The 47,708-nt window shown below is 66.7% G+C and carries 44 protein-coding genes, 1 tRNA gene and 4 pseudogenes; 27 read left to right on the top strand and 22 right to left on the bottom strand.

The window, feature by feature from the left end; translation table 11 throughout:
* The first annotated feature begins 155 nt into the window (after positions 1-155).
* On the top strand, positions 156-1,163 hold the full coding sequence (locus FCU40_RS11615) for a glycosyltransferase family 4 protein (protein WP_168075054.1): 1,008 nt from the start codon (positions 156-158) through the stop codon (positions 1,161-1,163).
* Here FCU40_RS11615 and FCU40_RS11610 read toward each other — a convergent pair.
* Both FCU40_RS11610 and FCU40_RS11605 read right to left on the bottom strand, forming a co-directional pair.
* Positions 1,160-1,774 (bottom strand): WcaF family extracellular polysaccharide biosynthesis acetyltransferase, encoded by a 615-nt coding sequence (locus tag FCU40_RS11610; RefSeq protein ID WP_241693595.1) that lies wholly within the window; start codon positions 1,772-1,774, stop codon positions 1,160-1,162. The genes FCU40_RS11615 and FCU40_RS11610 overlap by 4 nt on opposite strands.
* A gap of 8 nt (positions 1,775-1,782) precedes the next feature.
* Positions 1,783-3,093 (bottom strand): WcaI family glycosyltransferase, encoded by a 1,311-nt coding sequence (locus FCU40_RS11605; protein WP_168075057.1) that lies wholly within the window; start codon positions 3,091-3,093, stop codon positions 1,783-1,785.
* A gap of 712 nt (positions 3,094-3,805) precedes the next feature.
* Between FCU40_RS11605 and FCU40_RS11600 the strand changes: the two genes are divergently transcribed.
* The 4 genes from FCU40_RS11600 to FCU40_RS11585 all read left to right on the top strand — a co-directional run bounded on the left by FCU40_RS11600 (position 3,806) and on the right by FCU40_RS11585 (position 9,082).
* A complete protein-coding gene (locus FCU40_RS11600) occupies positions 3,806-5,251 on the top strand; it encodes an ATP-binding protein (RefSeq protein WP_168075052.1) in 1,446 nt (481 codons plus the stop codon).
* Entirely contained in the window at positions 5,248-5,949 is a 702-nt protein-coding gene (locus tag FCU40_RS11595) for a response regulator transcription factor (RefSeq protein WP_168075050.1), read from the top strand. Before FCU40_RS11600 ends, FCU40_RS11595 begins: the two co-directional genes overlap by 4 nt.
* Positions 5,950-6,369: 420 nt before the next feature.
* Positions 6,370-7,881, top strand: a complete 1,512-nt coding sequence (locus FCU40_RS11590) for a DUF1800 domain-containing protein (protein ID WP_168075048.1) — start codon at positions 6,370-6,372, stop codon at positions 7,879-7,881.
* Between the two features lie 10 nt (positions 7,882-7,891).
* The gene (locus FCU40_RS11585) at positions 7,892-9,082 is read left to right on the top strand and encodes a DUF1501 domain-containing protein (RefSeq protein WP_168075046.1); all 1,191 of its coding nucleotides are present in this window, start codon (positions 7,892-7,894) and stop codon (positions 9,080-9,082) included.
* Between the two features lie 9 nt (positions 9,083-9,091).
* Here FCU40_RS11585 and FCU40_RS11580 read toward each other — a convergent pair whose 3' ends face one another.
* The 6 genes from FCU40_RS11580 to FCU40_RS11555 form a co-directional block, all read right to left on the bottom strand.
* Entirely contained in the window at positions 9,092-9,808 is a 717-nt protein-coding gene (locus tag FCU40_RS11580; RefSeq protein WP_168075044.1) for a DUF6445 family protein, read from the bottom strand.
* Positions 9,805-11,397 (bottom strand): tryptophan halogenase family protein, encoded by a 1,593-nt coding sequence (locus tag FCU40_RS11575; protein WP_168075042.1) that lies wholly within the window; start codon positions 11,395-11,397, stop codon positions 9,805-9,807. Before FCU40_RS11575 ends, FCU40_RS11580 begins: the two co-directional genes overlap by 4 nt.
* A gap of 31 nt (positions 11,398-11,428) precedes the next feature.
* A complete protein-coding gene (gene nagE, locus FCU40_RS11570; RefSeq protein ID WP_168075056.1) occupies positions 11,429-13,222 on the bottom strand; it encodes an N-acetylglucosamine-specific PTS transporter subunit IIBC in 1,794 nt (597 codons plus the stop codon).
* Positions 13,223-13,245: 23 nt separating this feature from the next.
* Positions 13,246-15,759, bottom strand: coding sequence for a phosphoenolpyruvate--protein phosphotransferase (gene ptsP, locus FCU40_RS11565; protein WP_168075041.1), 2,514 nt, complete (start codon positions 15,757-15,759; stop codon positions 13,246-13,248).
* 13 nt (positions 15,760-15,772) lie between these two features.
* On the bottom strand, positions 15,773-18,061 hold the full coding sequence (locus tag FCU40_RS11560) for a family 20 glycosylhydrolase (RefSeq protein ID WP_168075040.1): 2,289 nt from the start codon (positions 18,059-18,061) through the stop codon (positions 15,773-15,775).
* 247 nt (positions 18,062-18,308) lie between these two features.
* Positions 18,309-21,023 carry a TonB-dependent receptor gene (locus FCU40_RS11555; RefSeq protein ID WP_241693594.1) on the bottom strand — a complete coding sequence of 905 codons (2,715 nt, stop codon included), beginning with the start codon at positions 21,021-21,023 and terminating at the stop codon, positions 18,309-18,311.
* A gap of 184 nt (positions 21,024-21,207) precedes the next feature.
* Between FCU40_RS11555 and FCU40_RS11550 the strand changes: the two genes are divergently transcribed.
* The 4 genes from FCU40_RS11550 (at position 21,208) to nagA (ending at position 24,337) form a co-directional block, all read left to right on the top strand.
* Complete coding sequence (locus tag FCU40_RS11550) at positions 21,208-21,276, top strand: hypothetical protein (RefSeq protein ID WP_106404392.1); 69 nt, start codon at positions 21,208-21,210, stop codon at positions 21,274-21,276.
* A gap of 64 nt (positions 21,277-21,340) precedes the next feature.
* The gene (locus tag FCU40_RS11545; protein ID WP_004621673.1) at positions 21,341-22,084 is read left to right on the top strand and encodes a GntR family transcriptional regulator; all 744 of its coding nucleotides are present in this window, start codon (positions 21,341-21,343) and stop codon (positions 22,082-22,084) included.
* A gap of 43 nt (positions 22,085-22,127) precedes the next feature.
* The gene (locus FCU40_RS11540) at positions 22,128-23,201 is read left to right on the top strand and encodes an SIS domain-containing protein (RefSeq protein ID WP_168075038.1); all 1,074 of its coding nucleotides are present in this window, start codon (positions 22,128-22,130) and stop codon (positions 23,199-23,201) included.
* The gene (gene nagA / locus FCU40_RS11535) at positions 23,201-24,337 is read left to right on the top strand and encodes an N-acetylglucosamine-6-phosphate deacetylase (RefSeq protein WP_168075037.1); all 1,137 of its coding nucleotides are present in this window, start codon (positions 23,201-23,203) and stop codon (positions 24,335-24,337) included. Before FCU40_RS11540 ends, nagA begins: the two co-directional genes overlap by 1 nt.
* Positions 24,338-24,422: 85 nt before the next feature.
* On the opposite strand, the gene FCU40_RS11530 is transcribed toward nagA, so the two are convergent.
* The 11 genes and pseudogenes from FCU40_RS11530 to FCU40_RS11480 form a co-directional block, all read right to left on the bottom strand.
* Positions 24,423-27,518, bottom strand: a complete 3,096-nt coding sequence (locus FCU40_RS11530; protein ID WP_168075036.1) for a TonB-dependent receptor — start codon at positions 27,516-27,518, stop codon at positions 24,423-24,425.
* A 277-nt stretch (positions 27,519-27,795) separates the two neighbouring features.
* On the bottom strand, positions 27,796-28,266 hold the full coding sequence (locus FCU40_RS11525; RefSeq protein ID WP_168075035.1) for a chemotaxis protein CheE: 471 nt from the start codon (positions 28,264-28,266) through the stop codon (positions 27,796-27,798).
* Positions 28,263-28,865 carry a response regulator gene (locus FCU40_RS11520; RefSeq protein ID WP_004621664.1) on the bottom strand — a complete coding sequence of 201 codons (603 nt, stop codon included), beginning with the start codon at positions 28,863-28,865 and terminating at the stop codon, positions 28,263-28,265. Before FCU40_RS11520 ends, FCU40_RS11525 begins: the two co-directional genes overlap by 4 nt.
* A gap of 5 nt (positions 28,866-28,870) precedes the next feature.
* Complete coding sequence (locus FCU40_RS11515; RefSeq protein ID WP_004621662.1) at positions 28,871-29,254, bottom strand: hypothetical protein; 384 nt, start codon at positions 29,252-29,254, stop codon at positions 28,871-28,873.
* Positions 29,255-29,259: 5 nt separating this feature from the next.
* A complete protein-coding gene (locus FCU40_RS11510) occupies positions 29,260-29,823 on the bottom strand; it encodes a chemotaxis protein CheD (RefSeq protein ID WP_004621659.1) in 564 nt (187 codons plus the stop codon).
* Positions 29,820-30,209: a response regulator gene (locus FCU40_RS11505; protein ID WP_004621657.1), complete on the bottom strand. Its 390-nt coding sequence runs from the start codon at positions 30,207-30,209 to the stop codon at positions 29,820-29,822. Before FCU40_RS11505 ends, FCU40_RS11510 begins: the two co-directional genes overlap by 4 nt.
* Positions 30,210-30,213: 4 nt before the next feature.
* On the bottom strand, positions 30,214-31,248 hold the full coding sequence (locus FCU40_RS11500) for a chemotaxis response regulator protein-glutamate methylesterase (protein WP_004621655.1): 1,035 nt from the start codon (positions 31,246-31,248) through the stop codon (positions 30,214-30,216).
* Positions 31,248-32,132, bottom strand: coding sequence for a protein-glutamate O-methyltransferase CheR (locus FCU40_RS11495; RefSeq protein ID WP_035017501.1), 885 nt, complete (start codon positions 32,130-32,132; stop codon positions 31,248-31,250). The genes FCU40_RS11500 and FCU40_RS11495 overlap by 1 nt, the downstream gene beginning before the upstream one ends.
* Positions 32,129-32,596, bottom strand: coding sequence for a chemotaxis protein CheW (locus FCU40_RS11490; protein ID WP_004621649.1), 468 nt, complete (start codon positions 32,594-32,596; stop codon positions 32,129-32,131). The genes FCU40_RS11495 and FCU40_RS11490 overlap by 4 nt, the downstream gene beginning before the upstream one ends.
* Positions 32,597-32,599: 3 nt before the next feature.
* A pseudogene (locus FCU40_RS23135) lies at positions 32,600-33,925 on the bottom strand (chemotaxis protein CheA); the annotation flags it as partial.
* Between the two features lie 121 nt (positions 33,926-34,046).
* Positions 34,047-34,122: transfer RNA gene (locus FCU40_RS11480), tRNA-Trp, on the bottom strand.
* Between the two features lie 227 nt (positions 34,123-34,349).
* On the opposite strand from FCU40_RS11480, the gene FCU40_RS11475 reads away from it, so the two are divergent.
* Positions 34,350-34,556 carry a hypothetical protein gene (locus FCU40_RS11475; RefSeq protein WP_054508576.1) on the top strand — a complete coding sequence of 69 codons (207 nt, stop codon included), beginning with the start codon at positions 34,350-34,352 and terminating at the stop codon, positions 34,554-34,556.
* 23 nt (positions 34,557-34,579) lie between these two features.
* Here the strand turns inward: FCU40_RS11475 and FCU40_RS11470 are convergent, their stop codons facing one another.
* On the bottom strand, positions 34,580-34,990 hold the full coding sequence (locus FCU40_RS11470; RefSeq protein WP_168075033.1) for a hypothetical protein: 411 nt from the start codon (positions 34,988-34,990) through the stop codon (positions 34,580-34,582).
* Positions 34,991-35,442: 452 nt separating this feature from the next.
* Between FCU40_RS11470 and FCU40_RS11465 the strand changes: the two are divergent.
* The 9 genes and pseudogenes from FCU40_RS11465 to FCU40_RS23335 form a co-directional block, all read left to right on the top strand.
* Positions 35,443-36,284, top strand: a pseudogene (locus tag FCU40_RS11465) (ferredoxin--NADP reductase).
* Between the two features lie 80 nt (positions 36,285-36,364).
* Positions 36,365-36,448, top strand: a complete 84-nt coding sequence (locus FCU40_RS11460) for a hypothetical protein (protein WP_145688053.1) — start codon at positions 36,365-36,367, stop codon at positions 36,446-36,448.
* 99 nt (positions 36,449-36,547) lie between these two features.
* Positions 36,548-37,639 (top strand): 3-deoxy-7-phosphoheptulonate synthase, encoded by a 1,092-nt coding sequence (locus tag FCU40_RS11455; protein ID WP_168075029.1) that lies wholly within the window; start codon positions 36,548-36,550, stop codon positions 37,637-37,639.
* A gap of 161 nt (positions 37,640-37,800) precedes the next feature.
* Positions 37,801-38,232: a 50S ribosomal protein L11 gene (gene rplK / locus FCU40_RS11450; protein WP_004622427.1), complete on the top strand. Its 432-nt coding sequence runs from the start codon at positions 37,801-37,803 to the stop codon at positions 38,230-38,232.
* A gap of 4 nt (positions 38,233-38,236) precedes the next feature.
* Positions 38,237-38,923 carry a 50S ribosomal protein L1 gene (gene rplA, locus FCU40_RS11445; RefSeq protein ID WP_168075027.1) on the top strand — a complete coding sequence of 229 codons (687 nt, stop codon included), beginning with the start codon at positions 38,237-38,239 and terminating at the stop codon, positions 38,921-38,923.
* Between the two features lie 314 nt (positions 38,924-39,237).
* Complete coding sequence (locus tag FCU40_RS11440; RefSeq protein ID WP_168075025.1) at positions 39,238-39,477, top strand: type II toxin-antitoxin system VapB family antitoxin; 240 nt, start codon at positions 39,238-39,240, stop codon at positions 39,475-39,477.
* On the top strand, positions 39,477-39,872 hold the full coding sequence (locus FCU40_RS11435) for a type II toxin-antitoxin system VapC family toxin (protein WP_168075023.1): 396 nt from the start codon (positions 39,477-39,479) through the stop codon (positions 39,870-39,872). The genes FCU40_RS11440 and FCU40_RS11435 overlap by 1 nt, the downstream gene beginning before the upstream one ends.
* Positions 39,856-41,094: a TIGR03862 family flavoprotein gene (locus FCU40_RS11430; RefSeq protein ID WP_275052050.1), complete on the top strand. Its 1,239-nt coding sequence runs from the start codon at positions 39,856-39,858 to the stop codon at positions 41,092-41,094. Before FCU40_RS11435 ends, FCU40_RS11430 begins: the two co-directional genes overlap by 17 nt.
* Positions 41,093-41,252, top strand: a pseudogene (locus tag FCU40_RS23335) (hypothetical protein); the annotation flags it as partial. The gene FCU40_RS11430 and the pseudogene FCU40_RS23335, both read left to right, overlap by 2 nt.
* On the opposite strand, the gene FCU40_RS11425 reads toward FCU40_RS23335, so the two are convergent.
* Positions 41,233-42,579, bottom strand: coding sequence for an alpha/beta fold hydrolase (locus FCU40_RS11425; RefSeq protein WP_168075019.1), 1,347 nt, complete (start codon positions 42,577-42,579; stop codon positions 41,233-41,235). The pseudogene FCU40_RS23335 and the gene FCU40_RS11425 sit on opposite strands and share 20 nt — an antisense overlap.
* A gap of 173 nt (positions 42,580-42,752) precedes the next feature.
* Between FCU40_RS11425 and FCU40_RS11420 the strand changes: the two genes are divergently transcribed.
* From FCU40_RS11420 to FCU40_RS11395, 6 genes are all read left to right on the top strand, one after another.
* Positions 42,753-43,169, top strand: a complete 417-nt coding sequence (locus FCU40_RS11420; RefSeq protein WP_168075017.1) for a hypothetical protein — start codon at positions 42,753-42,755, stop codon at positions 43,167-43,169.
* The gene (locus tag FCU40_RS11415) at positions 43,162-43,443 is read left to right on the top strand and encodes a hypothetical protein (RefSeq protein WP_168075015.1); all 282 of its coding nucleotides are present in this window, start codon (positions 43,162-43,164) and stop codon (positions 43,441-43,443) included. Before FCU40_RS11420 ends, FCU40_RS11415 begins: the two co-directional genes overlap by 8 nt.
* Before the next feature lie 596 nt (positions 43,444-44,039).
* Positions 44,040-44,558 carry a 50S ribosomal protein L10 gene (rplJ, locus tag FCU40_RS11410; RefSeq protein ID WP_004622440.1) on the top strand — a complete coding sequence of 173 codons (519 nt, stop codon included), beginning with the start codon at positions 44,040-44,042 and terminating at the stop codon, positions 44,556-44,558.
* Between the two features lie 47 nt (positions 44,559-44,605).
* Positions 44,606-44,989, top strand: a complete 384-nt coding sequence (gene rplL, locus FCU40_RS11405) for a 50S ribosomal protein L7/L12 (RefSeq protein WP_004622442.1) — start codon at positions 44,606-44,608, stop codon at positions 44,987-44,989.
* 300 nt (positions 44,990-45,289) lie between these two features.
* Complete coding sequence (locus FCU40_RS11400) at positions 45,290-45,484, top strand: DUF5808 domain-containing protein (protein ID WP_168075013.1); 195 nt, start codon at positions 45,290-45,292, stop codon at positions 45,482-45,484.
* Between the two features lie 108 nt (positions 45,485-45,592).
* Positions 45,593-45,790 (top strand): hypothetical protein, encoded by a 198-nt coding sequence (locus tag FCU40_RS11395; protein WP_168075011.1) that lies wholly within the window; start codon positions 45,593-45,595, stop codon positions 45,788-45,790.
* A 311-nt stretch (positions 45,791-46,101) separates the two neighbouring features.
* Here FCU40_RS11395 and FCU40_RS23330 read toward each other — a convergent pair.
* Positions 46,102-46,182: pseudogene (locus tag FCU40_RS23330) on the bottom strand (hypothetical protein); the annotation flags it as partial.
* A gap of 72 nt (positions 46,183-46,254) precedes the next feature.
* On the opposite strand from FCU40_RS23330, the gene FCU40_RS11390 reads away from it, so the two are divergent.
* Both FCU40_RS11390 and FCU40_RS11385 read left to right on the top strand, forming a co-directional pair.
* Positions 46,255-47,277: a YCF48-related protein gene (locus FCU40_RS11390; protein ID WP_168075009.1), complete on the top strand. Its 1,023-nt coding sequence runs from the start codon at positions 46,255-46,257 to the stop codon at positions 47,275-47,277.
* A gap of 37 nt (positions 47,278-47,314) precedes the next feature.
* Entirely contained in the window at positions 47,315-47,473 is a 159-nt protein-coding gene (locus FCU40_RS11385) for a hypothetical protein (protein WP_004622449.1), read from the top strand.
* The last annotated feature ends 235 nt before the right edge of the window (positions 47,474-47,708 follow it).

Raw genomic sequence — 47,708 nt, 5'->3', positions numbered from 1 at the left:
TACTAATGCGATGAGAAATGCTCGGATTAAAGCCTTCCTAGCAGGTCTGGGTATGTCGCGTTTCGCGGATTGAACGCATGCCCGTCAGAGCTCATGTCCTCGCAGCGGTTCAACTCCCGCCACCTATTACGGGGTTGTCCGCTGTCAACGTTCGCATGGTCCGCGAACTCGACGCGGCGGGTCTGCTTTTCGCATCAGTGGATTTGTCCCCCCCGCGAGACTGGCCGGCAGTCCTCAAGCCGATCGGACGCTTCGGTAAGACTCTCGCCATCGCCCTACGCCTTGCCCTGGTACGCTTAAGGGGGGTCCACACCCTATATATGCCGTGCGACGGCGCTTCAGGCTTAGCTTTCAACGTACTGCTGGCGGCTTTCGCACGCGTTCTCGGCTACAGCCTTTGGACTCATCATCATAGCTTCGCCTATCTCAATCAGCGCTCGGCGCTCATGGCTGCGTTCCTCAGGTTTTCCCCGAAGGAGACGACCCACCTCCTGCTTTGCGATCGCATGGAGTCGCTCCTGCTAGAACGTTATCCGTCGGAATGGCCGGCCAGTAACGCGAAGGCGATAGTTCTCTCCAACGCCTTTATGGCGGACGCGACCGGTGCAGCGCCGACGACAAATGGCGAACTCGTGCTAGGGCATCTATCGAACCTAACCGAAGATAAGGGTGCTCTTCGTTTTCTCGATTTATTTGCCCGGCTCCGCAGACAAGGCCTAGCGGTTCAAGCCAAGCTCGCCGGCCCGGCTCACGAGCCCAGGGTGAAGGCTGCGATCGAAGCGACCAAGTCGGAGTTTCCCGACACATTTAACTGGCTCGGCCCAGTCTATGGGTCCGAAAAGGACGCCTTCTACGAGGAGGTGGACATTTTCGTCTTTCCTAGTAGCTACACCAACGAAGCCCAGCCTTTGGTTCTTCTGGAGGCTCTGGCGAGGGGGGCAGCGATCATCACCACTGATCGCGGATGCATGGGATGCGATCATGAGGGATCGCCCGGCGTGGTGTTTGCCGAGGCCGATTTCGACGCCGGCGCTCAGCGCTGGATCGAGGAATTGGCCGCCGACTTCGATCGGGCTCAACTGAGCGGGGAAGCGAAGAAGCGCTTTGTCAGCTTGAAGCGAGAAGCCGAACAAGCGCTCGCCGCTGTGCTCAATACGATCTAGCGTGAGGCCCTCAAGCCGCGCTCACTGACCTTTCTAGCAGGGTCACCAACATAGATACCCATCGGCTCAGTATCGGCTGTCACGACCGCGCGGGCCCCCACGACAGATCCCCGACCGATCGTCACCCCTGGATGTACAAACGCACCGGCCGCCACCCAGGCCTCGTCGTCGACGGTGATCGTCTTGGCGAAGATGTCAAAGCCGATCGCCCGGAGATCGTGCGAACCCGTGCACAAATAGGCGTACTGCGAAACAACAGCATTTCGCCCAATCACGATGGGCCCAAGGCAGTAGATCTCAGCGAAATCACCGATCCAGCTGTGATCGCCGACGGTCAGCTTCCAGGGATAGACGATCCTGGCCGTCGGCCTGACGAGTACGCCTTCGCCAATCTGAGCGCCGAACAGCTTGAGTAAAAGCCGGCGCCAGCCGTAGAGGAACTGCGGTGAGGTACGGAAGAGGGTTGCCTGCACGATCCACCAGAGCTGCACGACCACCGCCGACCGGCCGCGAAACCCTGGCGGCGTCTTGAACTTCGTCAAGTCTTGAACTGCCCCTTCAGGCAAGCTTTCAATCTGCATGTCTTCCAGCCTCGAAACCGTCGGCGTCATGCGTCGAACTACAGGGAATGTGCGCGGGCCGCGCTCGCCACCAGGGTTTGGTCGCTAAGAACTTCGCGCGCGCTTGCCTCAAAACGGTCGATGACGCTCGACATACGCCATGCGTCTTCAGCCCTGCGGCGAGCGGCGGCCCCGAGTTCAAGGCGCAGCTCGCTGTCTTGAGCAAGAATTGTTACCGCATGCGCCATGGCCTCGCTGTCGCCTGGCGGGACGATGAGACCACAGCCTTCGACCTCGATCGCCAGCCCAGTCCCCGCATCCGCCATGGCGACAACCGGACGCCCCGAGGCCAGCATGCCCGTCAACTTTGACGGCAACACCAGATCCGCCGCTTCCGCGCGCTGCGGAAGGAGGTGGATGTCGGCCGTAGCCAGCAGTTCCGGCAACTTCTCGATCGGCTGCAGGTCCATGAAGCGGACATTGTTCCGCTCGGAGCAGGCAGCTTCCAACATCCCCTTTAGCGGGCCCTGTCCGCACAGCAACAGCGTAACCTTCGTCGATTGCGCCTCAAGTCGCGCCGCCATATCGGCCAAGGCTTCCAGACCCTGCTTGCCCGCCATATTGCCCGAATAGAGCGCGACGGCGTGGTCAGCCGGTATATTAAGCGCCTCTCGATAGGAGGTGTTGCTGCTCGGCCAAGCGGTGACGGTGTCGATATCCACCCAGTTGCGAATTTCCAGCGCCGCTTCGTCCTTCACGCCCTTGCGGAGCAGAAGGCGGCGCATGCTGGCGGAAATCGTCGAAACCCGATCGAAGCCCAAAAGAAGAGTGCGCTCGAGACGCTCAGCCCATCGACGCGCGCGCTCCCCTTTCAACATGCCTAGCTCAAAGGCGGCGTCGACCTCGAAGTCTTGAATATGCAGCCACGACCGGGCGCCCGACAGCTTGGCCGCGATCAAGGCAGCCGGCGCGGACATAAAAGACGGCGCTACAGTCAGCACGATGTCAGGTCGCTTGGTCAGAGCGCACCACACCGCCGCTGGAAGCGACGTTGCGGCGAAGGACAGGTGATGTAGGAGCCGGGTCAGGCCGCCAGGGTTCTTCGGAACATAGAGCGGCGCACGGATTAGCCGAATGCCGTTAAGCGTCTCAGCGCGCCAGGCACCGCGATAGGCCGCCGGCACCTCCCAGGCGGGATAGTACGGCGGCGCGGTCACAACAGTCACCTCGTGGCCTCGCCGCGCCAATTCCTCGCACAGCTCGGTCGTATATTTCGGAATGCCGATGAAATCGGGAGCGTAGTTGAGCCCTATAACCAACAGCTTCAAAGGCTGATCTGGCATAGGTGCGTTCGCGCGGAGCTCTTGCATCAAAGCAGCTTCGTCCAATGCTGTTGTTAAATAGCAACCGTTGCGCGCAATTTCTGGAAACCTGTAAATGTTGCGCACATCCATATCCACGGATGCCCTCAGGCAACCACAGTCAATTCCGGAATCGCGCTAAATCTAGGCTAATGCGACCGCTAGTCTGCGGAAAGCATACCGTATCGGACAAATATCGCCACGATCGCCAGACCCAAAGCAATCGAAACAGAAATCCAAATGACTTTCCGAATCTTAGCTTGCTGACGGAGTTTAGCCCGGGTGGAGCTTTTTTTTTGCCGTAGTCGCCGACGTTTGGGCTCTTCAACCATTAGATCTAAGTACCCCCACCTAAGCCACGCGATCGGTAGCAAACCTGATTGAGCGAAACACCACGAACTCTCTTTCGCTAGGTATTAGCGTTTTGGAAGCGCGTCGTCAGCGTTCAAAGCCAATTTCAACCACAGACCTTAAAGATCTGCGGCACCTATGCCAAAGCTCCGCTCCCAGACGCGCAGAACCAAGGCGCTCGCGAAGATAGCCGATGATCGCTAAGGAATGCCGGCTGCTTGAAGCAGTTGGAGCAAATACGGCGTCATCCATAGCGGCTCTCGATGACTGAATTCATTGCTCCCAATTTCGATTGGGGTAATCAGTCTAAAGGCTCGAGCTCAGATCAGCAGCTTCCCATCCGCAAACTCGGCGGTTCCCGAGAGTGAAAATGCCGATAGCGCACACTGAAAAATCCGCCTCTCGATTTCAACTGCGGCCTTACGGCATAGCAATACTATTCGTTCTGGTAGGCTTTGGCGTTTCCGAAGCACTGTTTCGCTTGTTTGACACCGCTCGCGTTTCAATGGTGTTCCTGGCGAGCGTCCTGGTTACTGCGGTTACCCAAGGAGCTTATCCAGCGTTCTTCTCGGCCATATTGGCCTTCGCCATTTACAACTTCTACCTCGTCGAGCCACGCTTTACCTTCAGCTTAGCATCTCCAGAAGACGTTCTGACGCTGCTGATGTTTTTGGCAGTCGCCCTTCTTACAGGAGGTATCGCCGGCCGGCTGCGCGACGAGGCTGAACGGAACAGGCTGCGAGCCCGAGCAACGAGCGCGCTTTTCGAGGCCAGCCGCCAATTGTCGTCTGCAGACGATGAGGCGGCAGTTCGCCAGCTGGTGGTCGAGCACATGGCCGCCGCGGCCAAGGGCGAAGCCACCATGATTGATCAATCGCGGGTCTGGAGCTTCCCGCCGACGCCGAGTCTTTCCGCACCGGCCTCATCCGATTTCGCTCGGGACGGCTGGCGAGTTCGGGACGTGATCGCCGACGGAACGCACTTGGGCATTGCTGCTTGGCGCGAAACCGAGCCTGGCCCGGACGCTGACAGCGAACGCCTGATCCACGTCCTCATCGACCTTGGCGCAGCAGCGATCCTGCGCGCCCGGCTGGCCGTCGAACGGTCTGAGGTCGCCGCTGCGGTGCGTACGGAACAGCTACGAAACGCCCTGCTCTCCTCGATCTCGCACGATCTGCGCACGCCGCTGGCAGCGATCCTGGCCTCGGCCAGCAGCCTCAAGGCGTTCGGTGGCCAATTTCCCGCCGAAGTGCGTGAGGACCTGGCCACCACGATCGAGGAAGAGGCCGAGCGCCTGAATCGGTTCGTCGCCAACTTGCTCAGCATGACCAAGTTGGAATCAAACGCCCTGGTGCTCGAGACGCAGACCTTCGCCGCCGCCGAGGTCGCAAACCGAGCCGCCGACCATGTCGGCCGTCTCGGCTATATCGTCGAGCGCGAGCTCGAAGGCAGCGCCATGATCGATGGCGACCCCATTCTGCTCGATCAAGCCCTCAGCAACGTCTTGGAGAACGCCGCCCGCTATGGCCGCGAGGGCGGCACCATTGTTGTCAGCGTGCGCGAAACGACCACGTCGGTGCTGATCGAGGTCGCCGACTGCGGACCTGGCGTTCCCGAGACCGACCAGGATCGCATTTTCGAGAAGTTCTATCGTTCGCCCGGCTCGGCCGGCGCAAGTCAGGGTACGGGTCTGGGCCTCTCTATCGCCCGCGGCCTCGTCGAAGCCATGGGCGGATCGATTGGCGCTGCCGATCGTGTTGACGGTAAGAGCGGTCTCGTCGTCAGGATCAGCTTTCCGAGGAAGACGATCGCATGATTCAATCTGGCGCCCAAATCCTGCTGGTCGACGATGAACCCCAGTTGGTGCGGGCGCTGACCCCGGCGCTGGGTGCTGCGGGTTACGGCGTCGCCACGGCTGACAGTGGCCAGGCAGCCCTAGCGCATCTGGCGGCCGAAGGCTGTGACGCGGTCATTCTTGACCTCGGCTTGCCCGATCTCGACGGCAAGGCTGTCATTGGCCGTATCCGCGAATGGTCCGAGGTGCCGATCGTCGTGCTGTCGGCGCGCGACATCGAGCAAGAGAAAATAGCCGCCCTGGACCTGGGCGCCGACGACTTCATCAACAAGCCCTTCGGCGTGGGCGAACTTCTGGCGCGCCTACGGGCGGCGATGCGAGGCCGTGACCGCCGCTTCTCGGCCCGCGCGCACTTCAAGTCCGGCGAACTCGAGATCAATTTCGCTGATCGCCGCGTCGTGGTGCAGGGCCAGGAGATCCGGCTGACGCCACGTGAATACGACCTTCTACGCAGCCTAGCGCGCTATGCCGGTCGGGTCGTGACCCACCGGCAGCTGATGGCCGCCGTTTGGGGGCCAGACGCCGAGGTCGACGCCCAGTTCGTGCGGGTACTGGTCGGACAGGTGCGTCAGAAGATCGAAGAAGAACCTTCCGCACCAAAGTTGCTGCTTACGGAACCAGGTCTGGGCTACAGGCTGACGCCCGAGGACGAAGGCTGAAGCGCGCGCCCAGGCTTTGGCCTCCTACTGAGCCGCGCACAGCTCGACACCAAAGCTTCTGAACAGACCTCCCAGTTCAGCCAGAGGCGTCCTGGCCGCAAAGGCCGTCTTCGCTTGCAGGGCTTTGGACACATCGTCGTAACGGCAAGGGTCGAACCAGCTCGCGACCCAAGCCACGCTCTTTTTGGCGTATCGCGGCGTCACGCAGCGGCTTCGGCGCGGCTGTCGCGCCCGCTGAAGGAGGACTTTCCACCGCGACAGGCATCTACGCCTCGAATTTCGCGGCGAAGAGTCAGTTCGCCAGCCCTTGAGGCGACGGAATCAGATCCCTTGGCCGTTGATCCTCTCGACCCCTAGCCTTGGTTTCGCCATGCGCGAGGCCAAGGCTAGAGCAGCGTAAGGACGAGACTGGAGCCCGCCATGATCGCTGGTCGAACGCAACTGGTTCTGGCAGCCGCGCTGATCGCCGGGAGCGCGCCGGGAGGAGCATTCGCCGCCTCGGCGCAGGACGTCGCCCCGCTCGTGGACCGCGTCACCTGGGGCGACACCTCGCAAAGCGTGGCCGAGGCCGAGCGGCTGGGGCCGGAGCGCTGGCTCAAGCAGCAACTGCATCCGTCCGCCCAGGCCGTCCTGCCCGCGCCCGTGCAGGCGCAGATCGACGCCCTGCGGATCTCGACGACGCCGGTGGCCAAACTGGTCGTCGACATGGACGCCCAGGGCAAGGCGGCCGGCAAGCTGCAGGACCCGACCGAACGCCAGGCCGCGCAGTCGGCCTATCAGAAGGCGATGTACGACCTGCGCCAGCAGGCGGCGTCGCGGTCGCTGCTGCGCGACCTCTATTCCCCGAACCAACTGCAGGAGCAGATGACCTGGTTCTGGTTCAACCACTTCAACGTCCAGGCCGACAAGCGCGACATCCGCGCCATGGTCGGCGACTACGAAGACCAGGCCATCCGCCCCCACGCGCTGGGCAAGTTCAAGGACCTGCTGAAGGCCGCCGACCTGCATCCGGCCATGCTGCGCTATCTGGACAACGACCAGAACGCGGTCGGCCACATCAACGAAAACTACGCCCGCGAGATCCTCGAACTGCACACCATGGGCGTCGGCTCGGGCTACAGCCAGCAGGACGTCGAGCAGATGGCGCGGGTGCTGACCGGCGTCGGCGTCAGCCTCAATCCCGATCCGCCCAAGCTGAAGCCCCAGCAGCAGGGGTTCTATGTCCGGCGCGGCCTGATGGAGTTTAACCCGGCCCGCCACGACTTCGGCGAGAAGGTTGTTCTGGGGCGCAAGATCTCCGGAACCGGCCTCTCCGAATTCGAGTCCACCCTCGACGCCCTGGCTCGCCAGCCGGCCACGGCCAAGCACATCTCGACCAAGCTGGCCCTCTATTTCATCGGCGACGCGCCGCCCGCGCTGGTCGACAAGATGAGCGCCACCTTCCTGCGCAGCGACGGCGACATCGCCGAGACGCTCAACACGCTCTTCCATTCCGACGCCTTCAGGGCCTCGCTCGGCAAGAAGGTCAAGGACCCGGTCCACTATGTCGTTTCGGCGGTCCGCCTGGCCTATGACGGCCGCCCGATCGCCAATACCGGCCCGATGCGCGGCTGGATCGACCGGCTGGGCCAGAGCCTCTACGGCCGCGAGACGCCGGACGGCTATCCGCTGGAGGACACGGCCTGGTCCGGCCCTGGCCAACTGACGGCGATGTTCGAGCTGGCCCGGCAGATCGGCTCCGGTTCATCGGGCCTGTTCAAGCCCGACGGCGGCGAGGACCAGCCGGCCTTCCCGCAGTTGCAGAACGCGCTCTACTACGCGCGGACGAAAGACCACCTCAGTCCCCAGACCCAGACCGCCCTGGCCCAGGCCAAGTCCTCGGCCGAGTGGAACACCTTCTTCCTGTCTTCCCCCGAGTTCCTGCATCGATGAGGCCGCCGCCATGCGTCGACGTGATTTCCTGACCGCCACTCTTGGCCTCTCGGCCGCCGCCGTCACAGGCCAGGCCTGGAGCGCCCCAGCGACCGATCAGCGCTTCCTCGTGATCTTCCTGCGGGGCGGCTATGACGCCGTCAACGTGGTGATCCCGACCTACAGCGACTTCTACTACCAGAGCCGCCCGACCATCGCGATCGCCCGGCCCGATCCGGCCAATCCGAACGCGGCCCTGCCGCTCGACAACGACTGGAGCCTGCATCCGGCGCTGAAGGACAGCATCTATCCGCTGTGGCAGAAGAAGCAGATCGCCTTCGTGCCGTTCGCCGGCACGGACGACATGACTCGCAGCCACTTCGAGACCCAGGACACGATCGAGCTGGGCCAGCTGGTCGCCGGCCCGCGCGACTACCGCTCCGGCTTCATGGCGCGCCTGGCCGGTCAGCTCTCCGGATCGCGTCCGATCGCCTTCACCTCTCAGCCGCCCCTGACCTTCCACGGCCAGACCGCCGTGCCGAACATCTCCGTGGCCAGCGTCAACAAGCCCGGCGTCGATGACCGCCAGGCCCGGCTGATCGAGCAGATGTACAAGGGCCAGGCCCTGCAGGCGGCCGTGGACGAGGGCTTCGCCGTTCGGGACAAGGCCTACTCGGCGCTCGCCGGCGAGATGATCGCCGCCAACCGAAACGCGGTCTCGCCCAGCGGCTTCGAACTGGCCGCCCGCCGCGTCGCCCGCCTGATGAAGACCGACTACAACCTGGCCTTCATGGACGTCGGCGGCTGGGACACCCACGTCAACCAGGGCGGCGCGACGGGCGTCCTGGCCGACCGGATCGGCCAGCTGGGCCGGGGCTTGGCGGGCCTGGCCGACGAGATGGGGCCGGATGTGTGGTCCAAGACCACCGTCGTGGTGCTCTCGGAGTTTGGCCGGACCTTCAAGGAGAACGGCGACAAGGGCACCGACCATGGTCACGGCAGCGTCTATTGGGTGCTGGGCGGTTCGGTCCGAGGCGGCCGGATGGCGGGCGATCAGGTCAGGCTGGCGGCCGATACGCTTAACGACCGGCGCGACCTGCGCGTGCTCTCCAGCTATCGGAGCATCTGCGCGGACCTGGTCTCCCGACGCTTCGGCCTGACCCAGGCCAATATCGATCGGGTCTTCCCGGGCGAGACGCTTCGCAGCTTCAGCCTGACCTGATCCGCGCGTTCAGGCGGTCTCGTAGCGATAGAAGGTGTTCACGGTCAGCCGCCCCCAGCGCGGGTCGAGCGAGACGGGCGCGTCGGGCAGGATGCCCGCGTGCAACAGGCGGCTGGGATAGACCACGATCCGGTCGAAGGCCGCCTCCACCGCGCCGATCCTTTCGAACAGCGCTCCGGAGTCGCGGATATAGCCCGGCGGGATGGGCCCAGCATCGATCTGGCGGCGCAAGGTCGTGAAGAAGGCCTGGGACCGTTCGGGGTCGACAACGTCCAGACCGGTCTCGCGATGGCGATAGAAGGCCGTGCCGCCGTGATCGGGCCCGCACAGATAATGCAGGATCGCCAGCTGGTTCGGTTCCGGCGTGTCGATGTGCGGCAGGCGCTGGGCGGGGCTGGCCTGGCCGGCCGGCAAGGTGGCCATCGACAGCGCGCAGCTGACCCCGGCACGCCCCCCGGGCGGGACCCCGAACGTCTCGGCCAGGTAGGGCCGCAAGGTCCGCACCAAGGCTTGGACATAGGCGACCGGCGCCGGGGCGCGCACGCCGGGATAGAAGTTGGCCGCCGGCTTGACCGGCGCCAGGACGGCGGTCTCGGCGGCGTGATCGACGAGCGCCTGGCCGCCGCTCAGCAATCCGTCCAGGATCAGGATCGGGGTCCGGGCGGCGCCGACCTCCAGGCGCTCGACATGGGGATCTTGGCGCGGCGCGAAGACGAGCTCGCTCACCGTTGCACGGTCTCGCCAACCTCGGCCAGGGCCGGGGTCGGCGCCGGGCTTGAGAAGCCTCGGCCGTGGACCGCGTTCAGCAGCAGCCGATGATCGGGCAAGCTGGCGGCGGCGCGCTTGCCCGCCTCCTGAACGCGGGCGAAGTCGGCGCGGGCCAGGGCGACATGGTCGTGCGCGGCCGGATCGACCTGGGTCGGATAGCCCATGCCATAGAGAATGTACTGGTAATTGAAGTACTTGAAGCTCTCGTGCAGGTTCGGGAAGTCGAACATGTTCGGCGGCCGGTGCTTCCACATCTCCAGATGATCCCGCAGGGTTTCGGGGATCGAGCCGGGGTCGCGGTTGTCCGTCCAGAACGCGTTGTCGGCCCGCTGGCTGATGCAGTAGTGCAGCTTGATGAAGTCGATGGCCCGTAGGTAGCGATCGGTCATGGCCTGGTTGAACTGCCGGGCGGCGGCCTCGAAACCGCCATGACGCGGCAGGTTGCGGGCCAGCATGTAGGCGGCGGCCTCGATCAGCACGATGCCGGTCGATTCCAGAGGCTCCAGAAAGCCGCCCGACAGACCCACGGCCACGCAGTTCTTGATCCAGTGCCGGGCGCGGTGGCCCACCTTCAGTTTCAGCAGGCGCGGCGTCAGGCCATCCCCCGCCCTGCCGACATAGCCGCGTAGAATCTCCTCCGCGCGATCCTCGCTGGTGTGACGGCTTGAGAAGACATAGCCGGTGCCGCGTCGCTCCGGCAGGCCGATGTCCCAGGTCCAGCCCGCCTCGTGAGCGGTGGAGATCGTCGTGGTCGCCACGGGCGCGTCGGGCCGGTCATAGGGAACCTGCATGGCGAGAGCCCGGTCGACGAACAGAGTGTCGCTCTTGTCGATCCATTCGCCGCCCATGGCCTTGCCGATCAGCGCGCCGGCGAAGCCCGTACAGTCGATATAGAGGTCGGCGGTCAGCTCGCCGTGCTCGGCCGTCGCGATCGAGGCGATGGCGCCGTCCTTAGCCTTGTTCACGGCGGTCACATTGCCCAGCAGGTGCTTGACGCCGGTCAGCTTGCCGACGTCGCGCAGCAGGTTCGCCAGCTTCCCCGCGTCGAAATGGTAGGCATAGGCCATCGGCCCACCGTACTGCGGATCGTCCAGCCGCTTGGGCGCGCGGCCGGCGTCGCAGACCTTGTCCTGCAGGGTGACGGCGTCGGAAAAGGGAATGTCGCCCGCCGCCCCCAACAGCCAGTAGGGCGCCAGATCCAGGCCCCCGTTCAACAGCCGCGGACTGGCGAACGGATGGTAATAGTGGCTATGGACGCCGTCCTTCGGCGCGGTCTTCCAGTCGACGAAACGAATGCCCTGCTTGAAGGTCGCCCCGGCCCCGCGCATGAACTGGGCCTCGTCGATCCCGATCGTGCGCAAGGTGTTCTGGATGGTCGGGAACGTGCCCTCGCCCACCCCGATGATGCCGATCTCGCTGGACTCGATCAGGGTGATCCGCACCCCATCCGGCCGAAGACTGCCCAGCCGCCGGGCCAGATAGGCGGCGGTCAGCCAGCCGGCCGTGCCGCCGCCCACGATCAGAATGTCGTCGATCGGCTTGTTCACGAGACCTTCCCTTTCAGCGACGCGTCGGCGGTCAGGCTGGAAGCCGGCGGCGAACCGCCGCGCCGATCCGCTCGGCCTTCGGCCCTAGAACCACGTGGACCACCTTGTCGCCGATCCGGACGACGCCGCGCGCGCCCAGGGCCTTCAGGGCCGGCTCGCTGACGGCGCCCCGGTCGGCCACCACCAGGCGCAGACGGCTTGAGCAGGCGCCGACGCTCTTGAGGTTCGCCGCCCCGCCCAGGGCGCCCAGCAGCGCCTCGGCCTCGCGATCGTCTTCGGCCGAGGGCGTCGCCGACGGCGCGGCCTTGACCGGAGCGGACGTCATCGCCGGGACGGGCGCCGCCCCCATCGCCGCGCGGATCTCGCCGGCCACGGTGTCGGCGATCGGCCCCAGCACGACCTGCAGCACTTTGTCGGACGGCCGGACGACGCCGCGCGCGCCCAGGGCCTTCAGAGCCCCTTCGCTCGCCGCGCCCTGGTCGACGACGATGAGGCGCAGCCGCGTCGTGCAAGCGTCGACGCTACTCAGGTTGTCCGCGCCGCCCAGGGCGGCCAGGAAGTCGGCCCCGCGCCCGCCGCCGGTGACGACGGTCTCGACGGCGACAGCCTCCTCGTCCTCGCGGCCGGGGGTCTTGAGGTTGAAACGCTGAATGGCGAACCGGAAGACGCCATAATAGATCGCGCCATAGACCAGACCCACCGGGATCAGCAGCAACGGCCGGGTGGCCTTGCTGAAATTCAGCACATAGTCGAACAGGCCCGCCGAGAAGCCGAAGCCCAGCTTCACGCCCAGCATGTCCATCAGCGCCATGGCCAGACCCGTCAGCACCGCGTGGATCGCGTAGAGCGCCGGGGCCAGGAACATGAAGGTGAATTCGATCGGCTCGGTCACGCCGGTCAGGAACGAGGTCAGGGCCAGCGACGCCAACATGCCCGCCACGGCCTTGCGGCGTTCCGGCCGGGCGGTGTGCAGCATGGCCAGGCACGCGGCGGGCAGGCCGAACATCATCACCGGGAAGAAGCCGCTCATGAACGCGCCGGCGGTTTTGTCGCCGGCCGCGAAGCGATTGAGATCGCCGGTCACGCCGTTGAAATCGCCCAGGATGAACCAGACCACGTTGTTGAGGATATGGTGCAGGCCCGTGACGATCAGCAGGCGGTTCATCAGGCCATAGACGAACAGGCCAAGGTCGCCCGAGGCCGTGACCAGTCCGCTGAGGCCATCGACGCCGGCTTCCAGCGATCGCCAGCTGAAGCCGAACACCAGGGCCAGCAGCACCCCGGCCAGGCCAGCCACGATCGGCACGAAGCGCCGTCCGCCGAAGAAGGCGAGATATTCGGGCAGCTTGACGTTGCTGTAACGGTTATAGAGCCAGCCGCTGATGACACCCGACAGAATGCCGACCGGGATCGAGAGCTTGCCGATCTCCTTGGCCTTCCAGGCCGCCGCCGCCAGGTCCTTGGCGCTGGCGACCACCTTGGCCGCAGCCTCGGGCGGAACGACCATCAGGGCGTCGACGCCCTTGGTGGCGATGACATAGCAGACGACGCCGGCGAGGCCCGCCGCGCCATGGTTCTCGCGCGCCAGACCGACGGCCACGCCGATGGCGAAGATCAGGCCCAGGCTTCCGAAGATCGCGCCGCCGGCCGCGCCGAACGTGTTGGCGACGGTCAGCGACAGGCCGTGCGTGGCGGCGGCCAGGCCCGGCGCGCCCAGAAGATCGGTCTGGCCGATGCGCAGCAGCAGGGCCGCCATGGGCAGCACCGCGATCGGCAGCATCAGGGCCCGGCCCAGCGGCTGGAGGATCTCGAGCGGAGACTTCATCTTCATGATGCGGATCCCGGCCTCTACAGGGCCTTGGCGAGGTCGCGGACGGCCTCGGGCGTGGTCTGGTCAAGCGCCCGTCGCGCCAAGTCGCGGCAAGCGTCGAGCGAGAGGTCCCGGACGCGGGCCTTCACCTCCGGCGCGATCGACGCCGTGGTCGACAGCTCGGTGACGCCCAGGCCCAGCAGGATCGGCGTGGCGACGACGTCGGAGGCCAAACCGCCGCAGACGCCGACCCAGCGACGATGCCGCGCCGCGCCCTTGCAGGTCAGGTCGATCATCCGCAACACCGCCGGATGCAGCGCGTCGATCCGCGCCGCCAGCTCGGGATTGCCTCGGTCCATGGCCAGCACGTACTGGGTCAGATCGTTGGTGCCCACCGACAGGAAATCGGCCTCGGCGGCGATCAGGTCGGCGGTGACGGCGGCGGCCGGCGTCTCGATCATCACGCCCAGCTCGATCGTCTCGACCACGCCCAGCTCGCGCTTGGCCTCGTCCAGCACGGCGCGGACGGCGCGCAGCTCGTCCAGGCTGGCGACCATCGGAACCATGATCCGGCACTGGCCCAGGGGGGCGACGCGCAGGATGGCGCGGAGCTGGGTCTTCAGGAGATGCGGCCGCCACAGGCTGACGCGAACGCCGCGCAGTCCCAGGGCCGGGTTCTCCTCGGCCGGGATCGGCAGGTACGGCGCGGCCTTGTCGCCGCCGACGTCCAGGGTGCGGATGATCAGCGGCCTGCCGTCCAGGGCCGAGGCGACGGCCTGGTACTGGCGGGCCTGCTCGTCCTCGTCCGGCGGGGTCTCGCGATCGAGGAACAGGAACTCGGTGCGCAACAGGCCCGAGCCCTCGGCTCCATTGGCCACGGCGGCCTCGGCGTCCTTGACCGAGCCGGTATTGGCGAACACCTCGATGCGAACGCCGTCCTTTGTCACGCAGGGCTGGTGCGCGGCGGCCTTGGCGGCGGCCTTGCGCTGCTGCCTCTGGGCGAGCGTGGTCTGCGCGGCTTCGAGGGCCGGCGCGTCCGGCGCCACGCGCAGGGTCCCGCCATCGGCGTCGAGGATCAGGGTCGCGCCGTCCTCGACGCCCAGCACGGCTCCACCCACGGCGACCAGGGCCGGAACGCCCATGGCGGCGGCCAGGATGGCCACGTGCGAGGTCGGGCCGCCGCGCGCGGTGGCGAAGCCGGCCACGGCGCCGGGATCCACCCCCATCAGCTGCGAGGGCAAAAGTTCGTCGGCCAGCAGGATCGCGCCGGGCGGCAACACCGCGCCCTCGTCCTCCTCGCCGCTGAGGGCGCGCAGCACCTGGCGCTCCAGATCGATGAGGTCGTCGACGCGCTCGGCCAGACGGCGGTCGCCCAGGCCGCGCAGGGCCTCGACATAGCCGCCCACGGCCTTGCGCCAGGCGTGGCCGGCGCTCTTGCCCTGACCGATCAGCCGGCGGGCCCCGGCGGCCAGTTCGGGATCCTCCAGAAAGGCCAGGTGCGCGCCGAGGATGGCCTTGCGCGCCTTGTCGCCGCCGCGCCCATCGTCCTGGGCGGCGGCCATCTCGATGCGGGTCCGAACCTTGGCGAGGGCGGCGGCCAGGGCCGCCTCCTCCTCGGCGACGCCTTCGCCTTGCTCGCGCACGACGATGTCGGCGGCGGCCAGGCGCACGGCCTTGCCGATGGCCAGACCCGGCGCGGCCATCACGCCCTTCAGCACGCCGTCGCGTGGCGGTTCGACCGGTCCGACCGGCTCGGAGACCGCGCCGGCCGAGGTCTTGGCCGGAACCGGCCCGCCCTCGCCCATGCCGCCTTCGATCAGCGCGGCGACGGCCTGGACCGCGGCCCCGGCGTCCGGGCCCGAGGCCACGACCTGGACGGTGTCGCCGTGGCGGATGGCCAGGGACATGACGGCGACCGGGCTCTTGGCGCTGGCTCGGCGGTTGACGGCGGCCAGCGCGACCTCGGCCGTGAAGTCGCGGGCCGTCTCGGCGATGCGGGCGGCGGGACGCGCATGAATGCCGTGGACCAGGGGAACGATCACCTCGCGCGAGACCTCGTCGGCCTCGACCACGCTGGACGCGGCCGTCTCGCCAAGCGGCGCCAGCTCCATCAGGAAGTCGCCGACGCCGATCTCGCGATCCTGGTCGCGGCGCACGATGGTGAAAGCGTCGAGATTGGTCACCACCACCGGCGTGATCAGACTGCGCGCCTTCTGGGCCAGAAGGTCGAGATCGAAGGCCAGCAGCTTGTCGCCGGCCTTCACGGCCTGGCCTTCCTTGACGAAGACGGTGAAGCCCGCGCCGTTCAGGGCCACGGTCTCCAGGCCCACATGCATCAGGATCTCGGCCCCGTTGGCGGCGCGCAAGGTCACGGCGTGGCGCGCGCGATGCACCGTGACCACCGTCGCGTCGCACGGGGCGTGCAGGGTCGAGTCCAGCGGATCGATCGCCAGGCCGTCGCCCAACATGCGCTCGGCGAACACCGCGTCCGGCGTCTCGTCGAGCGGCGCGATCCAGCCCTTCAGCGGCGCGGAAAGAACAAGGTTGGACACAGGCGGCGCTCTTCTAGTTCTGGGACGCTGCCGACGGCTTCACGGTCACGCTGTCGATCACCCAGAAGGGATCGACGCTCTTGGCGGTGAAGGTCAGGCAGAGATCGGTCTTGCCGGGACGGGCCGGCAGGCGGCCCGTGATGGTCGAGAGGCCGGGGTCGCGAGCGGCCTTGCCCAGCGGAATGGCGGCCAGACGTTCGCCCGCGCAGCCGGCGCGGATTTCCAGCTCGCCGTCGGGGGTCGCGGGCGCGCGGAGAGGGATCCGGTCGCGATCGGCGCCGACCTGGAAGTTGAACGGGATCTGGCCGACGCGGGCGGTGATCAGCGCGCCCTTGTCCAGGCGGGCGCCCTCCCAGATCCAGCAGGGATTGAGGATGTCGACCTGGAAGCGGGCGCGCTTGTCGAAAGCGCGCGGGGCGTCGTCGATCATCTTGATCGGCACCTTGTCGGTGCAGCTTTTCAGCTGGCCGCTGACCCGGGTCTGGAGCGCGATCGGATCGACGGTCACCGTCCGTTCGCGGCCCAGCGGCTTGCCGACGACGAAGGTGCGAGCCTTGACCACCGCGCCCTTGGGCGGAGCGATGGGCGCGGCGTAGACCGCCGAGGCCGCCGTCGGCGCCTTGCCGTCGGTCGTGTAGCGGACCTCGCCGACGCCCAGCGGATTGGCCAGGGCCAGCTGGACCGCGCCGCCTTCGGCTTGGCTCAGCGCCGTCAGCGGCTCGAACGGCACGGTGTCCGCGCTGACGCCGAGGATCTTCAGCCGCACCATCTCGGCGGGCAGGCGTTGGGCGAAGTCGTCCCAACTGGCGCCTGCGTCGGGCGTCCAGCCGCGCTCGGCCAGGGCGATGGCGCGCGGGAAGACCATTTCTTCCAAGACCTTGTCGGTCTGCATATGCTCGGTCCAGGCGTTGGCCTGGACGCCCAGGATGTGCTTGCGCTCGTCCGGGCTCAGCTGGGCCGGCCCCGGATCGAAGGCGTAGACGTCCTTCAGGCTGATCACCTTGCCCCGACCGGTCGGCTCGTCGGGCGAGACGCTCTGGCGATTGTCGAGATAGAGGGTCGGGTGCGGGGACAGCACCGTGTCATGGCCCTGCTTGGCCGCGGCGATGGCGCCGTCGACGCCCCGCCAGGACATCACGGTCGCGTTCGGCGCCAGACCGCCTTCCAGGATCTCGTCCCAGCCCACCAGGCGGCGGCCGCGCTTCTCCAGCGACCGGCCCACGCGCTGGATGAACCAGCTTTGCAGCGCGTGCTCGTCGGCGACGCCCAACGCTTTCATGCGGGTCTGGATCTTCGGATTGGCCTTCCACTGATCCTTGACCGCCTCGTCGCCGCCGACATGGATGAAGGTCGAGGGGAAGATGTCCATCACCTCGTTCAAGACGTCGTCGAGGAAGGCGAAGGTGGACTCGTCGATGTTGTAGACCCAGGGAAAGACGCCCCAGTCGCCCATATGCCGGGCGTCCGGCGCGGCCGAGCCCAGCTGGGGATAGGCCACGATCGACGCCAGGGCGTGGCCGGGCGTCTCGATCTCCGGCACGATGGTGACGTTGCGCGCGGTGGCGTAGGCGACCAGCTCGCGCGCCTGGTCCTGGGTGTAGAAGCCGCCGTACTTGGGATAGGCGCGCGCGGCGCCCGGATCGACGCGCCAGGCGCCGACCTGTGTCAGCTTCGGGTACTTCTTGATCTCCAGCCGCCAACCCTGGTCGTCGACCAGATGCCAGTGGAAGGTGTTGAGCTTGTGGGCCGCCATCACGTCGATGATCGCCTTGAGCGTCTCCAGCGACTGGATATGGCGGGCGCTGTCGACCAGCAGCCCGCGCCAGGCGAAGCGCGGGGCGTCCTCGATCGACGCGGCCGGCAGGGCGACCGCGCCCTTGGCCTCGTCCGGCGTGGCCAGCTGCCATACCGACATGGCGCCATAGAACAGTCCCGCGCGCTGGGCCGCCGCGATGGTCACGCCCGTCGGCGCGATGTCGAGCCTGTAGGCCTCGCCGGTCGGTCCTTGGCGCGTGAAGACGATGGCGGCCTCGCCCGCCTTGGGCGCGCCCTCGACGACGAGCGGTCTGAAGCCTCGCGAGCGCTGGACAAGGTCAGCGAGTTGCGACGCCACGCCCTTGGCCTCGCGATCACCCTGGGCGACGTGAATGCGGGTGGCAGCGGAAAGTTGGAAGGCCCCCTCGGCGCGAACCGCCTTGGCGGGCGCGGGGGTCAGGGTGAGGCCCAAGCTCTCGCGAGCCTGGACCCCGGACGCGGCGGCCAGGACGATCGCCGAGAGAGCGGCGGTGCGGAGCGGGGTCATGATCACGCGGCCTCGCGGGAAATCGGCGACTGTAACGGCGTCACAAAAAAAGCGGGCGGGACAACCAGGCTGCCCCGCCCCAGCTCCAGGCTTGCGGTCAGGAGGGGATCTGTCGCGGTCGGCGCGGTCGAGGCGGGTCATCGGCTGATCCTGAACCAAGCCGCGCGCGATGCAAATTCATGCGCTTCCCAAAGAAGGGTCCGGGACCTCCGCCGAGGCGGGCGAAGGTCCCGGCGCGCCGGGAGGATTAGAACTTGAAGCGGACGCCGCCGAAGAAGGCCCGGCCGTTCTTGTAGAGACGGGCCGGACGGTTCGGGTCGTTGTCGTAGTAATCGGTCTGCTTCTCGTCGGTCAGGTTGGTCGCGTCGAAGTTCAGCGAGACGTTCTGGGTCACGTTGACGCTGACCGAGGCGTCCAGCGACTTCAGCGAGTCCGACCACAGCTGGCGGTAGCCGCGCTCGGCGTCGTAGTCGACGAAGAACTTGGACCGGTAGTTGTAGGACAGGCGCGCGCTGACGCGGTCGTTTTCATAGTAACCGCTGACGTTGAAGGTGTGCTTCGAGGTCGACGGCACCGGCACGTTGCTGCTCGAGCTGGCGTCGGTATAGGCATAGTTGGCCAGCACGCCGAAGCCATAGGCCAGAGGCATCTGGAAGTTGACCTCGACGCCCTTGGTCTCGCCGCCCGACACGTTCACCGGACGCCCGACGCTGTAGTTACACGAGTAGAGGCCGGCGCTCTGGGCCACGCAGTTGTTGGCCGCGTTGAGCACGCGCGGGTCGGTCGCCGAGGCCTGCAGCGGCAGGCGTTCGACCGTCGCGCCCTGGACGATGTAGGTCGAGATGTCCTTGTAGAAGAAGTCGACCGCCAGGATGGCTTGCGGCTTGAAGTACCACTCCAGCGAGGCGTCGTACTGGTTGGCGCGGTACGGATCGAGCTTGGGGTTGCCGCCGGTGGCGGTCAGCAGCGACTCGGTCAGCGAGGTGAAGCCGGCCATCTGAGCGTAGTCAGGACGCGCCATCACGCGACCGGCGGCCAGACGCAGCACCACGTCGTCCTTGACGTCGAACGAGAAGTTCGCCGACGGCAGGATGTCGGTGTACTTCTTCGTCCCGGTGGTCTGGACCATCAGGCCGAAGGGATTGTTGATCGCGCCCGGCGTGCCCGCCGAGACGCCGACGCGCCAGGCGGTGGTCTCGATCTTGGTCTGCACGACGCGGACGCCGACATTGCCGCGCCAGTTGTCGCCCTTCAGATTGCCCATGGCGTAGCCGCCGAAGGTCTTTTCGTTGAAGGTGAAGCTTTCCAGCGGACCGAAGTGGTCGCAATTGACCAGGCCGATACAGCCGCCGACATTGGGATTGTTCGGGTCATAGACCGTCGCCGCGCCCATGCCCTTGTAGATGGCCTCGATCTTGTTCTTGTCGGCCGTCAGGTACGAGCTGAGGACGCCCGCGGTCTTGATGCCGTCCAGATAGTCGCCCGGCGTAACGCCGCCGGCCACATCGGCCAGGGTGCAGGGGTGGCCGTTGCAGGCGGTGGCGCCGAACAGGGCGCGGCGCTGGCCATAGGTCTGGGTCACGTCGCGATCGTGGTCGGTGTACTTCAGGCCGAACGCGATCGACTTGAAGGCGCCGGCGTCCACGAAGCGCTCGCCGTCGACGAAGGTGTAGAACTCGTCGTCGGTGTTGACCGTCGTATTGGCCGAGGCCCAGCCCAGCGGCATCGTATCGCTGGCGGTCGTCGGATTGATGTTGGTGAACGACACCTTCGGCACGCCGCCCGAGAGGTCATAGCTCAGGCCGGTCGGGGCGTTGGTTTCCCAGAACGGCTGCAGGTCGGTGGCGCCCTTGGCCTTGGTGTAGCCGACGCGGCCGTGAAGCTTCCAATCGTCGTTGGGACGATAGACGCCGTCGAAGTCGATCGAGCCCACATTGGTATGGGCCAGGCGGTCGATGGCGTCGAACACCACGCCGTTGCCGCCGACCGCGTTGAAGTTGCCGGCCACGGCGGTGCCGTTGTCGGCCTTGGTCACGTTGAACTGCGAGCCGGGCGTGCCCAGGGCGCCGATCTTCTGGCTGACCCAGGCCATGTAGTTCTGATTGAAGTTGTCGGCGTCCATCTTGGAATAGAGGCCGGTGACGTTGATATCGATCTTGTCGTTGGGCGAATACTGGACGCCGAAGTTCAGACCCTTGCGCTCGCGGGTCTGGGTGAACAGCGACGAGCCGATCAGGCTGGGCGCGATCAAGGTCTGGCCGGCCGGGATGCCGGTGATGTTGCTTCCGGTCCCCAAGGCGTTGCTGACCGGCTGATAGCCCAGCACCTCGATGCCGTCGCGACGGATGCGACGCTTGTCATAGATACCGCCGACCAGAACGCCGAACGTCTTGTCGGCGTTGTGCCAGCTGAGCATGGCCGAGGCGGTCGGGTCGGTATTGCCCGACTTTTCGTCATGGAAGGCCTGGATCGAACCCGAGACGCTGAGCGGCGCCAGGTCCAGCGGGTTGCGCGTGTGGACATTGACCGTGCCGCCGACGCCGCCTTCGTCGATATTGGCGACCGGGCTCTTGAAGACCTCGACCTTGCCGACGATTTCCGACGGCAGCATCAGATAGTTGAAGCTGCGGCTGGCCTTCAGCTGGTCGAGAATGAACCAGTCGGCCGTGGCGACCGAGTGACCGTTCAACAGGGTGCGGTTCAGGGTGGGCGCGGCGCCGCGGATCGAGATTCGCTCGCCTTCGCCGAACTCGCGCTGGATGGTCACGCCCGGGACGCGCTGCAGCGATTCCGCGACGTTCTTGTCCGGGAACTTGCCGATATCTTCAGCGGTGATGACGTCGATGACGGCGTCGGCGTTACGCTTGGCCTGAACCGAGGCCTGCAACGAGGCGCGAATGCCGGTGACGACGACTTCATCGACCGTGTTGGCCTTATCCTGGGCCATTGCCGGCGCGGCCATGACCACCGCCAGCGCGGAGGCCGACGTAGACAGAAGGATTTTGTGGAATGCGTTCATAACTCGGCTTCTCCCCATTTTTTGCCGGGCCATCGAGCCCGGAGCCGAACCCCTAAAGCCCAATTTGATACCAATTTTCCGGGAGGTTCCGCAGAAAGTGGCGCTTCTCAGGCCTCGGGAGGGAACTGTGACGGAAATTTTTCGGATGACAAGGCCAAAAAGAAACCAATTGCAGACCATGTTCTTATTGGTATGAAAATGGTCATATGCTATCGACGAGAGCGCGCGGCGCCGAGGATTTGCGCGGGGAGGATCGAAGGGTGACGTTCGCGGACCGGATTGGAAGGCTCGACGCCGCCGGCGATCACGCGCCGCTCTACAAGCAACTGCAGCGCGCTCTGCGCGAGGCGATCCAGAAGAAGGTGCTGTCGCCCGACGACGCCCTTCCCGCGGAGCGCGACCTGGCCGACGAGTTCAAGATCTCGCGCATCACCGTGCGCAAGGCGCTGGACGGCCTGGTCAGCGAAGGCCTGCTGACCCGCCGCCAGGGCGCGGGCACCTTCGTCGCCGCCCGGGTCGAGAAGAGCTTTTCGAAGCTCTCGTCCTTCACCGAGGACATGATCTCGCGCGGCCGCGTGCCGCGTAGCGAATGGATCAGTCGCGCCGAGGGCCAGGTGACTCCCGAGGAGTCGCTGACCCTGGGCCTGTCGCCCGGCACCCCGGTCTATCGCTTCGCCCGGATCCGCTATGCCGATGGGGCGCCGATGGCCGTCGAGTACACCACCATCGCCGCCTTCGCCCTGCCCTCGACCGAGGTGGTCGGCACCTCGCTGTACGAGGCGCTGGAGACGACCGGGCACCGGCCCGTGCGCGCCTTGCAGCGGCTGCGGGCCGTGCTGTTCCAGGCCGAACAGGCCGACCTGCTGGGCGTTCCCGTCAAGGACGCGGGCCTGCTGATCGAGCGACGCGGCTTCCTGCGGGACGGCCGGGCCGTGGAGGTCACGCAATCCTATTACCGCGGCGACGCCTACGACTTCGTGGCGGAACTGAATTCCCTGTCCTGAGACCGTCGGCGCGCCGTTCGCGCCGAAGCGTTTGGAGTTGAACTTGGAGGCGACCTTGACCCGTCCTGTGACCCCCGCCCCGGGGCGGCTGTCGCCCGAATCCACCCGGATGTTCCTGGAAGCCGGCCAGGCCTCGGGCGTCGTCGCCGCCCAGTTGGCCGCCAACGCGCGCAAGATCGAGGCCCTGGCCGAGCGCTTGCGCGAAAACCCGCCGCGCGTCGTCGTCACCTGCGCCCGAGGCAGCAGCGACCATGCCGCCACCTTCGGCCGCTATCTGATCGAGACCAAGGCCGGCGTCCTGACCTCGTCGGCCGGCCTGTCGGTCAGCTCGGTCTACGACGCCTCGCCCAACCTGGAGGGCGCGCTCTATCTGGCCATCTCGCAATCGGGCAAGAGCCCGGACCTGCTGGCCGCCGTCCGCGCCGCCAAGGCCGCCGGCGCCTATACCGTGGCGCTGGTCAACGTCACGGACTCCCCCCTGGCCGAACTGGCCGACGAGGTGATTCCGCTGCACGCCGGTCCCGAGCGCTCGGTCGCCGCCACCAAGTCCTATATCGCGGCGCTGGCGGCCCTGGTCCAACTGATCGCCGCCTGGACCGAGGACGCCGAACTGACGGAGGCGCTGGCCAGCCTGCCGAGCGCCCTGGCCCAGGCCTGGGCCCTGGACTGGACGCCCGCCGTCGAGCGGCTGAAGCTGGCGCGGAACCTCTATGTCCTGGGACGCGGCGTCGGCTTCGGGGCCGCCCTGGAAGCCGCGTTGAAGTTCAAGGAGACCTGCGGCCTGCACGCCGAGGCCTTCAGCGCCGCCGAGGTGTTGCATGGCCCGATGGCCCTGGTGAAGGACGGCTTCCCGGCCCTGGTCTTCGCCCAGAGCGACGAGAGCCGCGAAAGCGTCGACGAAATGGCCAAGGGCCTGCGCGATCGCGGCGCCGATGTGCTATTGGCGGCGCCGGGGGAAGAAGGCCCGGGCGTCCTGCCCAGCCTGTCGCTTCATCCCGTCCTCGAGCCGGTGCTGATGATCCAGAGCTTCTATCGCATGGCCAACGCGCTGTCGGTCGCGCGTGGCTACGACCCCGACAGCCCGCCGCACCTCAACAAGGTGACCGAAACCGTCTGATGCTGGCCGCGCTTTTCAACGGCCGCGTCCTGACGGACGCCGGCGTCGTCGACGGCAAGGCCGTCCTGATCCGTAACGGCAAGATCGCCGGCCTCGTCGACACGGCCCAGATCCCGTCGGAGGCGGAACGCCGCGACCTGGACGGCGGCCTGCTGGTCCCGGGGTATATCGACACTCAGGTCAATGGCGGCGGCGGGGTGCTGTTCAACGACTCTCCGACCGTGGAAGCGATCGCCGCCATCGGCGCGGCTCACCGCCGCTATGGCACGACGGGCTTCCTGCCGACCCTGATCAGCGATGATCTTTCCGTCGTCGACCAAGCCCTGCGCGCCACGGAACAGGCCATCGCCCAGGGCGCGCCAGGCGTATTGGGCATCCATATCGAAGGCCCGTTCCTGAGCCCCAAGCGCAAGGGCATCCATGACGCCGACAAGTTCCGCGTCATCGACGACGAAGCCCTGGCGCTGCTGTCCTCGCTGAAGATCGGCAAGACCCTGGTCACCCTGGCCCCCGAACGGACCACGCCCGAGATGATCCAGCGCCTGGCCTCGGCCGGCGTCCGGGTCGCGGCCGGCCACACCAACGCCCTGTACAAGACCATGCGACAGGCGCTGGACCACGGCCTCACCGGCGTGACGCACCTGTTCAACGCCATGTCGCCGCTGACCAGCCGCGAGCCCGGCGTGGTCGGGGCGGTGCTGGAGAACCAGACGGCCTGGGCCGGCCTTATCGTCGACGGCCGCCACGTCGAGCCCGTCACGCTGCGGATCGCCCTGCGGACCCGGCCGCTGAATCGCTTCATGCTGGTCACCGACGCCATGCCGACCGTGGGCATGACCGACAAGAGTTTCGACCTTCAGGGCCGCCACATCCGCGTCGTCGACGGGGTCTGTGTCGACGACCACGGCACCCTGGCCGGTTCCGACCTCGACATGGCCAGCGCGGTGCGCAACGCCACGCGGATGCTGGACCTCTCGCTGGAAGAGGCGGTGATGATGGCCTCGGCCGCCCCCGCCGCGTTCCTGGGCCTGGATGGCCAGCGCGGCAAGATCGCGCCCGGACTAGCCGCGGACCTTTGCCTGCTGGACGATGAGTTGAACGTCACGGCGACGTGGATCGACGGGGTTTCGTGCTAAAGATGGAATTCAATCGATAGGCCGAGATAGAAAAAGGGCGCTGGCCTCGCGGTCAGCGCCCCTTCTTTATCATTCAGACCGAAGTCTAGAACTTGTACTTCACGCCCAGATAGAACTGGCGTCCGTAGTGCGTGTACTCTTCCGAGGCCTGACGCACCGAGTCGTCGATCTTGCTGTCGGCCTGGTCGGTCAGGTTGATCATTTCCAGCGTCACCGTGAACTTCTTGAGCTGGTAGCTGATCTGCGAGTCCAGGTTGAAGGTCTTCTGCTTGGTCCGGATGTCGTTGTTGTTGGTCGCCGACGGCGCCACCTGGATCAGGTACGGGTCGCGATACGAGCCCGAGATGCGCGCCTTCAGCGGACCGTTCTCGTAGTAGAGCGTGGCGTTGAAGGCGTTAGGCGACAGGTTGATCAGCGGCTGGGTCAGCAGCACGGCCGGCTTGGTCTGAACGCGCGGACCGCCCGGGGTGGCCTGGGTGAAGGTCGGCTGAGCGATCACGTACTGGATGTCGCTCTGGACGTGCGTGTAGTTCAGGATGGCGCCGAACTTGTCGAACGGAGCCGGCAGGAAGCTGAACGGCTTCTGGGCGCTCAGCTCCAGGCCGCGCAGCTTGCCGCCCTGGCTGTTGACCTGGGTGGTGACCAGGAATTGCGTGTCCACGGTATTGCCGTTCGACAACAAGCTGGTGGGCAGGCCCGTCTCCGAATAGGGCAGCGTCACCGCCAGCTGCTGGATGTAGGACTTGATGTCCTTCTGGAAGACGCCGGCCGACAGCAGGGTTTCCTTGTCCGGATACCATTCGAACGTCAGGTCCAAATTGTTGGACAGCATCGGCGCGAGGTCGGGATTGCCGCGCGTCACCGTCTGGGCCGACTGGCTGATCGAGGTATAGCCGGGCGTGAGGTTCTGCAGCTGCGGGCGCGTCATGGTCTTGGCGGCCGCGAACCGGACGTAGAAGTTGTCGAACGGCTGGGCGGCGAGGTTCAGGGCCGGCAGGGTGTTGGTGTACTGGCGGCTGACCGTCTGCACGCCGTCCGTGGCGACCTGCTCGGACAGATTGCCGAACGGCGTCGCCACCGTCACCGTCGTGTTGCCGGCGTTGTAGTGACCCAGGGCGCTCTGCTCGGTCTTCACCCAGCGCACGCCGAAGTTGCCGCGCACCGGGATGTTGAAGATGTCGTAGTCGAAATCGCCTTGCAGATAGAAGGCGGTGTCCTTCTCGGTGATCGCGCGGACGGCGCCCAGCTGGTTCACGGTGCTGAGGCGGAAGTCGCCATTGGCGTTGATGCAGTTGCAGTCATAGCCGATCGCGGCCTTCAGCTTGTCGAGATCGGGGGCCAGCCACGAGGTCGGCACGCCGGCGGGCAGGTCCAGCCCGCGTCCGAAGCCGCTGATCACGCGCGAGACGTTGGCGATCGACACGCCCGCGGGCAGGGCGAAGCCCGCTTCGGCGGTGAAGGTCGTGCCCGTGCTGGACAGGTTGCGCGAATACAGGCGCTGCTCCCACGACGAGAAGCCGTATTCCTTGTAGTCGCCGCCATAGCGCAGCTTGAAGCCGTTCAGGATCTCGTAGTCGACGTCGGCGCGGAAGGTCTTGAAGGTGTTGGTCGCCTTGCTGGGACGCATCCGCAGCAGCGACGGGTCGCCCAGGGCGGCGCTGGGGCTGTAGGTCCAGTTGGCCGGATTGGTCGGGTCGAAGCCGTAGTTGAAGCTCGGCAGCTTGTCGTTCTTCGAATAGTCGTAGCTGTAGCCGTCGGTGTCGTAGCGGTCGAACGAGAAGGTCGTCTGAACCGGGTTCGACTGGATCGACCGCGACTGGCCGTAGATCGCGTTGAAGTGGCCGCGCTCGCCGAACTTGGTGTCGTAGGTCAGGGTGAACTGATTGAACTCGGTCTTCAGGTCGTCGTGGCGATACTCGACGCGGGCGTCGACGTCGTCGAACGTGCCCTTGATCAGGTTGCCCTTGCTGTCGGCCTGGAAGTTGACCACGTCGGTTTGCGGCAGGCCCGCGCCGGGCCGGCTGAACGAGATGACCTCCAGATAGGTCTCGTCGCGGTTGTTGGTGAAATTGGCCACCAGCGCGTCGAGGGTCAGGGTCGAGCGGTCGTTCGGCTTCCATTGCAGCGAACCGGTCACGCCCAGGCGCTTCTGATCGTACTGCAGACGGCCGTAGCGCGGAATGCGCGGGTGCCAGAGGTTGTTGGCCGTGCCCGCCGGAGAGCCGCTCGGCGCGCTGGTGCTGGCCGTCGTCTGGCCGATCTGCGAGCAGCTGAGCGGCGGGCCGCTCACCGGATTATAGACGCCAGGCGACTTGGGGCCGGTCGCGCTGGTGTCCGGGCAGCCCGAGCCGGCCAGGCTGGTGGTGCTGGACCAGAACGGGAACGCGGTCGACGAGTTGAACGGCACCGACGGGTTTTCCCAGCGGCCGGTCGAGGAGCCCTCTTCCAGGGTCTTGCGCTGAGCGTAGGCCACGGAAATCAGAGCGCCCACTTCACCGATGCCGGTGTCCCAGCGGTTGCTGGCCAGGAAGGTGAAGCGAGGGTCGCTCTTACGCGACAGGTCATTCCAGCCGATCTTGGCGCCCATCGACAGGGCCGGACCGCTGAAGTCGAACGGGCGCGAGGCCTGCATGTCGATGATCGCGCCCAACGAGCCTTCCTCGTTCATGGCCGAGCTCGATTTGCGGACCGTGATGCTGTTGAACAGTTCGGAGGCGAAGATCGAGAAGTCGAATTGACGGCCGCGGTTGGCGCCGCCCGAGGTGTCCTTGCCGCCGGTGGTGGCCAGGGCCTCCAGGCCATTCAGGCGCACGACGGTGAAGTCGGGACCCAGGCCCCGAACGGTGATCGTGCGGCCTTCGCCGCCGTCGCGGTCGATCGACACGCCCGGCACGCGCTGCAGCGACTCGGCCAGGTTCAGATCGGGGAAGTCGGCGATGTCCTGGGCCTTGATGACGTCGACCAGGTCGTTCTCGCGACGCTTGATGTCGAGGGCGTTGGCCAGCGAGGCGCGGAAGCCGGTCACCACGACCGCTTCGATCTGGTCTTCGGCTGGAGCCGGCGATGCAGCTGGGGTCGTCTGGGCCGACGCGCCGCCGGCGAACACCATCGCCAGGGCCAGGGCGCCGCCGGAGACGCCGTACTGCAGGGCGCGCACGCGTCCCTTGGTAGTCTTGGACATAGAACCTCCTCCCGTATCGACCATTGGACGGCGACGTTGCCGCCGCCTTGGCCTTCGTTTCGGTCCCGCGTCCTTCCCGCGACACCGCCCCCGGCCTTATGAAGTCTTCATTTTTGATACCGGTGTCATATCCAGACCATGGCGTGTGACACCGGTGGCACTCTTGCTAACAAAGCCCGAGACCACTCACAAGGCCACAAAACGGTCACAGGGATTCGAGTCGTACCGCGCGTTGCGTTTCCGACACAGAGCGGCGTTCTGTCACAGGGATCGGGCGTCAGCCCTCGTCGGGTCGGTGACGACTGACTTGATGGAGGCCGGCCAGCATTGCCTCGCGCTGCTCGGCGGGCAGTTGGGCCCCGATCGAACGAAGCAGGCGCAGGGCGTTGAGGTGGACGTCGACGGCGTCCCAGCGCCAGGCGCCGCCCTCGGCGAAACCATCGACCAGACCACAGAGCGACACGGCCGCCCGATCGATTCCGACGTCCGAGACGAAGATGCTGACATCGATGATGCGCGAACTCAGGATGTAGAGGGCCTCGAAGCTCTCGGCGTCCCGGCCCTCCGCCCCCTTGCCGAAGCGGCGTTCCATCTCCGCGATCGTGGCGTCCAGATTGGCCAGCGACGACTCGCGCAGGCTCTCGACCCCGGCCTCGGCCGCGGCGATCGCGTCCTTGGCGAGGATTCCGCCCCGCTCCTTGATCATCTTGGCCAGGCGGTTCGGCGGCTGAAACTTGCGGACGGTCATATCTGCACCTTCGCTGGGCGCATCATGTTGGCAATCTCGTCGTCCGACATGTTGGGCGTCTGCGCCTCGCCCACCTCCGCCGGTAGATCGTCTTTCCGCCGCCCGTCCGTTCCCGGCGGGGGCCCTTCGTGCTTGAAGCGACGATCAGGTCCTATGTAGGTCTCGCATTCGATAAACTGCCGATCCTCGCGGGCAACCCAGAAAATGCGCTCGAGGAGCACCTTGGGAGTGATCGGCTTGGCCACGACGTAGTTCGAACCCGCGTCCCGCAGCTTGAAGATCTGGGTGGTGCGGGTGTGGCCGGTGACCAGGATGACCGGCACATAGCGATTGGTCTCGCCGCCTTCCCGCCTCAGCCATTCGATGAACTCGATGCCGTCGGTGACGGGCATCTGCACATCGCTGATGACGAGATCGAAGGTCTTGGTGCGGATCAGGCTCTGAGCGTCGACGACGCTCTCGGCGCGATGCATCTGCTTGACCCCGAACCCGGCCACGACCTGGGAAAGGATATCGAGGGAGGCGCCGTTGTCGTCGAGAACGAGCACGGTGGCCCGTTCGAGATTGATACGCTGCGAGGGGAGAAGGGCTTCGGTCATCAGCCCTAGAAGAAATCGAGTTCGCCAGGATCGGCGGCGCCGTCCGGACGCTCCTCGGCGCGCAGCCTGACGACCATGTCGGCCAGACCCAGGCCGCTGAGCAGCGGGTCGATCGAGACATTCCATTCGCCCGAGGCATGGTGGCCGATGCGCTCGAGCACCTCGGACAAGCCGTGCAGCCGTTGGCTCAGTTCATCCAGCGCCTGCAAGCGGCTCAGATTGGCCAGCGTGGCGCCGCCCTTGGCCAGGTCGCCAGCCAGGTGCTCGCAGTCGCGACAGATGGCGGCGGCCGAGGCCAGCTCCGCCGCCAGCCGCCGCGACAGCTCGCCGACCGGGAGGTGGTTCTCGGCGGGGACGGTCGACGGCGAAGGCAGCGGCGCGGCGCTCATGATGGTTAGAACAGATCGACGTCGCCGCTGGAGGCGGCGGGCATCGGCGGCGGAACGGGACGACGGACGTCCTGCGGCGCGTTGTCCACCGCCACCAGGCGCTGGCGCACCCGGCCGGAGGTCGGCCAAAACTCGACGCGTCGGGCCGAGACCCCGCCGGTGCTGGACGACACGATCGGAATGCCTTCGTCGCGCAGAAACCGTTCGGCGAAGGCCGAGTTGCTGGCGCCGACGTCGGAGAGCCCGTCGAACAGCTTGGCGCCGCCGAAGATCTTGGCTTCCAGACGCTCGCGGCGCGCGCCGCGCTTCAGAAGGTCGTTGATCAGCAGTTCCATGGCGTAGGCGCCATAGCGGACCGCGTCGCCGCCGCGGCCGTCGCCGGCGTCGGGCAGCAGGAAGTGGTTCATGCCGCCCACGCCCGCCTGGGGGTCGCGGATGCACGCGGCGATGCACGAGCCCAGCACGGTGGTCATCACCACGTTGGGGTCGGTCGACACATGGCTTTCGCCCTGGGTCACGTGGACCTTGGTCGCCCGTTCGAGGTCGTCGTTGGGGGAGATGTGCGTCATGTCAGCTGTCCGAACACCTGTTCGATCTTCTCCCTCAAGCCCTGCACGGTGAAGGGCTTGACGCAGTAGTTGTTGACCCCGAACTGCACGGCGCGCTGGACCAGTTCACGGTCGGCGCGTCCTGTCAGCATGACGAAGGCGGTCTGGCGGATCGGCGGGTGCGACCGCACGGCGCGCAGCAGCGCCAGACCATCCATCTTCGGCATGTTGAAGTCCGAGATGACGAGATTGGCGGGCTTGGCCAGGAGGTTCTTCAGAGCCTCCTCGCCATCGGGCGCCTCGCGGATGTCCTTGAAGCCGATCTGCTGGAGGGCGTTTCGGATCAGGGCGCGCATGGTCAACTGATCGTCGACCACGAGAACGGAGATGGAGCTTGCTTGGGGCATGGGTTCATCGCCTCGCGGAGGCCAGATCGAGAATGGACTGGCCCATGGAGGACAGGGAAACCTGCTTCTCCACCGCGCCAATTTCGAAAGCGGCCCGGGGCATGCCGTAGACGACGCACGAGGCCTCGTCCTGGCCGAGGGTCTTGGCGCCCGCCTTGCGCATCGCCAGGAGACCCTGGGCGCCGTCGCGGCCCATGCCGGTCAGGATGACCCCGACCGCCTTGTCGCCGACCGCGTTGGCCACCGAGTTGAACAGAACGTCCACCGATGGGCGGTGGCCGCTAACCGGATCGCCCTGGACCAGGCGGCAGCGCAGACCGGCCGAGCGAACGACCTCCAGGTGCGCCACGCCGCCGGGGGCGACATAAATCTTGCCGGGCTCCAGCAGGGCGCCGTCCGTGGCCTCCTGCACCTTGGCGCCGCTGGAACGATCCAGGCGCGCGGCGAAGCTGGCGGTGAAGGTCGCCGGCATGTGCTGGGTGATCACCGTCGGCGGGCAGGTCTCGGGGAACAGGGTGACGATCGACAGCAGGGCTTCCACCCCGCCGGTCGACGACCCGATCGCCACGATGTCGCCAGAGGGCATGAAATCCTTGCGGCGCGTGGGCGCGGCGCTGGGCGCGGCGCCGGCGTTGGTGCGGACCGAGGCGCGAGCCGCGATCTTCACCTTGGCGACGATTTCGGCCAGGGCTTCCTGAGTGCCGGTGGCGTCGGCGGGCTTGCCCACGCAATCCACCGCGCCCAGTTCCAGGGCCCGCAGCGTCATTTCCGCGCCGGCTTGGGTCAGGGTCGAGACCATGACCACCGGCATCGGCCGCAGGCGCATGATCTTCTCGAGGAACTCGATGCCGTTCATGTTCGGCATCTCGATATCCAGGGTGACGACGTCGGGATTCAGGGCCTTGATCATGCCCCGGGCCTCGAACGGGTCGCCGGCGCCGCCCACGACCTCGATACCCGGATCACGATTGAGGGCCGCGGAAATCAGGCTCCGCATCGTGGCGGAGTCGTCGACGACGAGAACTCGTATCTTGCTCATCAGTGTCCGACCTTACGATAGGCGGTCAGGCCGCAGCTCTCGAACGCGGTGATCGAGGCGCCAACGCGCTCGGAATGGCCGACATACAGACGCCCGCCCGGCGCGACGAGCGGCGCGAAGCGGCTCCAGACGCGTTCCTGGGTAGGTTCATCGAAGTAGATCACGACATTCCGGCAGAAGATGGCGTCGAACGGTCCCTTCATAGGCCACGACGGACCGTTGAGATTCAGTTCACGGAAGGCCACCAGGCTTCGGGCGGCTTCGCAGACCCGCCAGTTACGACGATCGGAAGGGTCCCGCTCGAAGTATTGGCCGCGCGCGGCGGCGGGGATGCCTTCCAGCAAGCTTTCGTCGTAGACGGCCGCGCGCCCGGTCGCGAGCACGTTGGTGTCGATGTCCGTGCCGAGGATCCGGATGTCGAGGTTCGCGGCGTCGGGCCACACCGAAAGCACGGTGAAGGCCATCGAGTAGGGCTCCTGGCCCGACGAGCTGGCGGCCGACCACAGACGCAGGCGACGGCCGGCGCGCACCTGGTCGGCGATCGGCTCCAGCACATTGGCGCGCAGATCGTCGAAATGGTGCGGCTCGCGGAAGAAGCGCGTGACGTTGGTGGTCAACGCCCGGAGCATCTCCTGGATCTCGTCGTGGCCCTTGTCGCTGGACACGAAGGCGCAGTAGTCGCTGAACGATCGCAGGCCCAGGGTCCGCAGGCGCTTTGCGAGACGCGAATAGACCAGCGTCGCCTTGCTGTCGGGCAGGCTGATGCCCGCCAGATCGTAGAGCAGCGCGGCGATGCGCTTGAAGTCCTGGGACGTGAACGCGAACTCGCCATCGACGATGGGATCGCGGCGGTCCGAAACGGAGGGAGAAGCCAAGGTCATCAGGCGGCCATGGCCTCGCGTTCCGGCAGGATGCGGTCCAGCGAGATCTCGCTGATCATGCGGCCCTCGATCGAGATGATGCCGCGCACGAAGTTGCGGACGGCGTCGCAGGCCATGTCGGGGGTCGGCTGGATCATGCCGTCATTGATCGACAGGATGTCGGACACCGCGTCGACCAGCAGACCGACCGTGCGGTCGCCGGCCTTGACCACGATGAAGACGCTGCGGACGGTCGGTTCGATCACCGACATGCCCAGGCGCGCCGCCAGGTCCATGATCGGCAGGACCGCGCCGCGCAGGTTGATGACGCCGCGCATGAAGCTGGGCGACTGCGGAAGCACGGTCGCCGGGCTCCAGCCGCGGATCTCGCGAACGGCCATGATGTCGACGCAGTATTCCTGCTCGCCCACGCGGAAGGAAATCAGTTCCCGGCGGTCAGCGCCGGTGGCGGTGGCATGGTCGGTCATGACTTACTCCGCGGCGATGAGGGTGGGCTCGGTGGGGCGAGGCGCGCCGCCTTCCCGGCGACGCATCGCGATGGTGGCGTCCACGTCGAGGATCAGCGCGACGCGGCCGTCGCCCAGGATGGTCGCGGCGGCGACGCCCTCGACCTGCTGATAGTTCTGTTCCAGCGACTTGATGACGACCTGGCGCTGGCCGTGGATGGCGTCGGCCACCAGGGCGGCGCGCGAGCCGTCCTCGCCCTCGACCAGAAGCACGACGCCGTCGGTCGGGTGCGGGCTCTGTTCGCGATAGCCCAGGGTCAGGCCGACATCGATCAGCGGCACGAAGCTGTCGCGAACCGCCAGCACCGAACCCACCGGACCCAGCGGACGCACTTCCTCCGGCTTCGGACGCAGGCTCTCGACGATAGCGGCCAGCGGCACGACCAGGGTCTCGCCCGCCACGTCGACCACCATGCCGTCGAGAACGGCCAGGGTCAGGGGCAGGCTGAGGGTGAAGGTCGAGCCCTGCCCCGGACGCGAGGCGATCGAAATGCGGCCGCCCAGGGCCTGCACCGAGCGCTTGACCACGTCCATGCCCACGCCGCGGCCGGACACGTCGGAAATCTTGTCGGCGGTCGAGAAGCCGGGAAGGAAGATCAGGTTGTCGATCTCTTCGTCGGACAGCTGCAGGTCCGGCGTGATCAGGCCCTTCTTGACCGCGATCGAGAAGACGCGCTCGCGGTTGATGCCCTTGCCGTCGTCGGAGACCTCGATGACGATCCGACCGCTGCGGTGCAACGCGGCGAGGCGCACAACGCCTTCGGGATTCTTGCCGGCCGCCTTGCGCTCCTCGGGGCTTTCCAGCCCGTGGTCGATGGCGTTGCGCAGCATGTGGGTGATCGGGTCGGACAGACGCTCGATGACCGTCTTGTCGACCTCGGTATTCTCGCCGTCCATCACCAGGCGGGCCTGCTTGCCCGTCATGTTGGCGACTTCGCGGACCAGGCGCGGCATCCGCTGGAACACCGACTTCACCGGCTGGGCGCGGATGGCCATCACGCTGTCCTGGATCTCGCGGGTGAGCTGCTCCAGCTCATCCAGACCCATGGCCAGGTTCGAGGACGGGGCGATGCCATATTCGCCGACCCGCTGGGCCAGCATGGCTTGGTTGATGACCAGCTCGCCGACGAGGTCGATCAGGCGATCGATACGCTCGGGATCGACGCGGATGACCGATTGGCCAGGGCCTGGCACTTCGACGGGCGTGGCCTTCTGGGCCGCCGGCGCGGCCGCGGGAGCGGCGGGAGCGGCGGCCGTCGTCGCGGCGGCCCCGGCGGGCGCCATCGCCGCGGCCGTCTTGGCGGCGCGGTTCTTCATAGCGGACGGGCTGGATCCCGGTTTCCTGGCCATGCTCTTGAGGCTCACGACTTCCTAAGGTGCGGGTCAGGAGCGACCCGTCGGAAACATATAGTGGCAGGAGTGGAGGGACTCGAACCCCCGGCCCTCGGTTTTGGAGACCGATGCTCTACCAGCTGAGCTACACTCCTGCGGACCGACCGCCCTTTCGGGCCGACGGAGATCCGGAGACGAACAGAGCGCCGAGAGGCCTGGAAAGGCCTCGGCGCGCCACGTCCTGTCGCCAGAGCCGCGCCATTTAGCAGGGTCGTGTACGGCGGGCAAGCCGCGCGCCGAGGAATGATGGTCTCGAGCGGTCGGAACCGCGCCGAGATCAAGCGGGGCGGGATCGATGCGCCCGGCCGGGCGTTATCCCGACATGCCTGAAATTCGAAACACGCCCGCCCAGACGCCCCCGTCTTCGACCGCGTCCGACCGCCCGTCGAATCGCGAGATCGAGCACGAGAATCAGCGTCCGCCGTCGCGTGACGGCGCGCCGCCGCGTCCCGCCACCGAACCGCCCGGCGCGGCCGACAGCAGCCGTTCGCCGAAGACCCGGACCGATCCGGGCTCCGGCGAGGGCTAGGGTTCATAAAGCGGCCGAGACGATCAGCCGGCCTTCTCGGTCTTGGTCTTTTCGGTCGTTCCCGACGCGCTGGCCGCCGTCGAGCCGCCGCACTGGATGCCCAGATACGACCACTTCACGTCGGTGAGCTGGCGTCCGCACTGGGTGTTCTTGCCCTTGTCGGTGCCCTGCAGCGAGATCGCCACCCCCTTGGAGAGGTCGGGCGCCGGGCTGACGGCGCTGATGTCGTAATAGCCGCCGCCGCGGCCCTTCACGACCAGGCAGTTGGTCTTCTCGACCGGCCTGACGCAGCCCGAGGCGGTGACGGACGTGCCTTCGACGATGACTTGTTGGGCCTGCGCGACCTTCGTCTTCGCGCCGCCTTCGCTGCAACCGGCCAAACCAAACGCTACCATACCGGCCGCCGCGGCGGCCCCTACGAACCAAACCCGCATACGTTCCTCCGTATCGTTGGCTCCGCGAACGAAGCAAAAGAAGTCTGCGCCCGGTTTGAAAGACCGGCAATCACATTTTCGCCATTTTCGAAAAATCGGTTCGGCGTTTCCCGGGATCGGGAAACAGATTGTCCTTGGCCGGACGGCATTCGAACGCGCCGCGACCATTTGTCGGGTAGACGCGCAATCTCATGCCGATTCAGATGATATCGTCTCTCATCCTGACGACTATTCGCGAACCGAACCGACGTTTTCCTTTGCACCGCCAATACTGAGGCTGATCTTTCGGACGCCGGTGTCGGCCCCCTTCGCCCTCCGTCATGGCGCGTCGGTCTGGTCGGAGTTTTTCCCGCCCCGCCTTTAGACAACCGGCGTTGACAGGAAGACGGCCGTGATCCCATGAGACAGCCGACCGCGCCGCTCCGCCTTGGCGGCTTTGGGTTTTTCGAAGGATTCAGGTCAGATGACGGCCACCGCGTCCGCCGCTCCCGCCCCCGTCAAGGAAGCTCCCCACTTCACCGAGACGGTGCTGTGGGTGAAGCACTGGACCGACCGGCTGTTCAGCTTCGCCATCACGCGCCCGGCCAGCTTCCGCTTCCGCTCGGGCGAGTTCGTGATGATCGGCCTGCCGCCGCGCGAGGACCTGGGCGAGAAGAAGCCGATCCTGCGCGCCTACTCGATCGGCTCGCCCAGCTTCGCCGAGGAGCTGGAATTCTTCTCGATCAAGGTTCCCGACGGTCCGCTGACCTCGCGTCTGCAACTGATCCAGGAGGGCGACGAGATCCTCCTGGGCAAGAAGCCGACCGGCACGCTGGTGCTGGACGCCGTGCGCCCGGGCAAGCGCCTCTTCCTGTTCGGCACCGGCACGGGCCTGGCGCCCTGGCTGTCGGTGGCCCGCGACCCGGACGCCTACAGCCGCTTCGAGCGGGTGATCGTCTGCCACGGCGTGCGCGAGGTGAAGGAGCTGGCCTATCGCGACCTCTTCACCCGCGACATCTTCGACGACCCGCTGGTCGGCGACGAGGCCCGCGCCCAGCTGACCTATTATCCGACCGTGACCCGCGAGCCGTTCGAACGCCAGGGTCGCTTCACCGACCTGATCGAGAGCGGCAAGCTGTTCAGCGATCTGGGCGTCGAGGGCGGGAAGTTCGATCCCGAGCACGATCGGGCCATGCTGTGCGGCTCGATGGCCATGATCAAGGACACCGCCGCCATCCTGGAGGCCCAGGGCCTGAAGGAAGGCTCCAACGCCGAGCCGGGCGACTTCGTCATCGAGCGGGCGTTCGTCGGCTGACGCGCTCGGCTGGGAGACGCGGGAAAGGGCCGCGCGCTTTGGACGTGACAGGCGGCGAACTTGGCTCTAGGGTCACGGCGATGATCCTCGCCGCCAGCCAACAGCTGTTTTGGTATTTTAGCTATCCGACGCCTCTGGCGCCGGGAGGGGATCGTTCGGCCTGAAGATCAGGCTCTCTAGAACACCTTTCACCAGCCGCCAGGGGATCCCCGGGCGGCTTTTTTGATGGCCGCCGGACCTCCCGACCTTCCAGGAGCAAAGCCATGCCATCCGCCGCCGCCGTCACCGCGCTGCCCGTCCCCACCGACGATCTTCGGATCTCCAAGCTGCGAACCCTCAGCCCGCCCGCCCAGGTGATCGGCGAGGCGCCGGCCAGTTCGTCGGTCGCCGAGGTGGTCGGCGACGCCCGCCGCGCCGTCCACGACATCCTCGACGGTCGCGACGACCGGCTGGTGGTGGTGATCGGCCCGTGCTCGATCCACGATCCCAAGGCGGCGCTGGACTACGCCCGCCGACTGGCCGCAGAGCGCGAGCGTCACGCCGGCGAGCTGGAGGTGATCATGCGGGTCTATTTCGAGAAGCCCCGCACCACGGTCGGCTGGAAGGGGCTGATCAACGACCCGGACCTGGACGGCGGCTTCCGCATCGACGAGGGCCTGCGCCGGGCGCGCCGGGTGCTGCTGGACGTCAGCGCCCAGGGCCTGCCGGCGGCCTGCGAGTTCCTGGACGTGACGACGCCGCAGTACATCGCCGATCTGGTGGCCTGGGGCGCGATCGGGGCCCGCACCACCGAAAGCCAGATCCACCGCGAGATGGCCTCGGGCCTCTCTTGCCCGGTCGGCTTCAAGAACGGCACCAACGGCGACGTGAAGGTGGCGATCGACGCGGTGACGGCCGCCGCCCAGCCGCACCATTTCCTGGCCGTGACCAAGGAGGGCCGCGCCGCCATCGCCACGACGACCGGCAATCCCGACTGCCACCTGGTGCTGCGCGGCGGCAAGACGCCGAACTATGACGAGGGCAGCGTCGCCGCCGCCGCCCAGGCCCTGACCAAGGCCGGTCTCGCGCCGCGCCTGATGGTCGACGTCAGCCACGCCAACAGCGGCAAGAACCATGAGAACCAGCCGGCCGTCACCGCCGACGTGTGCGCCCAACTGGCCGGCGGCGCCTCGCCGATCATGGGCGTGATGATCGAAAGCAATCTCGTCGCCGGCCGCCAGGACATCGTGCCCGGCCAGCCGCTGGTCTACGGCCAGTCGGTCACCGACGCCTGCGTCGACTGGGAGACCTCGGTCCGAATGCTGGACGACCTGGCCGCCGCGGTGAAGGCCGGACGCGCGGCGCGGAGAGGGTAAGGGGGCTTTGACTCCCTCGCCTTCGCCTGCTACACGCCGCGCCTCGCCCCCGGACCCCGTTCGGGGGCGTGCTCGTCGTTTTCTCTTTTCCGGAGAGAGGGCGGGTTCAAATCCGTGGAAGGGTCGCCAAGCCCGCACCACGGCTCACCAGTGAGGATATCATGGCTAAGAAGATCCTGGGCTACATCAAGCTCCAGGTGAAGGCTGGCTCGGCCACGCCTTCGCCCCCCATCGGCCCGGCTCTGGGTCAGCGCGGCGTCAACATCATGGGCTTCTGCAAGGAGTTCAACGCGCGCACCGAGAACGTCGAAAAGGGCACCCCCCTGCCGACCGTCATCACGGTCTATCAGGACAAGTCGTTCACCTTCGTCACCAAGACCCCGCCGGCCACCTTCTATCTGAAGCAGGCCACCGGTCTGAAGTCGGGCGCCAAGCTGACCGGTCGCGAGACCGTCGGCTCGATCACCCGCGCCCAGCTGCGCGAGATCGCCGAAAAGAAGATGAAGGACCTGAACGCCAACGATCTCGAGGCCGCCGCCAAGATCATCGAAGGCTCCGCCAAGGCCATGGGCCTGAAGATCGTGGAGGCCTAATCCAATGGCTAAGCAACCCAAGCGCATCAAGGCCTGGACCGGCGACCGCGACGCGACCCACTCGGTCGAAGCCGCCATCAAGCTGGTCAAGGAAAACGCCAGGGCCAAGTTCGACGAGACCATCGAGATCTCGGTGAACCTGGGCGTCGACCCGCGTCACGCCGACCAACAGGTCCGCGGCGTCGTCAACCTGCCGTCGGGCACCGGCCGTGACGTCCGCGTCGCCGTGTTCGCCAAGGACGCCAAGGCGGCCGAAGCGACCGCCGCGGGCGCCGAGCACGTCGGCGCCGAAGACCTGTACGAAAAGATCGCCGGCGGCTTCATGGACTTCGATCGCGTCATCGCGACCCCGGACATGATGGCCCTGGTCGGTCGCCTCGGTAAGGTGCTGGGCCCGCGCGGCCTGATGCCGAACCCGAAGGTCGGCACCGTGACCCCGAACGTCGCCCAGGCCGTCAAGGACGCCAAGGGCGGCGCCGTGGAGTTCCGCGTCGAAAAGGCCGGTATCGTTCACGCCGGCATCGGCAAGGCCTCGTTCACCGACGAAGCCCTGGTCGTCAACGTCAAGGCTCTGATCGAAGCCCTGAACCGCTCCAAGCCCTCGGGCGCCAAGGGCGTGTTCATCAAGCGCATCGGTCTGTCGTCGACGATGGGCCCGGGCTTCAAGGTCGACACCGCCTCGGTCGGCTGAGCCTAAGCTTTTCAGTAAAGCGTAAGCGAACGGGCGCTGGAGCGATCCAGCGCCCGTTTTCGCGTTTGGGGGGCGGGGCGGCCAGGCTCCGACGTCTTGCGGACCTAATACTCGTCATCCCGCGCTTCATGCGCGGGACCCATCTATCCGCCGCATATGCGGAGCGGAAGAACGCTCTCACGTAGCAGCTGAACCATGGGTCCCGCGCATAGCGCGCGGGATGACGGGGTAAGGTCGGGACGAAGGCGTGCTCAAGCCCTCACATTGTCCCTCCGGCTAGCCGATGCTACCTTCCGTCTAGATGGAGCCTCGCCATGCCCTTTCACGTCCGCGATCCGGAGACCGACGCCCTGGTGCGTCAGTACGCCGAGGAAAAGCGCGTCGGCATCACCGACGCGATCAAGCTGGCGGTGACTAAGGCGCGGGAAGCCGACGAGAAGGCGCTCGCCCAGAAGCGGGCCGCGTTGAAGGCCATTCGCGACGAAGTGGCCGCCTGGCCCAGGACGGGCGAGGTCGCGGACAAGGCCTTCTTCGACAGCCTCAACGACGAGTGATGTTCGTCGACGCCTCGGCCTGGACGGCCATCATCCTGAACGAGCCGGAAGCCGAGGATTTCGAGGCGCGGTTGCTGACCTCGGGCTCGGTGCTGACCTCGGCCTTGTCCAACTGGGAAACCGTGCGGGCGATCATGAAGGTCACGCGCCGGGACCAGGCCCGGGTCGAGGCCATCGTCGCCGGCTACCAGTTCGGCGCCGGGGCGCGCGTCATTCCCATCGGCGAGGCCGAGCAGCGCATCGCCCTCGACGCCCACGCCCGCTACGGCAAGGGCGTCCACCCGGCGCGGCTCAACATGGGCGATTGCTTTTCCTATGCCTGCGCCAAGGTCCACGGCGCGCCGCTGCTCTACAAGGGCGAGGACTTCGCCCTGACCGATATCGAGGCCGCCTGAGGTGCCAAGCCCAGAGAGAGGGGAGACTTTCGACGTGGCGGTGATCGGCGGCGGACCGGCGGGGCTGATGGCGGCCGAGACGGTCGCCAAGGCCGGCAAGTCCGTGGCCGTGTTCGAGAAGATGCCGACCTTCGGGCGAAAGTTCCTGATGGCCGGGCGCGGCGGGCTGAACCTTACCCATTCGGAGGATTTCGAGCGCTTCGTGGCGCGTTACGGCGACCGGGCGGCGCGGCTGGCGCCGATGCTGGAGGCCTTCGCGCCCAAGGACCTGATCGCCTGGGCCGAGGGGCTGGGCCAGCGGACCTTCGTGGGCGCCAGCGGCCGGGTGTTTCCCACCGCGATGAAGGCCTCGCCGCTGCTGCGGGCCTGGCTGGCGCGGCTGGAGGGCCTGGGCGTCGCGTTGAGGCCGCGCGCGACCTGGAAGGGCTGGGACGCGGCGGGGCGGCTGGTGATCGAGACGCCCGACGGCCGCCATGTGATACGGGCCCGCGCGACGGTCCTGGCCCTGGGCGGCGCCAGCTGGCCCAAGCTGGGCTCGGACGCGGCCTGGGCGCCGCTGCTGCGGGTCGGCGGCTCGGAGATCGCGCCGTTCCGCCCGGCCAACTGCGGCTTCGATGTCGCCTGGAGCGCCGTCTTCCGCGATCGCTTCGCCGGCGAGCCCCTGAAGAACGTGTCGCTGAGCCTGGGATCGGCCCGCGCGCGGGGCGACGCGATGGTGGCCCGTTATGGCCTGGAGGGCGGGGCGGTCTACGCCCTGGGCGGCGCGGCGCGCGACGCGGCCCTGGCCGGCGGCGCGGTGCTGACCGTCGACCTGCGGCCGGACATCCCGGTCGAGACCCTGGAGCGCCGTCTGCGCGCGCCGCGCGGCGGCCATAGCCTGGCCAATTTCCTGCGCAAGGCCGTCAAGCTGTCGCCCGTCGAGGTCAATCTGCTGCGCGAGGCGCACGGCCTGGACCTGCCCTCCGAGCCCGCCGCCCTGGCGGCCGCGATCAAGGCCGCGCCGCTGGACCTGACGGGGGTCCAGTCCCTGGAGCGCGCCATCTCCACGGCCGGCGGCGTGCGGTTCGAAAGCCTGGACGGCCTAGCGCTGAAGGCGCGACCGGACGTGATCCTGGCCGGCGAGATGCTGGACTGGGAGGCGCCGACCGGCGGCTATCTGCTGCAGGCCTGCTTCGCGACGGGCGCGGCGGCGGGGCGGGCGGCCCTGGCGCGGCTAGGGTAGCGCCCCCTCCGTCTCGTCGCCTATCGGCGCCGATCCACCTCCCCCGCAAGCGGGGCAGGAGTGGCTTCCTCCTCACCCGTGAAACGGGGGAGGTGGCGCGCGGCGTCAGCCGCGTGACGGAGGGGGCGCTGTCCGCCCCTACCTCATCGCCGCCCTGATCTTGGCCGCCATCGCCTCCAGATCCTTGGGATCGGCCTTGGCGTTCTCGGCCATATAGACCGGCTTGCCGGCGATGCGCGGGATCACGTGGACGTGCAGGTGCGGCACGCTTTGGCCGACGCCATTGTTCTGCACGATCATGAAGCCCGACAGGCCCAGGGCGTCGACCTCGGCCTGGCCGACCTTCTGGGCGACGGCCATGACCTTGGCCAGGTCCTTGGGATCGATCTCCAGCAGGTTGCGGGCCTTGGAGGTCTTGGAGATCACCAGCACATGGCCGGGCTCCATGGGGGCGTAGTCCATGAAGGCCAGGACGTCGGCGTCCTCATAGACCTTGAAGACCTGCATCTCGCCCCGGATGGCGCGGGCGAAGGGGTTCTGCTCGTCATAGGCCGCGTGCAGCGGGATGGTCGGGCCGGCGGGCAGGATGGTCGGGTCGAAGCGGGCCAGCCACCGCAGCACCTCGGCCTCCAGCGCGATGCGGGAATCCGAGAAGCTATGATCGGTGGGATAATAGGCCTCGGTCAGGGCCTTGGCCCCGGCGGCCTTGGCGGCGGCGGCCTGTTTGCGGACCTTGGGCGCGTTGGCGTACTCCGCGCCGATCATCAGCACCGGCCGATCGGAAATCTTGGCGGCCAGGGTCTCGAGGTTCAGCTTGGCCGTGTCGCGCACGATCTCGTCGACCAGGGCCTCGGGCGTGGTCGCCAGGGGCGCGGTGTCGGGGCGCATCTTTTCGACGGCGGCCTTGCGGCTCTGGTCGTCGGTGATCCGCGCCGCGTCGCCGGCGATGTTCCAGGCGTCGATCATCACCGTCCCGGCCACGCGCGGGTCGGCCGCCGCCGCGCTGGCGGCCATGAAGCCGCCCATGCTGTGGCCGGCCACGATGATCCGCTTGGGATCGATGTGATATTTGGCGATGTTGGCGGGATCCAAGAGCCAAGCCACCGCCGCCTCGCCGTCGGCGCGGGCGTTGGCGAAGCTGAACTCGCCCTGGCTGCCCCACGAGCCGCGATAGTTGATCCGCATGGCGTTCCAGCCGGCGCGACGCACGGCCTGCAGGAGGTCGATATTGGTCTCGTTGCCCGGGAAGCCGTGCAGGAACAGCATCGTCGGATGCGGCTGGTCGCCGGCGGCAGTGTAGAGGATGGCGTTGACCTTCGATCCGGCGATGTCGAGCTGGAACGCCGCCATCCCGGGCGGATGGGCCTTGTCCCGCGCGGGATCGGCGATGACGGCCCGAGGCGTCGGCGGAGCGGCCGGCTCGGCCAGGGCGGGCGAGGCGAGGGCCAGGAAGAGCGCGGTCAGGGCGGCGGCGGTGCGTTTCATGGGCTGGGATCTCTCTGGAGCGCGGGCGCAAGAAAGCACAGCCTTCACCATTACACACCGTCATTCCCGCCGTAGTATCTCCATCGATAGTGCTGGTACCGCGCACCCTTCTGTGGGGGTCGTTCCTCCGTGCCCATCCGTGTATTGAATACGAGATCGATCAGGAGGGGGCGATGTTAGACATCGATCCTGGCGTGCTGGTTAGCAGGCTCGCCACGGGTGCCAGCAAGGTCAAGTTCGGTCGCGGAGTGCTGGGCACGACCGCTACTGTCATGTGGTGCCTTATTGGGCTTTGGCTCGTCATCGTAGTGAAGCTATCTGCCGACTTGGTCGCGGACGCCGTCCTGGTCGGCGTGGGAGTCATAGTGACTATCGCGTACTTCGCCTGGGTCGCGATTATGAGGGGCTTTGCGCGAGACTTTCCGGTGCAAGCGATCATGAGTGGTACGGAACTTATCGCCCACTACCGAGATCAAGCGCAGGCGAAGGGTCTGCCCGAGCTTCCACCAGGACCCGACGCGGCCGACCCGGAGGTTGCAATCTTACCCGCGCCTGATGATGCGGACGACGCGGACGACGACGATGGCTGAGTTCCTTCTAGTTACGCTCAACACGCGCGGTGGCGAAATTGACGAAGCGATGCTGCATGCCCGTTTCGACAAAGCGTTGGACTGGATCAAATACGCGCCCAATTGCTGGATCCTCTACACCACCAAGGATTCCAAGACTTGGTACGAGCGGGTCCGCAAAGTTGTCGGCGAGCGCGCACACATTTTTGTGGTTGAGGTTAACCTCAAGCACCGGGCGGGTTGGCTTCCCAAATCCGTTTGGGCATGGATCGCGAAAGATCGTTCTAAGTCATGAGGCAGGCGCAGACGAATCCGTTGGCCAGAAGGCCAACCCCGTGCGCATTGCTCGTCGATGGCCAAGCTCCGAGCAACCGGACGTCTTGAGGAGCCTTGAGCCTGCTGGTCCCGCTTCAAGGGCGTGAGGCGGAATGTCTATACCGATACGCAAACCGTTTGTCGGTTTAGGTAAGCGTGCGACCGCTCGCCCGTCTCTAGATCGAAACCGATAGGAATTGTCGGTCCCGGGTAACACCCGCCCTTGTGGCGGGAAAGACGGTGGTTGGGGGGAGTTGAACTTTTCGGCCGAACCGTCTATACGGCGCGCCTCTTCGGCGGACTCGTCCGCTGGGGAACCTGTTTGAGAACTACGGGGCGTGGGGTCACCAACGCCGTAACCGGGGAAGAGCCCTTCCTCGCCGTCGGGAGACAGGGATAGAGACGCCAAGTCCTCCTGCTCGTGGCCCCCTTCTTCGGAAGATCCGCCCGAGACCGGAGCGCGGCTGACTTTCCTTGGAACAGGCATATGCGACTCGCGCGCGGGAGCAATTCCGCATGGGACCGCATCTGGCTGCCGGAATGGTCCGGCCGCTGCTAACTGAGTAGGAGACCGCAATGGACCGCGCTCAAAAGCAGGAGTCGATCGAATCGCTGAAAAGCGTGTTCGCCGACGCCGGCGCTGTCGTCGTGACCCACTACATGGGTCTGACCGTTGCGGAAATGACCGACCTTCGTCTTCGCCTCCGCAAGGAAGGCGCCGCGATCAAGGTTGTGAAGAACACCCTGGCCCTCAAGGCTCTGGACGGCAAGCTCGGTGACAAGGGCGAAAAGCTCTTCACCGGCCCGGTCGCCATCGCCTACGGCCCGGACGCCGTTTCGGCCGCGAAGATCGCGGTGCAGTTCGCCAAGGAAAACGACAAGCTGAAGCTGGTCGGTGGCGTTCTGGACCAGACCAACGTGCTGGACGAAGCTGGCGTGCGCGCTCTGGCGACCCTGCCGTCGCTGGACGAACTGCGTGGCAAGCTCATCGGCCTCATCCAGGCTCCGGCGACCAAGATCGCTGGCGTCCTGCAGGCCCCGGCTGGCCAGCTGGCTCGCGTTTTCAACGCCTACGCGACCAAAGACGCCGCGTAACGGTCATCCCCGCAAATCTATCCCAATCTCTCTTTAGGAACTGACACATGTCGAAGCTCGAAAAGCTGGTCGAAGAACTGTCCACCCTGTCGGTGCTGGAAGCCGCTGAACTGTCGAAGCTGCTGGAAGAAAAGTGGGGCGTCTCGGCCGCCGCTCCGGTCGCCGTCGCCGCTGTCGGCGGCGCCGCCGCCGCTCCGGCCGAAGCCGCCGAAGAGCAAACCGAATTCACCGTCGTCCTGGTCGACGGCGGCGACAAGAAGATCAACGTGATCAAGGAAGTCCGCGGCGTCCGTCCGGACCTCGGCCTGAAGGAAGCCAAGGACCTGGTCGAAGGCGCTCCGCAGAACGTCGTCGAAAACGTCTCGAAGCAACAAGCCGAAGAAGTTTCGAAGAAGCTCACGGAAGCCGGCGCCAAGGTCCAAATCAAGTAATCCGATCCCGGCGTCTCGTCGGGAACGGGTTCCTTGTGGAACCGCCGAAGCGGCCTCGGAGGGAAACCTCCGGGGCCGTTTTCTTTTGGGGTTGGCGTGGCTGAGCGGCGTGGTCCCTCCCCCTCGATGGGGGAGGGTAGGGTGGGAGTGGTGCTGCCGTAGAGGCCTGGCGCGCACTAAATTCAGCTACTCACCCCCATCCCCAACCCTTCCCCCATCAAGGGGGAAGGGAGTCTGACGGAGGTCCTGGAAAGGCGCCGCAGGCTCTGGCAGGCTTCGGACGTTCTGGAGATGTCGCCGATGAACGGCTGGTACGACGGTTTCGGCTTCTACCACGGGCCTGACGATCCTAGGCTGATCGTGCCCAAGCGCATTCTGATCATGGGCTGGACGATCAACGTCTCCCATCCGAAGGCGCCGTTGCTGGTGCTGCTGACCTGCGGGGCGATCGTGTTGGGGATCCTGGCGCAGGTGTTGGTTCAGGCGGGGCGGTGAGCGCGGATGTAATCGCCGCGGAAGCGTATATGCGGACCTGTCCATTGTCCGGGATGGGTGGCGAGCAGTCATTGTGACTGGATTCAAAAACCGACATACCTTGCTCCGATGAAGTACTTTGTTTGGTGGAATGGCGCGGACGGAGTCAGGGTCGATATCGGGCCTTATTCGCTCGCCAACGCGATAGAGATCGCGCTCGACCAGCAGCAGCGTGGCAATTTCCTCTACCTCACCGACGACACTGGAAAGCGCCTGACGCTCGCGGCGGCGCAGCGATTGAAGGCAAGCACAGCCCCAAAGGTCTGACTGACTCCCGTGGGCGGCCCGCACTGGACCTTCCCAGCGTCGCATATGGGTCGAAACCCGACCTCCCAGGTCGGTGCTAACCTTACATCTCTTGGAGGCTGCAGCGTGCAGGGCTGAGCAGGTCAGTCAAGGACGACGCTCCGCGTCGCCGCGCGGCGGCCGCCCGGAGGGTGATCCTTGACTGACCTGCTCAGCCCCGCGATCGTCTCGCCGTGAGATGTAAGGATGGCTCCTTCTCCGGGGGAGAAGAGCTTTCGACACAGGAGCTCCCTCTCCCTTGGGGAGAGGGTAGGGTGAGGGGGGCGGCGTTGACCGGCGCGCCGTTGGGCCTCGTAGTCCCTCACCCTCCCACCGCTTCGCGGCGGGCCCCGCCCTCTCCCGGCGGGAGAGGGTTTCGGTTGGCGCTTGCGCTCCCGGCCGTTTCGCCCGAAGCCAAGGTGATCGAACCACCTCGGCAGGGCCTCATGAACCGCAGAGACGTCATCCTCGCCGGCGCGGCCGCCCTGGCGACGCCCGCTTTCGCCGGCCAGGATCTCGGCGGGATCCGCATCCCCGCGTCCGAGACCGACAGCCAGCTGCGCGGCCTGTCGGCGACGGGCGGCAAGACCTGGTGGGCCTCGGGCTCCAAGGGCTGGATCATCCGGGGCCGCGACGAGCGGCAGGATCCGATGCGGATCGTCGGGGCCGAGGAGCTCGACTTTCGCGGCCTGCACGCCTTCGACGACGACCATGTGCTGGCCATGAGCGCGGGTCCTGGACAGGCCTCGCAGCTGTGGCGCACGCGTGACGGCGGCAAGCGTTGGACGCGGGTCGCGGTCAACGAGGATCCCAACGGCTTCTGGGACGCCATCGCCTTCGTCGACCACCGGCGCGGCTTCATCCTGGGCGATCCGACCGAGGGGCGGTTCACGGTGCTCTACACCGCCGACGGCGGCCAGACCTGGACGCGGCTGCCGCCCGACGCCCTGCCGCCGGCCGACGACGGGGAGGGCGCCTTCGCCGCGTCGAACGGCTGTCTGGCCATCGGTCCGCACGGCGAGGTCGCCTTCTGCACGGGCGGAGGCGGCATGGCGCGGGTCTATGTCTCCCGAGAGGGCGGCCGCTACTTCGTGGCGTTGAAGACCCCGATTCCGGCCGACGCCCCGTCGCGGGGCGCGTTCGCGGTGGCCTGGAGCAAGCGGCGCGAGCTGTGGGTCTGCGGCGGCGACTACAAGGCGCCGGACGCCGAGGGCGCGAACCTGGCGATCCTCGGTCCGGGCTCCCTCGAGGTCCGGCGCGCGCCGGCTCCGGCCGGCTATCTCTCCAGCGTGGCGGTCCACGGCAAGACGGTGATGGCCGCCGGTCTCTCGGGCGTGCTGGTCAGCTATGACGACGCGCCGTTCCAGCGCGTGTCGTCCGCGCCGTTCAACACCGTCCGGCTGAGTTCGCGCAAGGCCGGGGTGCTGTGTGGTCCGGGCGGGTCGATCGGTCTGTGGCGCGCCGGTTGAAGGCGGAACCGCCGCCGCCCGGCGGCGTTATCGCGACATGCTCAAGCTCGCCGCCGTCCTGCTGGTCCTGATGATCCTGTTCGGGGTCCTGGGCTTCGTCGTCCACGTGGCCGCCGCCGTGACCAAGGCGGCGTTCTTCGTCTGCCTAGTGGCGCTGGGCGCGTCGCTGGCGATGAAGGCGATGCGGCGAGAATAGGGCGCTGGCCTGAGCGTGAGATGAACGAGGGCCTCAAAGGCGGTTCAAGGCTGGACATGTATCGAGAACCCACCCTTCGGTCGCGACCCCAAAGCCCGGCCGAGCGCTCTTGAAACCAGGCCCGGGAGACAGAGCCTTGACCCGCTTTATCCGTCGTTTCCCCTCCGTCCTGCTGCCGCTGGCGATCAGCGGCGCGCTGGCCGGCTGTAACCAGCAGGCCGCCGCCCCGCCGGCG

Origin of the sequence: Caulobacter sp. SSI4214 (assembly GCF_012184455.1) — a bacterium.
GTDB lineage: Bacteria > Pseudomonadota > Alphaproteobacteria > Caulobacterales > Caulobacteraceae > Caulobacter > Caulobacter vibrioides_E.
The sequence above is the reverse complement of the archived record's forward strand: the minus strand, read 5'-3'. Positions and strand labels throughout refer to the sequence as shown.

Coding starts and splice junctions, on each gene's coding strand:
- FCU40_RS11615 (WP_168075054.1), top strand. CDS start 156: ATGGTCCGCGAACTCGACGCGGCGGGTCTGCTTTTCGCATCAGTGGAT.
- FCU40_RS11610 (WP_241693595.1), bottom strand. CDS start 1,774: ATGACGCCGACGGTTTCGAGGCTGGAAGACATGCAGATTGAAAGCTTG.
- FCU40_RS11605 (WP_168075057.1), bottom strand. CDS start 3,093: ATGCAAGAGCTCCGCGCGAACGCACCTATGCCAGATCAGCCTTTGAAG.
- FCU40_RS11600 (WP_168075052.1), top strand. CDS start 3,806: ATGCCGATAGCGCACACTGAAAAATCCGCCTCTCGATTTCAACTGCGG.
- FCU40_RS11595 (WP_168075050.1), top strand. CDS start 5,248: ATGATTCAATCTGGCGCCCAAATCCTGCTGGTCGACGATGAACCCCAG.
- FCU40_RS11590 (WP_168075048.1), top strand. CDS start 6,370: ATGATCGCTGGTCGAACGCAACTGGTTCTGGCAGCCGCGCTGATCGCC.
- FCU40_RS11585 (WP_168075046.1), top strand. CDS start 7,892: ATGCGTCGACGTGATTTCCTGACCGCCACTCTTGGCCTCTCGGCCGCC.
- nagE (WP_168075056.1), bottom strand. CDS start 13,222: ATGAAGTCTCCGCTCGAGATCCTCCAGCCGCTGGGCCGGGCCCTGATG.
- FCU40_RS11560 (WP_168075040.1), bottom strand. CDS start 18,061: ATGACCCCGCTCCGCACCGCCGCTCTCTCGGCGATCGTCCTGGCCGCC.
- FCU40_RS11555 (WP_241693594.1), bottom strand. CDS start 21,023: ATGGCCGCGCCGGCAATGGCCCAGGATAAGGCCAACACGGTCGATGAA.
- nagA (WP_168075037.1), top strand. CDS start 23,201: ATGCTGGCCGCGCTTTTCAACGGCCGCGTCCTGACGGACGCCGGCGTC.
- FCU40_RS11530 (WP_168075036.1), bottom strand. CDS start 27,518: ATGTCCAAGACTACCAAGGGACGCGTGCGCGCCCTGCAGTACGGCGTC.
- FCU40_RS11525 (WP_168075035.1), bottom strand. CDS start 28,266: ATGACCGTCCGCAAGTTTCAGCCGCCGAACCGCCTGGCCAAGATGATC.
- FCU40_RS11520 (WP_004621664.1), bottom strand. CDS start 28,865: ATGACCGAAGCCCTTCTCCCCTCGCAGCGTATCAATCTCGAACGGGCC.
- FCU40_RS11515 (WP_004621662.1), bottom strand. CDS start 29,254: ATGAGCGCCGCGCCGCTGCCTTCGCCGTCGACCGTCCCCGCCGAGAAC.
- FCU40_RS11510 (WP_004621659.1), bottom strand. CDS start 29,823: ATGACGCACATCTCCCCCAACGACGACCTCGAACGGGCGACCAAGGTC.
- FCU40_RS11505 (WP_004621657.1), bottom strand. CDS start 30,209: ATGCCCCAAGCAAGCTCCATCTCCGTTCTCGTGGTCGACGATCAGTTG.
- FCU40_RS11500 (WP_004621655.1), bottom strand. CDS start 31,248: ATGAGCAAGATACGAGTTCTCGTCGTCGACGACTCCGCCACGATGCGG.
- FCU40_RS11490 (WP_004621649.1), bottom strand. CDS start 32,596: ATGACCGACCATGCCACCGCCACCGGCGCTGACCGCCGGGAACTGATT.
- FCU40_RS11475 (WP_054508576.1), top strand. CDS start 34,350: ATGCCTGAAATTCGAAACACGCCCGCCCAGACGCCCCCGTCTTCGACC.
- FCU40_RS11470 (WP_168075033.1), bottom strand. CDS start 34,990: ATGCGGGTTTGGTTCGTAGGGGCCGCCGCGGCGGCCGGTATGGTAGCG.
- FCU40_RS11460 (WP_145688053.1), top strand. CDS start 36,365: ATGATCCTCGCCGCCAGCCAACAGCTGTTTTGGTATTTTAGCTATCCG.
- FCU40_RS11455 (WP_168075029.1), top strand. CDS start 36,548: ATGCCATCCGCCGCCGCCGTCACCGCGCTGCCCGTCCCCACCGACGAT.
- rplK (WP_004622427.1), top strand. CDS start 37,801: ATGGCTAAGAAGATCCTGGGCTACATCAAGCTCCAGGTGAAGGCTGGC.
- rplA (WP_168075027.1), top strand. CDS start 38,237: ATGGCTAAGCAACCCAAGCGCATCAAGGCCTGGACCGGCGACCGCGAC.
- FCU40_RS11440 (WP_168075025.1), top strand. CDS start 39,238: ATGCCCTTTCACGTCCGCGATCCGGAGACCGACGCCCTGGTGCGTCAG.
- FCU40_RS11435 (WP_168075023.1), top strand. CDS start 39,477: ATGTTCGTCGACGCCTCGGCCTGGACGGCCATCATCCTGAACGAGCCG.
- FCU40_RS11425 (WP_168075019.1), bottom strand. CDS start 42,579: ATGAAACGCACCGCCGCCGCCCTGACCGCGCTCTTCCTGGCCCTCGCC.
- FCU40_RS11420 (WP_168075017.1), top strand. CDS start 42,753: ATGTTAGACATCGATCCTGGCGTGCTGGTTAGCAGGCTCGCCACGGGT.
- FCU40_RS11415 (WP_168075015.1), top strand. CDS start 43,162: ATGGCTGAGTTCCTTCTAGTTACGCTCAACACGCGCGGTGGCGAAATT.
- rplJ (WP_004622440.1), top strand. CDS start 44,040: ATGGACCGCGCTCAAAAGCAGGAGTCGATCGAATCGCTGAAAAGCGTG.
- rplL (WP_004622442.1), top strand. CDS start 44,606: ATGTCGAAGCTCGAAAAGCTGGTCGAAGAACTGTCCACCCTGTCGGTG.
- FCU40_RS11400 (WP_168075013.1), top strand. CDS start 45,290: ATGAACGGCTGGTACGACGGTTTCGGCTTCTACCACGGGCCTGACGAT.
- FCU40_RS11395 (WP_168075011.1), top strand. CDS start 45,593: ATGAAGTACTTTGTTTGGTGGAATGGCGCGGACGGAGTCAGGGTCGAT.
- FCU40_RS11390 (WP_168075009.1), top strand. CDS start 46,255: ATGAACCGCAGAGACGTCATCCTCGCCGGCGCGGCCGCCCTGGCGACG.
- FCU40_RS11385 (WP_004622449.1), top strand. CDS start 47,315: ATGCTCAAGCTCGCCGCCGTCCTGCTGGTCCTGATGATCCTGTTCGGG.